Origin of the sequence: Pedobacter sp. B4-66, from assembly GCF_018492665.1 — a bacterium.
Taxonomy (GTDB): Bacteria; Bacteroidota; Bacteroidia; order Sphingobacteriales; family Sphingobacteriaceae; genus Pedobacter.
The window spans coordinates 1-57,671 of the sequence record NZ_JAFVME010000013.1 but is presented as its reverse complement, the minus strand read 5'-3'; the positions used below and the strand labels follow the sequence as shown (position 1 = coordinate 57,671).

At 38.5% G+C, this 57,671-nt stretch carries 42 protein-coding genes (1 of these 42 running past the window's edge); 14 read left to right on the top strand and 28 right to left on the bottom strand.

The features are described from left to right. Together J1905_RS20220 and J1905_RS20215 are read left to right on the top strand one after the other, a co-directional pair. On the top strand, positions 1-2,148 hold the 3' portion of the coding sequence (locus J1905_RS20220; RefSeq protein WP_214229036.1) for an efflux RND transporter permease subunit. It extends 1,041 nt beyond the left edge of the window; only the last 2,148 of its 3,189 coding nucleotides appear in the window; its start codon lies beyond the left edge, outside the window; its stop codon occupies positions 2,146-2,148. Positions 2,149-2,251: 103 nt separating this feature from the next. Beyond that, positions 2,252-3,073, top strand: coding sequence for a hypothetical protein (locus tag J1905_RS20215; protein ID WP_214229035.1), 822 nt, complete (start codon positions 2,252-2,254; stop codon positions 3,071-3,073). Between the two features lie 36 nt (positions 3,074-3,109). Here the strand turns inward: J1905_RS20215 and lpdA are convergent, their stop codons facing one another. Beyond that, positions 3,110-4,516: a dihydrolipoyl dehydrogenase gene (gene lpdA, locus J1905_RS20210; RefSeq protein WP_214229034.1), complete on the bottom strand. Its 1,407-nt coding sequence runs from the start codon at positions 4,514-4,516 to the stop codon at positions 3,110-3,112. A gap of 114 nt (positions 4,517-4,630) precedes the next feature. On the opposite strand from lpdA, the gene J1905_RS20205 reads away from it, so the two are divergent. From J1905_RS20205 to J1905_RS20195, 3 genes are all read left to right on the top strand, one after another. Continuing rightward, positions 4,631-6,508, top strand: coding sequence for a CocE/NonD family hydrolase (locus J1905_RS20205; RefSeq protein WP_214229033.1), 1,878 nt, complete (start codon positions 4,631-4,633; stop codon positions 6,506-6,508). A gap of 4 nt (positions 6,509-6,512) precedes the next feature. Next, the gene (locus tag J1905_RS20200) at positions 6,513-8,168 is read left to right on the top strand and encodes a M1 family metallopeptidase (RefSeq protein WP_214229032.1); all 1,656 of its coding nucleotides are present in this window, start codon (positions 6,513-6,515) and stop codon (positions 8,166-8,168) included. A gap of 63 nt (positions 8,169-8,231) precedes the next feature. Beyond that, positions 8,232-8,921, top strand: a complete 690-nt coding sequence (locus J1905_RS20195) for a head GIN domain-containing protein (protein ID WP_214229031.1) — start codon at positions 8,232-8,234, stop codon at positions 8,919-8,921. 71 nt (positions 8,922-8,992) lie between these two features. Here J1905_RS20195 and odhB read toward each other — a convergent pair whose 3' ends face one another. The 4 genes from odhB to J1905_RS20175 all read right to left on the bottom strand — a co-directional run bounded on the left by odhB (position 8,993) and on the right by J1905_RS20175 (position 15,376). Continuing rightward, complete coding sequence (gene odhB, locus J1905_RS20190) at positions 8,993-10,219, bottom strand: 2-oxoglutarate dehydrogenase complex dihydrolipoyllysine-residue succinyltransferase (RefSeq protein ID WP_214229030.1); 1,227 nt, start codon at positions 10,217-10,219, stop codon at positions 8,993-8,995. Between the two features lie 19 nt (positions 10,220-10,238). Further along, on the bottom strand, positions 10,239-13,034 hold the full coding sequence (locus J1905_RS20185; RefSeq protein ID WP_214229029.1) for a 2-oxoglutarate dehydrogenase E1 component: 2,796 nt from the start codon (positions 13,032-13,034) through the stop codon (positions 10,239-10,241). 66 nt (positions 13,035-13,100) lie between these two features. Beyond that, positions 13,101-13,979, bottom strand: coding sequence for a MerR family transcriptional regulator (locus J1905_RS20180; protein WP_350027991.1), 879 nt, complete (start codon positions 13,977-13,979; stop codon positions 13,101-13,103). Positions 13,980-14,083: 104 nt separating this feature from the next. Next, positions 14,084-15,376 (bottom strand): DASH family cryptochrome, encoded by a 1,293-nt coding sequence (locus J1905_RS20175; RefSeq protein WP_214229028.1) that lies wholly within the window; start codon positions 15,374-15,376, stop codon positions 14,084-14,086. 155 nt (positions 15,377-15,531) lie between these two features. Here J1905_RS20175 and J1905_RS20170 point away from each other — a divergent pair, with 155 nt between their 5' ends. Both J1905_RS20170 and J1905_RS20165 read left to right on the top strand, forming a co-directional pair. Beyond that, positions 15,532-16,437, top strand: a complete 906-nt coding sequence (locus tag J1905_RS20170) for a TIGR01777 family oxidoreductase (RefSeq protein ID WP_214229027.1) — start codon at positions 15,532-15,534, stop codon at positions 16,435-16,437. Then, positions 16,437-17,741: a cryptochrome/photolyase family protein gene (locus J1905_RS20165; RefSeq protein WP_214229026.1), complete on the top strand. Its 1,305-nt coding sequence runs from the start codon at positions 16,437-16,439 to the stop codon at positions 17,739-17,741. The genes J1905_RS20170 and J1905_RS20165 overlap by 1 nt, the downstream gene beginning before the upstream one ends. A 24-nt stretch (positions 17,742-17,765) precedes the next feature. Here the strand turns inward: J1905_RS20165 and J1905_RS20160 are convergent, their stop codons facing one another. From J1905_RS20160 to J1905_RS20110, 11 genes are all read right to left on the bottom strand, one after another. Further along, on the bottom strand, positions 17,766-18,698 hold the full coding sequence (locus tag J1905_RS20160) for an FKBP-type peptidyl-prolyl cis-trans isomerase (RefSeq protein WP_214229025.1): 933 nt from the start codon (positions 18,696-18,698) through the stop codon (positions 17,766-17,768). A gap of 1 nt (position 18,699) precedes the next feature. Beyond that, the gene (locus J1905_RS20155) at positions 18,700-19,203 is read right to left on the bottom strand and encodes an FKBP-type peptidyl-prolyl cis-trans isomerase (RefSeq protein WP_214229024.1); all 504 of its coding nucleotides are present in this window, start codon (positions 19,201-19,203) and stop codon (positions 18,700-18,702) included. A 188-nt stretch (positions 19,204-19,391) separates the two neighbouring features. Continuing rightward, entirely contained in the window at positions 19,392-21,182 is a 1,791-nt protein-coding gene (locus J1905_RS20150) for an acyl-CoA dehydrogenase FadE (protein ID WP_214229023.1), read from the bottom strand. Positions 21,183-21,194: 12 nt separating this feature from the next. Continuing rightward, complete coding sequence (locus tag J1905_RS20145) at positions 21,195-22,373, bottom strand: acetyl-CoA C-acyltransferase (RefSeq protein ID WP_214229022.1); 1,179 nt, start codon at positions 22,371-22,373, stop codon at positions 21,195-21,197. 20 nt (positions 22,374-22,393) lie between these two features. Next, positions 22,394-24,757 carry a 3-hydroxyacyl-CoA dehydrogenase/enoyl-CoA hydratase family protein gene (locus J1905_RS20140; RefSeq protein ID WP_214229048.1) on the bottom strand — a complete coding sequence of 788 codons (2,364 nt, stop codon included), beginning with the start codon at positions 24,755-24,757 and terminating at the stop codon, positions 22,394-22,396. 46 nt (positions 24,758-24,803) lie between these two features. Continuing rightward, positions 24,804-25,259 carry a MarR family winged helix-turn-helix transcriptional regulator gene (locus J1905_RS20135; protein WP_214229021.1) on the bottom strand — a complete coding sequence of 152 codons (456 nt, stop codon included), beginning with the start codon at positions 25,257-25,259 and terminating at the stop codon, positions 24,804-24,806. A 131-nt stretch (positions 25,260-25,390) separates the two neighbouring features. Continuing rightward, positions 25,391-26,728, bottom strand: coding sequence for a DUF6089 family protein (locus J1905_RS20130; protein WP_214229020.1), 1,338 nt, complete (start codon positions 26,726-26,728; stop codon positions 25,391-25,393). Positions 26,729-26,860: 132 nt separating this feature from the next. Next, positions 26,861-28,585, bottom strand: a complete 1,725-nt coding sequence (ggt, locus tag J1905_RS20125; protein WP_214229019.1) for a gamma-glutamyltransferase — start codon at positions 28,583-28,585, stop codon at positions 26,861-26,863. Beyond that, positions 28,545-30,359 carry an AMP-dependent synthetase/ligase gene (locus J1905_RS20120; protein WP_214229018.1) on the bottom strand — a complete coding sequence of 605 codons (1,815 nt, stop codon included), beginning with the start codon at positions 30,357-30,359 and terminating at the stop codon, positions 28,545-28,547. Before J1905_RS20120 ends, ggt begins: the two co-directional genes overlap by 41 nt. A 210-nt stretch (positions 30,360-30,569) precedes the next feature. Then, on the bottom strand, positions 30,570-31,583 hold the full coding sequence (locus tag J1905_RS20115; RefSeq protein WP_214229017.1) for a PDDEXK nuclease domain-containing protein: 1,014 nt from the start codon (positions 31,581-31,583) through the stop codon (positions 30,570-30,572). Positions 31,584-31,999: 416 nt separating this feature from the next. Next, a complete protein-coding gene (locus J1905_RS20110) occupies positions 32,000-32,239 on the bottom strand; it encodes a hypothetical protein (protein WP_214229016.1) in 240 nt (79 codons plus the stop codon). A 196-nt stretch (positions 32,240-32,435) separates the two neighbouring features. Here J1905_RS20110 and J1905_RS20105 point away from each other — a divergent pair, with 196 nt between their 5' ends. Next, positions 32,436-33,617 (top strand): retropepsin-like aspartic protease, encoded by a 1,182-nt coding sequence (locus J1905_RS20105; protein WP_214229015.1) that lies wholly within the window; start codon positions 32,436-32,438, stop codon positions 33,615-33,617. 424 nt (positions 33,618-34,041) lie between these two features. Here the strand turns inward: J1905_RS20105 and J1905_RS20100 are convergent, their stop codons facing one another. The 3 genes from J1905_RS20100 to J1905_RS20090 form a co-directional block, all read right to left on the bottom strand. Continuing rightward, positions 34,042-34,677, bottom strand: coding sequence for a DUF6624 domain-containing protein (locus J1905_RS20100; protein WP_214229014.1), 636 nt, complete (start codon positions 34,675-34,677; stop codon positions 34,042-34,044). Positions 34,678-34,806: 129 nt separating this feature from the next. Further along, positions 34,807-35,484, bottom strand: a complete 678-nt coding sequence (locus J1905_RS20095; protein ID WP_214229013.1) for a DUF6266 family protein — start codon at positions 35,482-35,484, stop codon at positions 34,807-34,809. Between the two features lie 22 nt (positions 35,485-35,506). Next, positions 35,507-36,145 (bottom strand): DUF6266 family protein, encoded by a 639-nt coding sequence (locus J1905_RS20090; RefSeq protein WP_214229012.1) that lies wholly within the window; start codon positions 36,143-36,145, stop codon positions 35,507-35,509. A gap of 574 nt (positions 36,146-36,719) precedes the next feature. Here J1905_RS20090 and J1905_RS20085 point away from each other — a divergent pair. Continuing rightward, positions 36,720-37,187, top strand: a complete 468-nt coding sequence (locus J1905_RS20085) for a hypothetical protein (protein ID WP_099439747.1) — start codon at positions 36,720-36,722, stop codon at positions 37,185-37,187. A gap of 133 nt (positions 37,188-37,320) precedes the next feature. Here the strand turns inward: J1905_RS20085 and J1905_RS20080 are convergent, their stop codons facing one another. Then, positions 37,321-39,114: a M61 family metallopeptidase gene (locus J1905_RS20080; RefSeq protein ID WP_250318154.1), complete on the bottom strand. Its 1,794-nt coding sequence runs from the start codon at positions 39,112-39,114 to the stop codon at positions 37,321-37,323. 250 nt (positions 39,115-39,364) lie between these two features. On the opposite strand from J1905_RS20080, the gene J1905_RS20075 reads away from it, so the two are divergent. From J1905_RS20075 to J1905_RS20060, 4 genes are read left to right on the top strand one after another with little or no spacing between them, the layout of a single operon-like run. Then, entirely contained in the window at positions 39,365-40,447 is a 1,083-nt protein-coding gene (locus J1905_RS20075; protein ID WP_214229011.1) for an efflux RND transporter periplasmic adaptor subunit, read from the top strand. Between the two features lie 9 nt (positions 40,448-40,456). Then, a complete protein-coding gene (locus J1905_RS20070; protein ID WP_214229010.1) occupies positions 40,457-43,561 on the top strand; it encodes an efflux RND transporter permease subunit in 3,105 nt (1,034 codons plus the stop codon). A 21-nt stretch (positions 43,562-43,582) separates the two neighbouring features. Continuing rightward, positions 43,583-44,893, top strand: coding sequence for a TolC family protein (locus tag J1905_RS20065; RefSeq protein ID WP_214229009.1), 1,311 nt, complete (start codon positions 43,583-43,585; stop codon positions 44,891-44,893). Between the two features lie 18 nt (positions 44,894-44,911). Next, the gene (locus J1905_RS20060) at positions 44,912-45,766 is read left to right on the top strand and encodes an N-acetylglucosamine kinase (protein ID WP_214229008.1); all 855 of its coding nucleotides are present in this window, start codon (positions 44,912-44,914) and stop codon (positions 45,764-45,766) included. Here J1905_RS20060 and J1905_RS20055 read toward each other — a convergent pair. Beyond that, the gene (locus tag J1905_RS20055) at positions 45,756-45,950 is read right to left on the bottom strand and encodes an Fjoh_0651 family PID-CTERM protein (RefSeq protein ID WP_214229007.1); all 195 of its coding nucleotides are present in this window, start codon (positions 45,948-45,950) and stop codon (positions 45,756-45,758) included. The genes J1905_RS20060 and J1905_RS20055 overlap by 11 nt on opposite strands. 129 nt (positions 45,951-46,079) lie before the next feature. Between J1905_RS20055 and J1905_RS20050 the strand changes: the two genes are divergently transcribed. Continuing rightward, a complete protein-coding gene (locus J1905_RS20050; RefSeq protein WP_214229006.1) occupies positions 46,080-49,313 on the top strand; it encodes a LamG-like jellyroll fold domain-containing protein in 3,234 nt (1,077 codons plus the stop codon). Here J1905_RS20050 and J1905_RS20045 read toward each other — a convergent pair. The 7 genes from J1905_RS20045 to J1905_RS20015 form a co-directional block, all read right to left on the bottom strand. Continuing rightward, the gene (locus tag J1905_RS20045) at positions 49,302-49,670 is read right to left on the bottom strand and encodes a hypothetical protein (RefSeq protein ID WP_214229005.1); all 369 of its coding nucleotides are present in this window, start codon (positions 49,668-49,670) and stop codon (positions 49,302-49,304) included. The genes J1905_RS20050 and J1905_RS20045 overlap by 12 nt on opposite strands. Positions 49,671-49,759: 89 nt before the next feature. Next, a complete protein-coding gene (locus tag J1905_RS20040) occupies positions 49,760-50,266 on the bottom strand; it encodes a GAF domain-containing protein (protein WP_214229004.1) in 507 nt (168 codons plus the stop codon). Between the two features lie 320 nt (positions 50,267-50,586). Then, the gene (locus J1905_RS20035; RefSeq protein ID WP_250318153.1) at positions 50,587-51,744 is read right to left on the bottom strand and encodes an aminotransferase class V-fold PLP-dependent enzyme; all 1,158 of its coding nucleotides are present in this window, start codon (positions 51,742-51,744) and stop codon (positions 50,587-50,589) included. Positions 51,745-51,800: 56 nt separating this feature from the next. Next, positions 51,801-52,586, bottom strand: a complete 786-nt coding sequence (locus tag J1905_RS20030) for a carbon-nitrogen hydrolase family protein (protein WP_214229002.1) — start codon at positions 52,584-52,586, stop codon at positions 51,801-51,803. A 201-nt stretch (positions 52,587-52,787) separates the two neighbouring features. Continuing rightward, positions 52,788-54,782, bottom strand: a complete 1,995-nt coding sequence (locus tag J1905_RS20025; protein WP_214229001.1) for an OmpA family protein — start codon at positions 54,780-54,782, stop codon at positions 52,788-52,790. A gap of 68 nt (positions 54,783-54,850) precedes the next feature. Further along, a complete protein-coding gene (locus J1905_RS20020; RefSeq protein WP_214229000.1) occupies positions 54,851-55,846 on the bottom strand; it encodes a PorP/SprF family type IX secretion system membrane protein in 996 nt (331 codons plus the stop codon). Positions 55,847-55,879: 33 nt separating this feature from the next. Then, positions 55,880-57,671, bottom strand: a 1,792-nt coding sequence (locus J1905_RS20015) for an Ig-like domain-containing protein (protein ID WP_214228999.1), incomplete at its 5' end; no start/stop codon positions are given.

The following is a 57,671-nucleotide window of genomic DNA, read 5'->3' as shown; positions in this document are numbered from 1 at the left end:
GTAATGCTATTCTTCTTACACAGTTTACGTAATGCGTTAATCGTAATGGTATCGATACCTGCATCATTAATTGCAACATTTATAGGTATCAGTTTATTTGGTTTTACCTTAAACCTGATGTCCCTGCTAGGCTTATCACTCGTGGTAGGTATTCTCGTGGATGATGCAATTGTGGTACTGGAAAATATCCAACGACACATGGAGATGGGTAAAAACAAAGTAAGAGCCGCTTCTGACGCTACAAGAGAGATTGGTTTTACAGTTGTATCCATCACCCTGGTAATTGTGGTTGTGTTCTTCCCTATTGCGGTAAGTACAGGTCTGGTATCGAACATCCTACGCCAGTTCTGTGTGGTGGTAATTATTGCAACATTGCTTTCGTTGCTTGCCTCATTTACCATTGTACCATTACTTTTCTCTAGATATGGTAAATTAGAGCATATTGAAGGTAAAAACGTCTTCGGTCGCTTTATCCTTTGGTTTGAAAAACAGTTAAAAAAATTCACCCACTGGGTTACAAATATCTTAACGTGGTCGTTAAACCATAAAAGACGTACCATTGTAGCTGTCGTAATATTATTTGCAGGTGCAGTTTGGCTACCTATTGCTGGCTTTATTGGCTCCGAGTTTTTCCCTAAATCAGATAAAGGTGAGTTTTTAGTCCAAATTGAATTACCGAAAGACGCGCCTTTAGAGCAAACCAATTTTTACACACAACGTGCTGAAGCATTTTTAGATAAACAACCAGAAATCACACAGTTAATCACTACTGTTGGTCAAGCCAGTGGAGATTTTGGTGGAACTCAAGCAACAGCTTATAAGTCGGAGATCAACGTAAAACTTGTTGATCGTAAAGAACGTGAAGGAGTTTCCTCAGATGTTTTCGCAACCAAAATGAGTCGTGCTCTTGCTAAAGAATTAGTAGGTGCAAAAGTTAAAACTGTTCCAATTAGTATTTTGGGTATTGCAGAAAATGCGCCAATACAGCTAGTGGTAATGGGTTCTGACTTGGATAGTGCATTAAAATATGCTGAAGGTGCACAAAAAGTACTTGCCTCTATTCCGGGTGCAACAGAGATTAAATTATCCGTAGAAAAAGGAACTCCTGAGATTAACGTTCAGGTTGATCGTGATAAAATGTCGGCTCTTGGGTTAACATTACAAACTGTTGGTTCAACCATGCAAACAGCTTTTGCTGGTAACACGGATGGCAAATACAGAAAAGGTGAGTATGAATATGACATCAACATCCAATTCCAGGATTTCAACAGAAAAAATGTTGATGATGTACGTAATCTTATTTTTATAAACAAGGATGGGCAGCAAATTAAACTATCACAGTTTGCTGCAATTACCGAAGGTTCCGGACCAAGTCAGCTAGAACGTTTAAATAAATCAACCTCTGTATCTGTTAAGGCACAATCTATTGGTAGACCAACAGGAACAGTTGTTGCTGAATTTCAGACAAAACTGGAGCAACTACAAAAAGACGGAAAACTAAAAGCCCCAATAGGTGTAAGTTACTCATGGGCTGGAGATCAGGAAAACCAAGCCGAAGGTTTTGGTACCTTAGGTATTGCTTTATTGGCTTCCGTTATCTTGGTTTACTTAATTATGGTAGCATTATATGATAGTTTCGTTTACCCATTAGTGGTAATGTTCTCTCTTCCACTTGCACTAATTGGAGCTTTCCTTGCACTTGCTTTAACAAACAACTCTATCGGTATTTTCACCATATTAGGTTTAATTATGCTAATGGGTTTGGTGGCCAAGAATGCGATTATACTTGTCGATTTCACCAACCACATGAAAGCAGAAGGAAAATCAACAATAGAGGCATTAGTTTTAGCTAACCATGCTCGTTTACGTCCAATCCTGATGACAACCATTGCCATGATTTTCGGTATGTTACCAATTGCCTTGGCAAGTGGCGCCGGTGCAGAATGGAAAAATGGATTAGCTTGGGTTATCGTAGGCGGTTTAACAAGTTCATTGTTTTTAACATTAATTGTTGTACCTGTTGTTTACCTGATCTTCGATATCATACTAGACAAATTAGGCTTTAACAAAAAAGGAAAAACAATCGATGAATTATTAGAAGAGCCATATAAGCATAAAGATGTTCTGGAATATGACATTTCCGAATAACACTTATAATCATTAATAACAAAAAGAGGAACCTTAAAAAGTTCCTCTTTTTGTTTTAACAGTTAAAAACAATTATAATTGTTTTGTTGTATTTACATAGAATATGCTGAAGCACATTATATTATTACTGCTGTTGTGTAGCTTTTCATTTGAAATAAAAGCACAACATCCTCCCGTTTTTGAAGGAATATTAACAGATACAAATGCCATTGCATTAAATGACCTGGACATCAACCTTGTAAAATATAGTTATGGACAACCTAAGGTCAGTTTCCTGGCTATTCATGACGATGAAGATACCGGAGTAAAAGCCGCCTTTGAATACATACAATTTAATGGAGGTAGTATCATAGACTGTCAATACGGAGGCACAAGAAATTTCAAATTCTCAAACGACGGTTTCAATTTCCAGACAGATCCGAATAGCATTTATACCCAGGAAGGAATTATTATGGGGCTTGTAAAATATGGCAATGTAGACAATGACGAAGTTCTTATGCAATTAGAACGAACCGGCAAATTGATCCTCAATTATTACGACCCTAAAAAACTAGGATACATTTTCACCCTACATAACAATGCAGATGGTGGATTTGGTATTTCATCATACCTGGAAGGATATCCACTTAAAAGCGCCGCAGACTCCGTCTACATTAATTTTGACATGGATAACGATGATCTTATTCTTGTAACAGATCTAAAGCTATTTAATCATCTAAAGAAAGCAAACGTAAACGTGATACTACAATCAGCCGAAGCTCCAGACGACGGCTCTCTTTCTGTTTATGCTATGAGTAAAAACATCCCTTACATCAATGTGGAAGTTCAGCATGGACATCAAGATGAGAATTTAAGACTTATAGAAATAGCCGTAAAGGCTTTATACGAAACATATCCTACTTTAAAAACAAAGGCCTTAGAATAATCTAAGGCCTTTGTTTTCATCTATGTGTTAGTACGATTAAATATGTATAGCTCTATTTTCAGTGGCTGCCATAGCTGCTTCTTTAAGCGCTTCAGTATAGGTTGGGTGTGCATGACAAATTCTTGCAATGTCTTCAGCAGAAGCACGGAATTCCATAGCTACTACCGCTTCTGCAATCATATCAGCAGCACGAGGGCCAATCATGTGAACGCCAAGGATCTCGTCAGTTTTAGCATCAGCCAATACTTTCACAAAACCATCAGTATCCATACTTGCTTTAGCTCGTCCACTTGCTTTGAAAGGGAATGAACCAGCTTTATATTGAACACCTTTTTCTTTCAATTGCTCTTCAGTATAACCTACAGAAGCAACCTCAGGCCAGGTATAAACAACACCAGGAATAAGGTTATAGTTGATGTGTGGTTTTTGTCCGGCTAATCTCTCAGCTACATAAATACCTTCGTCTTCAGCTTTATGCGCAAGCATAGCACCTTTAATTACATCACCAATAGCATAAACCCCAGGAACGGAAGTTTCAAGATGCTCGTTAACAGGAATTTTATTTCCTCTCTCTTCAGTTTGGATGCCAATATTTTCTAAGCCTAAACCAGCAGTGTAAGCAGTACGCCCAACAGCAACAATACAATAATCAGCTTCAAGTTGTACTTGCTCACCTTTGGCATTATCAGCCGTTACAGTAACTTTTTTACCTTTTGTCGTTGCACCGGTAACTTTATGCCCCATATAAAACTCCATGCCTAAAGATTTCTTTAAAACACGTTGTAATTCTTTACCTAAACCAGCATCCATTGTACCGATAATAGAAGGCATAAACTCAACAACAGATACTTTTGTACCCAAACGAGCATAAACAGAACCTAACTCCAAACCAATTACACCACCACCAATAACAATCATTTGTTTAGGTACTTCGGTAATGTTTAAAGCTTCGGTCGAAGTAATGATACGTTTTTTATCTACCGGTAAAAAAGGAAGCGCAGTTGGCTTAGATCCCGAAGCGATAATTACATTTTTTGCAGTGATCGTTTCTGATTTACCATCAGCATTGGTAATCTTTATAGTATTCTTATCAACAAATGAACCTACTCCTTCAAATGCATCTATTTTGTTCTTCTTAAAAAGGTACTGTATACCAGCAGTGTTTTGAGCCACAACATCATTTTTTCGGGCAATCATCTGTGGCATATCAACCTTTAAATCTTTAAGATCAATACCATGGGTTTTAAAAGTATGAGCAGCATTATGGAAATGCTCTGAAGAATCCAACAATGCTTTTGACGGGATACAACCAACATTTAAGCAGGTTCCACCAAAAGTTTTATATTTTTCTATAACTGCCGTTTTTAGGCCTAATTGGGCGCATCTTATTGCTCCAACATAACCGCCCGGGCCCGAGCCAATTACAACTACATCGTATTGCATATCAAAGGTTTTTTTATTTGGCAAAGTTAGTAAACCTAGGTCAAAATCTGACACTTATTAGCCTAAAACATTTCCATTTACTATATTTACTATTTCATAACTTATTAACCCATAATGGCCCGTATTAAATTCCTTTGGCTTCTTGCTATCCACATTTTTACATTCTCGGCTGTCTTTGCCCAACAGTCTGATTCAGCTTACGTAAAAGAAAATTACACTAAAATTGAACGTAGTATTACCATGAGAGACGGTGTCAAATTATTTACGTCAATCTATATTCCAAAAGATAAAACAAAAAAGTATCCCTTTCTGATTAACAGAACCCCTTACACAGTTTCGCCATACGGAGCCGACAAATACAAAACCAGCTTAGGAAACTTCCCTGCAATGATGAGAGAAGGATTCATATTTGTGTATCAGGATGTAAGAGGTAAATGGATGAGCGAAGGTACATTCGAAGATATCAGACCACAGGTAGTAAATAAAAAAAGCAAAAAAGACATTGATGAAAGTACAGATACGTACGACACAATCGACTGGTTGGTAAAAAACATAGAAAACAACAATGGTAAGGCCGGTATCTACGGCATTTCTTATCCGGGATTTTATTCTACTACATCTTTACCGGGATCACACCCTGCGTTAAAGGCTGTTTCCCCTCAGGCACCTGTTACCGATTGGTACCGTGGCGATGATTTCCACCACAATGGAACATTATTCTTAGCGGATGCTTTTGGCTTTATGAGCACATTTGGTGTTCCAAGACCAAAACCAATTACTCCTGATAAAGGACCAAAAGGTTTTGAATTTCCAATACAAGACAATTATCGTTTTTACCTTGAATCTGGCTCAGTTAAAAACCTAAAAGATAAATACTTTGCCGATAGCATTAAGTTCTGGAATGACTTATTCGCTCATCCTAATTTGGATACTTTTTGGCAAGCCAGAAACATTCAACCACATTTGGTTAATGTAAAACCTGCAGTTATGGTTGTAGGTGGCTTCTTCGATGCAGAAGATGCCTATGGTACTTTTGCCACCTATAAATCTATTGAAAAACAAAACCCAAAGGCAAACAACATTCTGGTTATGGGCCCCTGGTATCATGGAGGCTGGGTACGCAGTACCGGAAGTAGCTTTGGCGACATAGAATTCGGACAACCTACCAGCACCTACTATCAGGAAAACTTTGAGCTCCCTTTCTTCAAACACTATCTTAAAGGTGAAGGAGATTTTAATGCCGCTGAAGCCAACATCTTTGTAACCGGAAGTAACCAATGGAAAAAGTTTAGCACATGGCCACCTAAAGATACTGAAACTAAAAACCTGTACTTACAACCTAATGGCAAGCTAAGCTTTGAAAAAGTTCAAAGAACGGATAGCTGGGATGAATATGTAAGTGACCCGAACAGTCCGGTTCCTTATCAGGATGGAGTTCAAGCCAGAAGAACACGCGAATATATGATCGATGATCAGCGTTTCGCTGCGCGTAGACCTGACGTTAAAGTGTATCAAACAGACACCTTAACTGAAGACATCACATTAACCGGCCCCCTATTAGCCAATCTTGTAATATCTACAACAGGCTCTGATGCTGATTATGTGGTAAAACTAATTGATGTTTATCCAGAGAGCACACCCAATCCAGCCACAAATCCAAAAAACCTGATTATGGGTGGATATCAAATGCTGGTACGTGGAGAAATTATGCGTGGAAAATACCGCAATAGCTTTGAAAAACCTGAAGCCATTAATCCAGGCGAAATCACTAAGGTCAATTATGCCCTACCTGATGTTGCTCATACTTTCAAAAAAGGTCACAGGATCATGATTCAGATACAAAACTCATGGTTCCCACTTGCTGATAGAAACCCTCAAAAATTTATGGATATCTATCAGGCAGAACCAAGTGATTTCCAGAAAGCCACTCATCGCATTTTTCATGATGTACACAATTCTTCTTCGCTAACCGTAACTGTATTAAAACAATAATTTAATGAAGAAGCTATTATTCGGTATTGCCGCATTACTGTGTACCTTAAACTCCGCCAATGCACAATTACTTAGCGGAGCAGTAAAATCTTCCAGAGCTGATAGCCTTAGAGGTGCGCTTACTCCATTAAGAACCTGTTACGATATTAATTACTACCACCTTGACGTTAAAATAGACATTGATAACAAAGCAATAAGCGGAAGCAACGAGTTTAAATTTACTGCAACTCAAAACTTCAGCAAGTTACAATTTGACCTGTTCGACAACCTTAAGGTCGATAAAATTGTATTTCATGGCAAAGAATTATCTTTCAAAAGAGAATTCAATGCAGTCTTTGTAACCTTCCCTGCCGAGATTAAAAAAGGTGCAAAAGAAAGTTTTACAGTATTCTATTCTGGGAATCCTGTTATTGCAAAAACCCCACCTTGGGACGGTGGCTTTATCTTTACCAAAGATAAGTCTGGCAATCCATGGGTTTCAGTTGCTTGTCAGGGCTTTGGTGCCAGCTGCTGGTGGCCAAACAAAGACCATCAAAGTGACGAGGTTGACAGTATGCTTATCAGCATAAGTGTACCTAAAGACCTTCAGGATATTTCAAACGGTCGCTTAAGAAGTACTGTTCAAAAACCAGATGGTTATACACAATACAATTGGTTTGTAGCCAATCCAATCAACAATTACAACGTAACCCTTTACGTTGGTAAATACGCGCACTGGTCTGATCAATACCAAGGCGAAAAAGGCAATTTATCTCTTGATTACTGGGCACTTAAAGAAGACAGCCTTAAAGCTCGCCCCCATTGGGATGCAGATGTAAAACCTATGCTAAAATCCTTTGAGTACTGGTTTGGTCCTTATCCTTTTTATGAAGATGGGTATAAATTGGTACAGGCACCCCATCTTGGCATGGAACACCAAAGCGCTGTTGCCTATGGCAATCAGTTTAAAATGGGATACCTTGGCAGAGACTTGTCAGAATCAGGATGGGGCTTAAAGTTCGACTTCATCACTATCCACGAAAGTGGACATGAGTGGTTTGGAAACAACATCACCTCAAAAGATATCGCCGACATGTGGATTCATGAAGCTTTCACCAACTATTCTGAAACCCTATTCACAGAATCAGAACATGGAAAACAAGCCGGATCAGATTATGTTGTAGGTATCAGGCACAACATCCAGAACGATATTCCTATCATCGGACAATATAATGTGAACAAAGAAGGATCAGGCGATATGTATTACAAAGGCGCAAACATGATTCATACCATCCGCCAATTGATCAATGATGATGAGAAATTCAGAAACATATTAAGAGGATTAAATAAAACATTCTATCATAAAACAGTTACCACACAAGAGGTAGAGAGCTACATTGCAAAGCAAAGTGGCTTAAAGCTGGATAAAATATTCGACCAATACCTTCGTCATGCCAGCATCCCTACTTTGGAATATAAGATCGAAGGCTCAAAACTATCCTATCGCTGGCTAGCTGATGTAAAGAGTTTTGATATGCCTGTTAAGGTAACGCTAAAAGAGAACACCTTTTCACTCCTATACCCCTCTACACAGTGGAAAACGGCAGATTTAGACAAAGGCATAACAGCCGATACCTTCAAAGCAGATCGGAACTTTTATATTAAACTTAAAAAATCATAGAAATTTCAAAATGTAATGCAACTAATTGCCTTTCTCTGCGTCATATAGAAAAACCTAAACAAAATGAAAAAATTAAGTTCAATACTAATCCTGGCATTCTTAGCAATTGGAATAACCGGCAAAGCTCAACAGAGACAAGTAAGTAATTTTACAGGAATCGAAATAGGTGGTTCTATCAATGCAATAGTTAAGCTTGGCAATACTGAAAGCCTTAAATTAGAAGGAGATCAGGAAGCCATAGACAACCTGATTACCGAAGTAAAAAATGGTGTTCTTACCATTAAGCCAAAAACAAAATGGAACGACTGGTTTAAAAAATTCAAAAACGCAAAAATCACAGCTTACATTACTGCCAAAAAGATCACCTCACTAGGACTGAGCGGTTCGGGGAGCATAGATGTTGATGGAACAATTAATTCTTCTTCACTAAGCGTTGCTGTAAGCGGCTCTGGCAATATCAAAGCCTCAGCAAATGTAACTAAGTTCGAAGGTGCGATCAGCGGCTCAGGCGGCCTGTCAATTAACGGGAAAGCCAAGGCCTCAGAAATTGCCGTTAGTGGATCAGGCACGTTCTCTGGAAAGAATTTCTCAGTAGAAACGATTTCAGCTCACGTTAGCGGTTCTGGAAATATTTACATTGATGCACAAAAAAGTATTGACGCAGCAATCAGCGGATCAGGAAATATTAGCTACTCGGGTAACCCTACAATTCAAAAATCTGTATCAGGATCTGGTGGCGTAAGAAAGATATAAACAAACACACAATTAAAACAAAAAACCCCAATGCTTAAAAACATTGGGGTTTTTATATATTACGTAAGCGATTAAACGCCTAATAATAATCTAGCAGGATCTTCTAACAATTGTTTAACCCTTACAAGGAAACCTACCGACTCTCTTCCGTCAATAATTCTGTGGTCATAAGATAAAGCCACATACATCATCGGACGAATTACAACCTCTCCTTTTTCAGCAATCGGACGCTCAATAATATTGTGCATACCTAAAATTGCAGACTGAGGAGCATTAATAATTGGAGTAGACATCATCGATCCAAATACACCACCATTAGTGATAGTGAATGTACCACCTGTCATTTCATCAATAGTTAATTTGCTATCACGTGCTTTAGTAGCAAGTTCAATAACAGTTTTCTCAATCTGAGCAAGGCTCATGCTTTCTGCATTTCTAATAATTGGAACAACCAATCCTTTAGGAGCAGAAACCGCGATAGAGATATCAGCAAAGTCATTATAAACGATCTCTTCGCCATCAATTTTAGCATTTACAGCAGGAAAATCTTTTAATGCCTCGCAAACAGCTTTAGTAAAGAAACTCATAAAGCCTAAGCCTACACCAAATTTCTCTTTAAACTGATCTTTATATTTACCTCTCAAATCCATGATTGGTTTCATGTTAACCTCGTTAAACGTAGTTAACATTGCAGTTTCATTTTTAACAGTAACCAATCGCTTAGCAACTGTTTTACGCAATGGCGACATTTTTACTCTACGCTCATTTCTAGCACCTGCAACAGCAGTTACGGGAGTAGCACTAGCAGCAGGAGCTGCAGCTTTTGGTTGAGATTTCTCTGCAGCCACCGCATCTTCCTTAGTAATTCTACCATCAACACCTGTTCCTTTTACAGAAGCAGGATCAACACCTTTTTCAGCAAGAATTTTTCCTGCAGCAGGAGATGGTGTTCCTGTAGCATAGTTCTCACCACCTTTTTCAGCAACCGGAGCAGCAACCTTATCTGCTGCTGCAGCAGGTTTTTCTTCCTTAGCTGGTTCTTCTTTAGCTTTAGGTGCAGCGCCACCATCTTCAATTTTACAAACTACAGCACCAATGGCAAGTGTATCACCTTCGGCAGCTACTGTTTTTAAAGTTCCGGCTTGTTCTGCAGTTAATTCAAAAGTTGCTTTATCAGACTCTAATTCAGCAATTACTTCATCCATTTCAACTACATCCCCATCGTTTTTTACCCAACGTGATAAAACAACTTCGGTTATTGACTCACCTACTGGCGGAACTTTTATTTCTATACTCATAACTGATGTATTATTTTTTCTAATCTACATTATAAACTTTACTCACTGATTTTTTAGCAATCTTTTTATCCACTTCAGAAACAGGAGCTTCAAAAGCTTTAGCTAAAATATAAGATTGTTGATCTGCATGTTGTCTTGCAAATCCAGTAGCAGTACTGCTACTTTCTTTTCTTGAAATCAGTTCAATATCACTAAAGATAGTTCTTCTTAATTTACGTAACAAATATGGCCAAGCGCCCATGTTCTCTGGCTCTTCCTGAACCCAAACTGCTTCTTTAGCATTTTTGTATTTCGTATATACAGATTCCATTTGATCTACAGGAGTAGGATAAAGCTGTTCAACACGAACAATAGCAACATCTTTAATCCCTTCTTTTTGTTGTTTTTCTAACAACTCATAATAGATTTTACCAGAACAGAACAACACTCTTCTAACGTCAGCAGCTTTAACGTTTTCATCATTAATAACCTCCTGGAATTTACCATCAGTAAACTCAGCAAGTTTCGAAACGCACTGAGGATTACGCAGTAAGCTCTTAGGAGTAAACACTACCAATGGCTTTCTGAAATCACGTTTAAACTGTCTGCGTAATGCGTGGAAGAAGTTAGCCGGAGTAGTACAGTTAGTTACCTGCATATTGTAATCAGCACAAAGCTCCATAAAACGCTCAATCCTTGCAGACGAGTGCTCAGGCCCTTGTCCTTCATAACCATGAGGCAATAACATTACCAATCCATTTTCACGTTGCCACTTAGTTTCTGCACTTGCAATATACTGATCCACAACGATCTGCGCTCCATTAAAGAAGTCACCAAACTGAGCTTCCCAAATGGTAAGCGCATTAGGGTTAGCCATTGCGTAACCATATTCAAAACCTAGTACACCATATTCAGATAAATGCGAATTGTAAATATCAAACGGAGCCTGTTGGTCAGAAATGTTTGCCAATGGGATATATTCTTCTTCCGAATCTTCAAGAGTTATAACGGCATGTCTGTGAGAGAATGTTCCACGCTCTACATCCTGTCCGCTTAAACGCACTCTTTTTCCTTCAGCTAGCAAAGTACCATAAGCCAATTGCTCACCCATTGCCCAGTCGAACACGTGAGTAGTATTTGCCATTTTACTGCGCTCATCAAAAAGCTTCTCTATTTTCTTAAAGAACTTTTTGTTTGATGGAAGCGTACTTATTCTTTTTGCTACTTCAAGTAGTGTTGATTTCTTAACAGCAGTATTTGGCGAAGTTTCAAAATCCTTAGGCGTAGCTAAACGCATGTCTGACCATGCACCGCCAAATTTCACTTCACTATAAGTAGAAGTTACCGCTTTTGCCTCATTTAAACGTTCCTGTAATATGCCACGGAACTCCTTCTCCATTTCCTTAGCTAAACTCGCTTCAAGTTTACCCTCACCAATCAACTGCTGAATATAAATATCACGTGGATTAGCATGCTTCTCTATACTTTTGTATAGAAGTGGTTGAGTGAACTTTGGCTCATCAGCCTCATTATGGCCAAATCTGCGGTAACATAAAATATCAATGAACACGTCATTTTTGTATTTCTGACGATATTCCATTGCTAAATTAATCGCATAAACTAAAGCCTCAGGATCATCACCATTCACATGGAATACCGGAGATAAAGTTACTTTAGCAATATCAGTACAATAAGTACTGGTACGACCATCTTTATAATTAGTAGTAAAACCAATCTGGTTGTTAATAATCAAGTGAATTGTACCACCTGTTTTATAACCATCCAAACCAGCCATCTGAATTACTTCATAAACAATACCCTGTCCTGCAACAGAAGCATCACCATGTATTAAAATTGGTGCAATACGTGCATTGTCGCCGCCGTATTTAAAGTCAATTTTAGATCTGGTCATCCCTTCTACTACCCCATTCACTGTTTCCAGGTGAGAAGGGTTAGGGCATAAACTCAAATGTACACTGCTACCACTATTCGTAGTAACGTCAGTTGAGTAACCAAGGTGATATTTTACGTCACCTCCAAAAGGAGATTCAGCACTGTAACCTTTACCTTCAAATTCAGCAAAGATATCCTTATAGGTTTTCTGCATGATATTGGCAAGAACGTTTAAGCGTCCTCTGTGAGCCATACCAATTACAAACTCTTCAATTCCAAGTTCCGCACCTTTTTCAATTACTGAATCCAATGCAGGAATTAAAGCTTCAGCTCCTTCAAGAGAAAAACGCTTCTGACCAAGAAACTTAGTTCCAAGGAAATTCTCAAAGCTAACAGCCTCATTCAATTTCTTCAATATCCTTCTTTTCTCTTCGATAGAGAAATTTGGAGTATTGCGTACACTCTCCATTTTGTGTTCAATCCATGAAAGAATTTCAGGAGTACGTACATACTTATATTCTGCACCAATAGAGCCACAGTAAGTTTGCTTTAGAAAAGCAATGATATCACTAAGCTTAGCTGCTCCGATACCAATCTCAATCCCAGAATTAAATACAGTGTCCAGATCCGACTTTGCCAATCCAAAGTTTTCCATGTCCAAAGTAGGCAAATGGTGACGTCTTTCCCTTACCGGATTGGTTTGGGTAAATAAGTGACCACGCTGGCGATATCCATTGATTAAATTAAGGACATTAATTTCCTTTAAAAAATGCTCAGGAGTCTCCGAACTAACCGATGTTCCTGAAGACCCTCTTCCAAAATCAAAGCCTTCAAAAAACTTTTGCCAACCAAACTCAACAGAATTAGGATCTTGTTTATAAGACTGATATAAGGATTCTATGTATTCGGCATTTGCGCCGTTGAGATAAGATAAATTATCCATTATGTGTGAATTGCTATAAGTGTTGCAAAATTAGGATTTTTTACCTTAATAAACAGGTAAACTTCCTTATAAATCTTCAAGAAAATCAACCATATCACAAACATTTTTCAATGGCGTTAGCTGATCCTTCACAAGAATATCAAATTCTGATATCAAACTCCCTGCCACTAACAAGGGCACGTTCAGATTATCCATCACCTTTCCTACAATTTTATTGATATCCTTACCCAAATTTAATGAAGTCAACACAATAAACGAATAGTCCGGCTGATAAGAAGCCACTATTTTTTTCAGGTCAGCATAAGGAATTCCTGAACCAAGATACAATGTATCCTGTCCACAGTTTTTCAACAAAAACCTGGCAAACAGCAAACCTACCTCGTGCATCTCGGCCTCCGGTAAAAAAAGCAAAAATCGTTTGGGTCTATCTTTATGTGGTTTTTCAACCTTATCAATCTCAACAATTATACGATCTCTAATCAGGTTAGAAGCAAAATGCTCATGAGAAGGATCAATAGCTCCGGTTTGCCAAAGCATACCAACCTTCTTCATAAAAGGAAACAATACAAGGTCCATTGTTTTAATCAAGCCCATTTCCGTAATACAACCAGCCAAAATCTCAGAAAAAGCAACTTCATCATAATCAACGGTAGCATTAGAAAGACTTAGTATCTGTACCGAATCATTATTCCAATCGGCTTTAAGCTGAATAACCAGATCTGAAATCTGCTTCCGACTCATTTTAGCAATTTTGCTAATCTTGTAACCATTTTCATTAAGCGTAACAATATTTAAAAGCGCCTTTAAATCATCCTCATCGTAATATCTGATATTGGTTAATGTCCGTTTAGGTGGAACAAGGTTATAGCGGATTTCCCACGCCCTAATGGTATGCGCTTTTATGCCTATGAGGCCTTCTATATCGCTAATGGAGAATTTTTTCACGCTATTTGAACAACAAATGTTAGACAAGTTTGTTTAAAAAACAATTTTTGTTTAACATTTTTGCAATAGCTAATTCAAAAAAGCAAAGAAATTAAGTAAAAATATCAGACAAGAGATGCTGCATCGGGAGATACCACATCCAGAATTTTCATTTGTTTATCAAGATCAAAAGCATTCTTCGATTTAAGATCTAAACCTGCACCAGCTACATTTGCCCAGTTCCCCCAGTTACTTGCAGGAGCATAATCAATCAGTTTTTCTTCAAAATATGCAGCACCGATTGTCCAGTGAACCTTTAAAACATGAATCAGAAAAGTGGCAACAATTAAACGTGCAGCATGAAGAATAAACCCGGAGTCATTCAACTCCTTCATATGTCTATCAACAAGCAGATGTCCTGTCTCACCATTTTTCCATTTCCTAACCACAACCTCATCAACTTCAACGGGAGATAAAATTAGCTCTTCAAAATCAGTTTCCTGAAAAAACTTAACTCCATGCTTTTTAAACATGAACCTAAAATAATCTCGCCAAAGCAACCCGACTAGAATCTGATTAAAATTAGGATTTGTACCAAAACTTGCTTCGGCTTCTTTAACCATCCAGTAAACCTTTCTTGGCGAAAGACAACCAAACGAAAGCCATGCAGAAATTTCAGAAGAAAATCCAGGCTTCTCTGCAGCTACTTTTGGGCTATATTTAACGTAAATCTCTGAACCCGGCTCAAGTAATTTCATCAGGTGCGCTAACCCTGCCAGCTCTCCCCCTTTCAACTCATTATCGAAATTCACAAAACTAGCTTCAGCAAAACCTAACTCTAGCAACGAAGGCAATGCACCCCAATTTTCATTTTCAACAAAAGCAACCTCTAAAGGCGATTCAAAACAAGATTTCACAATAGCATCGCGCTCGGTTTTCTTTTTAAACTGAGTAAACACATCAGGAATATCTTTGATAGGGAAAGGCAAATCCTCTTTATTGTAAAGTGTATGTCCTATAAAATGTCGTAAATTAATAGTTTGCTTCCACAGGATATCCTCTACATGAGTAGATATTAAAGTCTCCTCTGGTCCAACCTCTCTATGGTGATAAACTTCCGAAATCTCTAACTGCTCAACAATAGCCGGTATATGCTCCTCAGGTTTACCCTGAATCAGCAGTATATCACCACCTAATTTTTGAAATGCTGTTCTTAGCGACAAAACACTCTCCAACAAGAACTGCGCTCTACGCACCCCTGTCTTCTCTGTTTCAAATGAAGTACTCTCAAAATGTCGCGGATCAAAGAAATAAATTGGCAAAATACAATCTGATTTAGCAATTGCTTCAACTAACATTTCATTATCATGTAAGCGAAGGTCATTCCTGAACCACACCAATATTTTCTTAGACTTCATTAACTTGCAACTGAGTTTTGTGTACTATTTACAAAAATATACGATTTTTTATCCGAATAAGAATCATAACGCCAATATTTACACTAGCGAAACAAATGAATGGTATAAAAAGCCTTTTTTGCAAAACTAAAGTTCAAACAATAGGTTATTGAAGTATGAAAAATCAAATCTTGATTACAGGAGCGACCGGAATGGTAGGCAAAAAGTTAATAAATGCCCTCCACAATAACGGTCATAAAGTTTCTGTACTAACCAGGAAAGCTACTAGTATAAAAAATGCAACCGTTTATTTATGGGACGTTTACAAGCAGCAAATAGACCCAAACTGCCTACAAGGAATAGATACCATAATTCATTTGGCAGGAGAAAACATTGCCGATAAAAAATGGACAAAAGAACGCAAACAACAGATTATAGACAGTAGGGTAATGTCGGCCCAACTACTTCATAAAACCATTAAAGAAACCCAATCGCCAGTAAAAACCTTTATTTCTGCTTCAGCTATCGGTTACTATGGAAATCGTGGAGATGAAATCCTAACTGAAGAATCAGGAACCAGTACCGGTTTTCTTGCCAGATGCTGCAAATTATGGGAAGATGCCGTCGATGAAGGTGCCTCGCCCGACTTAAGGATAGTTAAATTCAGAATAGGCTTTGTGCTTGGTAAATCAGAAGGTGGACTAGCCGCCTTAGAAAGACCCATCCGTTACTTTGTTGGTGCACCACTTGGCAGCGGAAAGCAATGGACACCATGGGTACATGTTGACGACATTGTAAACATGTTTATTTCAGCTGTAGAGAATCCTTCATACCAGGGGGCTTACAACGCTTGCGCACCTTTTCCCGTAACCAACGAAGCGCTAACTAAAGCCATCGCCAAAACAATAAACCGCCCAGTATGGCCAATTCATGTACCCGAAAAAGTACTGGACATGATTCTCGGAAAAATGAGCATATTGCCCCTCATTAGCACAAACACATCTGCACAAAAGTTACTGGATGCAGGTTTTAAATTTAAATATACGCATCTGGAAGATGCATTGAACGACATTTACAAATAGTGAAAAAAGAAATAAGCATTTGCTGGCTCCGAAGAGATTTAAGGTTAAACGACAATGCAGCACTTTACCAAGCACTTAAAGGCCCATACCCCGTACTCATCCTTTTTATATTTGACACCAAGATTCTCAGTAAGCTTTCTAACGAGCAAGACCCAAGAGTAACCTTTATACATCAGACAATTCAGGAAATCCAAAAAGAACTTACTACACATGGATCTACCATAGTTGTTAAACATGGCACCCCAGAAAAAGTATGGACAGAAATCTTAAAAACCTACAATGTAAAAGCTGTTTACACCAATCACGACTACGAACCCAATGCAATTGAAAGAGATGATGCATTAGCAGAATACCTTACCTCTGAACAAATTGAGTTTAAAACATTTAAAGATCAGGTCATCTTTGAAAAGAAAGAAATATTAAAAGCTGATAGCAAACCCTATACTGTTTTCACTCCTTATTTCAATCAATGGCGAGCTAAGCTGAATGAGTTTTACATTAAGTCCTACCCATCAAACAGATACCTCAACAATCTCTTTAAAACAGCCCCGCTCCCTATTCCTGTGTTAGCAGAAATAGGATTCAAACCATCAAACCAAAAATTCCCATCGACAAGTTTCAAGAGTAAGCTTGCCGACTACGAAGACAAAAGAGATTTTCCTGGTATAGATGCCACCACGCATATCGGTATGCACCTCCGCTTTGGCACAATAAGCATCAGAGAAGCTGCACAACAAGCTTTAAAACAAGGTGCCGATAAATGGCTATCTGAACTTGCATGGAGAGATTTCTATATGATGATTCTTTGGCACTTCCCCCGAATCGTCAACCAATCCTTTAAACCCGCTTACGACAATATTAAATGGCTTAACAACGAATCAGATTTTGAAGCATGGTGCCAGGGAAAAACAGGCTACCCATTAGTAGATGCAGGTATGCGACAGCTCAATCAAACCGGATATATGCACAACCGGGTGCGTATGGTAGTGGCTTCCTTTTTAACCAAACACCTGCTAATAGACTGGCGCTGGGGCGAGGCCTATTTTGCAGAAAAACTATTAGACTACGAAATGGCAAGCAATATTGGAGGTTGGCAATGGTCATGCGGATGCGGAAACGATGCCGCACCATACTTCCGAGTATTCAACCCAGAGCTTCAAGCCAAAAAGTTCGACCCTGATCAAGCCTACATCAACCATTGGCTGCCCGAATATAAAGCAAAAAAGCATGCCCAACCTATAATTGAACATGCTTTTGCAAGGGAAAGAGTATTAAAAGTTTTTAAAGATGCCCTAAACGAATAGGCTCATCCAAGTTATTTCAACCAATTAATTAGTAACGTCAACTATTTCAATATCAAAATCTAAACAAGCATTTGGAGGAATAGTTCCAGTCGTACTTCCTGAAGTTCCATAAGCCTCTGAAGATGGAATAAAAAGTCTTATTTTCGCACCTTTTCTTGCTCCAGGAATGTCTTTCAACACTTCCCATCCAGAAATAACTTGCAATAAGGTAGTTGTAAATGTTCCGTCAGTACTAGAATCAAACACAGTTCCTTCCAAATTACGTCCTGTATAATTAATTTTCAAACTCGAAGAAACATCAATTGGTGCATCACCAGTACCTGCAAGTATAACAGAATAATAAACTCCGGTTGGTTGGTCTTTTGTAGCCGTTAAACCCTTTGAAGTTAAAAAGTCTGTAATTCTCTTATCATCCAATAACCTCTGAGATTTCTGAGGATAAGTAGTAACTGTCAATTCAATATTGTCATTCGACGGAACATTCAATGCGGTAGATCCATTCTTACCAAAAGCTAAATATGATGGCAATAAAATTCTTGCAACCCCACCTGGTTTAAGTTTTTGCAATACTGTTCTTAAACATGGAATACTCAAAGGCCTCTCATTAGCTGAATAATTAAAAGAACTTGCATACCCCACATAAGTTCCAAAATTAGTGATTGGAGAAGTAGTATAGTAAGTAGTACCGTTAAGCAACGATTTTATAGAAAGGCTATATAACACTGAGTCAGCAGTACCATCAGCCTTAAAAAATTCTCCCGTACCTGGGCTTGTAATTTGATAATAAAATCCTGTTTTATCAGGATCCTCAATTGCATCCGTAATATTATTCTTAGAGATGTAGTCTTTTATTTTAGTATCATCTATACTTTGAATGGACTCATATTCCTTCTTACAAGAATTTAGGAGAATCAAACCCGCTAGAATAAAGGTATATGAGGTTATTTTTTTTAACATACTATTTTGTTTTATCTTCTTTTTTAGCTTTTTCAACTGATTTATAACTAATATTAAAATACAATACAGAATTAGCCGGTACTCCGGGAGTAACGTAATTCTTATATGCCAGCAATGAAGGCACCAACAACTCTATCTTCCCGCCTGGTTTAATCAGCTTCAAGCCAGTTATCCAGCCGGGCATTACACTATTTCGAACAAACTTATACTGATTGTCCGCACTAGCCTTACTAAAAATTGAATCAGTCATCAATCGCCCCTCATACTCTACAGTTAGGATAGCAGTTGTATCACCATCATCAGGGCCAGTGCCCGGAGTTAAAATCCGATAATATAATCCACTATCATCTCTCGTAAAGGTAGCCTCATGCTTTGCAGCCCAATCTTTAATTATCGCTTCATCAATCGCAAGCTGAGCATTTGCATCATAGACCTCAGGCTTCGTACACGCAGCGAATACGCCGACAATGACAACTAACCCTAATAAAAGCCTATTTTTTAACATAATGCACAAAAATAGTCTTTTATTAGTGATAGAACAATTTTTAACCAATTTTAACAATTAGTAGGTAGAGTAGCGACATCGCCGTCATGCTGAATTGCCTTAACATCACGAGTAACAAAAAAAACGCTCCTAAAATATTTAGGAGCGCCCAGTTTATTTATGAAATGTTACCTCTAGTGTATAGTAAGTTAGTAACAATATCTATTAGCAGCTATCAACTGCTGTGCCACATTTTGGCGTACATTCTTAACATTAAACGGTTCTGCTTTAGTAAACCTGCGTAAACCAACCATCATCATCCTCAATTCATCCCCTTCAGCAAAAGCCCAAAGTGCCTCTTTACCAGCTTTTTGAACCGCATCAACAGCCTCTACAAAGTAGATTCGCATCAAATTCAACTGCCCTTCACACTCCTTCTCTCCCCTGATACTTACCAGTTTTTCAGTTCTCAACATTGCCGATTCAGCCACATAAACATAACTAGCCATGTCTGCAATGTTCATCAAAATCTCCTGTTCTTTAGACAAACTCATCATCAACTTCTGAACCGCAGCACCAGCCACCATTAAAGTCGCCTTTTTCAAGTTCTTAATGATCTTCTTTTCCGCAGCAAACAAAGTATCATCCTCCTCACCAAAATCAGGGATAGACATCAACTCAGCAGCAACCGCAGTTGCAGGCGTCATCAAATCCAATTCGCCCTTCATTGCACGCTTCAACATCATATCAACGGTAAGCAACCTGTTTATCTCGTTGGTGCCCTCAAATATTCGGTTAATCCTCGCATCGCGATAAGCCCTATCCATTGGTGCTTCTGCCGAGAATCCCATGCCACCATAAATCTGCACACCCTCATCAACAACAAAATCTAACGCTTCCGATCCCCACACCTTCAATATCGCACACTCAACAGCAAACTGCTCTGTAGATTTCAATTTAGCTTTACCGGCATCCATGCCACCTGAAACCAATGTATCATAAGCATCATCAATATTCTGACCTGCACGATAATTTGCCGATTCCACCGCATAAACCTTAGAAGCCATCTCGGCAAGTTTATGACGAATAGCACCATACTTTGAAATAGGTCTTTCAAACTGAATACGCTCATTGGAATAATTAATAGCCGTATCAATAACAGCTTTAGAAGCACCGATAGCCGCAGCTGCAAGTTTAATCCTTCCAATGTTTAAAATATTTACAGCGATCTTAAATCCGTTTTCACGCTCAGATAACATGTTCTCAATTGGTACAGGACAGTCGTTAAAAAACACCTGTCTGGTCGAAGAGCCTTTTATACCCATTTTATGTTCTTCAGGATTCATGGTAATACCACCAAACTCACGCTCTACAATAAAGGCTGTTAAGTTGGCATCATCATCAATCTTAGCAAACACAATAAACACATCAGCAAAACCACCATTGGTAATCCACATTTTCTGACCATTGATCACATAATGTTTACCATCAGCACTAAGTTTAGCTTTTGTTTTACCAGAGTTAGCATCAGAACCAGAATTTGGTTCCGTTAAACAATATGCAGCTTTCCATTCGCCGGTAGCCAGCTTAGGAATATATTTATCTTTTTGGGCAGCATTTCCATAATACAGAATAGGCAAAGTGCCAATCCCGGTATGTGCAGAAAGGGCAACAGCGAAAGAATGACCTGCACCAATAACATCAGCTACCAGCATCGAAGTATTAAAGTTCTTTCCAAAACCACCATATTCTTCAGGTATAGATACCCCCAGAATACCCAGCTCCCCTGCTTTATCCATCAACGAAGGCATTAAACCTTCTTCCTGCGAATCAATACGATCAAGATTCGGGTATACCTCTGCCACAAGGAAATCACGACAGGTTTGAGCAATCATTTTCTGCTCTTCATCAAATTCTTCAGGAATAAACACATCCTGATAAGTGGTTTCCGTTATCAAAAACTCTCCACCCTTAATAGTCTTTTTGTCTGTAGTTTCCATATACCTATAAGATTAAAGCATTTCAAAAATCCCGGCCGCACCCTGTCCACTACCCACACACATGGTTACCATACCGTATTTCTGTTTTCTTCTTTTTAATTCACTAAACAATTGCACAGAAAGCTTGGCTCCGGTACACCCAAGCGGGTGACCAAGTGCAATAGCACCTCCGTTAACATTTAAAATATCTTTATTGATGCCCAATTCTCTCACTATCGCCAACGATTGAGAAGCAAAGGCCTCATTCAATTCAATCAATTCAATCTGATCAAGTGTCATACCTGCCTGTTTCAAAGCTTTAGGAATAGCATAAATAGGCCCGATTCCCATAATACGAGGAGGTACACCGGCAATACCATAACTTACCAAACGTGCAATAGGTTCAACACCCAATTCCTTCATTTTCTTTTCAGAAACAACCAATACGAATGCCGCACCATCAGATGTTTGCGAAGAATTACCCGCAGTAACACAACCATCCGCAGCAAACACAGGCTTTAACTTAGCCAGTTTCTCTACCGAAGTATCAGCCCTTGGACCCTCATCAGTATCCACCACATAGCTCCTGGTTTTCCTTTTCATATCCGCATCCAGATAGTTTTCATTTACCGTAATAGGTAAAATACCATCTTTCAAATGACCATTTTTAATAGCTTCAACAGCTTTCTGATGCGACAGATAAGAAAACTCATCCTGATCTTCTCTATTCACATTATATTCTTTAGCTACCGCCTCAGCAGTTAGCCCCATGCCCCAATACCAATCCGGATTAACCCGAGCAACATCAGCATTCGGAACAACTTTCCATCCACCAAATGGCATACCCGACATCACCTCAACCCCACCGGCTATAATACAATCAGCCATGCCACTTTTAATTTTGGCAACCGCTGTAGCAATAGTTTCTAAACCCGATGCACAATACCTGTTGATGGTAACCCCCGGCACTTTATCCGTATCTAAACCCATCAGCGAAATCATACGACCAATATTCAGTCCTTGCTCGGCCTCTGGAGTTGCATTACCCACAATTACATCATCAATCTGTTCCTTTTCAAGATTCGGCACGGATGCCACCAAATGTCTGATCACTTCAGCAGCCAAATCATCGGCCCTTGTAAAACGAAATACACCACGCGGAGCCTTGCCCACTGCGGTACGATATCCTGCTATTATATATGCTTCTTGCATGTCTATATCTATTAAATAGCTTAGTTTCTAAGCGGTTTACCTTTTGTAACTATACTCTGAATACGCTCTAAAGTCTTCCTTTCACCGCATAACGATAAAAACACTTCCCTTTCCAGGTCAAGCAAATACTGTTCGGTCACTTCTGTTGGCGACGAAAGATCACCGCCACACATCACCCAACCCAATTTCTCAGAGATCTTTTTATCATGCTCAGAAATATAATGACCAGAATACATGGTATTCGCACCCGCGTAAACAATACCTAAGCCCTGTTTGCCTAATACTTTAATATCCTTACGCTGAACCGGCTTAGTATACCCAGCATCAGCAAGTTCAATTGCCTTTGCTTTTGCATCAGCAATAAGCCTGCTTCTATTCATAGAAATAGAATACTTCCCTTTTTGAAGATAACCCAATTCAAAAGCCTCAACAGCCGAAGTAGAAACCTTAGCCATACCGATAGTTAAAAACCTATCCTTAAGCACATTCTGAACAATCTGATCATCATTATACTCGTCAGAAGCCCTTAAAGCAAACTCTTTGGTACCACCACCACCAGGAATAACACCTACACCAAACTCAACTAACCCCATATAAGTTTCGGCATTAAGCTGCACATGATCAGCATGTAAGCTAAACTCACAACCACCGCCAAGCGTAAGATTATGCGGCGCAACAACCACCGGAATAGAAGAATACCTGATGCGCATAGACGTATTTTGGAACATCCTTATCGCCATATTCAACTCGTCCCACTCCTGCTCAACCGCCATCATAAAGATCATTCCTACATTAGCCCCGGCCGAAAAGTTTGCACCATCATTACCAATCACTACCCCTCTATAGTCCTTTTCTGCCATATCAATGGCTTTATTAATGGCCTGCAAAGTATCGCCGCCAATGGTATTCATTTTCGAATGAAACTCTACGTTGATAATTCCATCACCCAAATCAATGATAGAAGCACCAGAGTTTTTCCAGATCACCTTGTTGGCTCTTAAATTATCAAGGATGATAAACGCCTCAGCACCCGGAACCGCTTTATAGCTCTTAGTAGGAATATCATAATATTTACGAACCCCATCCTCTACCTTGTAAAACGATGTATTTCCAGCAGCAAGCATTTCTTGAACCCAGACCGCAGCCTCGTGTCCATACTTTTTCATGCCTTCTATAGACGCTGCAATACCCACCGCATCCCAAACTTCAAACGGACCTAAGTCCCATCCGAAACCGGCACGCATGGCATCATCAATTCTATATAGTTCATCAGAAATCTCAGGAATCCTGTCAGACACATATTCGAACAAACCAAAAAACGAAGCCCTGAAAAGCTCGCCGGCTTTGTCTTTACCCGCAGCAAAAACTTTCATTCTGTCGCGCACATTCTCAATTGGTTTAGTCAAATCAAGCGTAGCTGACTTAACTTTTACCTGAGGTCTGTATTCCAGCGTTTTCAAATCGAGCGCAAGAATCTCAGTCTTGCCTTCCGCTGTTTTTGTTTTCTTATAAAAGCCCTGATTGGTTTTATCACCCAACCATTTATTGGCTTCCATTTTTTCTACATAAGCCGGAAGCTTAAAAAGATCGTGAGCTTTATCATCCGGACAATTATCATAAAGTCCTTTAGCAACCTTAATCATAGTATCTAATCCCACCATATCAGTAGTACGGAAAGTTGCCGATTTCGGTCTGCCCAATGCCGGACCAGTATATTTATCTACCTCCTCTACCGTCAGCTCCATCTTTTCAACCAGATGCAACAGCGACATGATAGAATACACTCCAACCCTGTTAGCAATAAACGCAGGCGTATCTTTACATAAAACCGTGGTTTTACCTAAAAACTTGTCGCCATAATGCATCAGAAAATCTACCAGATCAGGCTTGGTATGTGGAGAAGGTATAATTTCAAGTAACCTTAAATAACGAGGAGGATTAAAGAAATGCGTTCCGCAGAAATTCGCTTTAAAGTCATCACTTCTACCCTCTGCCATCATATGAATCGGAATCCCCGAAGTATTCGAAGTAACCAAAGTACCCGGCTTGCGATGTTGCTCAACCTGCTCAAATACCTTTTTCTTAATATCCAGATTCTCTACAACAACCTCTATAATCCAATCACAACCTGCAATTTTCGACATATCATCATCAAAATTACCGGTAGTAATTTTGCTAAGCACTTTCTTAGAATAAACTGGCGAGGGATTAGTTTTTACAGCTGTCTGTAATGCCGTATCCACTATGCCATTTCTGGGGCCCTCCTTTGGCACAATATCTAACAACAAGATCTCAACACCTATATTTGCAAAGTGACAGGCAATACGCGATCCCATAATTCCGGATCCCAATACCGCTACCTTATTTATCTTTTTGTTTATCATTTCCATCAGTATATTTTATGCTTTTAATGATTATCAAGCTACTTTACTAGCCTTTATCTACCCCATTTTCAACAGGGGTTTTATAAGCTAAAGTCAGTTTATTTAATTTCTGTAAGGACAGTATCAAATTGTTCTTTTCCTGAGAGTTTAAGTTTGCGTTTAAGTACTCATTAAATGAAATAACAACTCCTTTTGCCAGCTGCCTTTTCTCGCGACCAAAATCGGTAAGGTAAACCTTAACCGATCGCTTATCTCCAGCCGAAGTCTCTCTGTATATTAACCCCAATTCTTCCATATTGTTTAACATCCTGGATAAACTTGTGGCCTTAACCCCAAGTAATCCGGCAAGCTGAGATACCGCCGTCCCCTCCTTGTCTATATTAATCAGAACATAACCAATTGCCTGGGTTATCCCGAAGCCAGAAGCTATCTGGTTATAGGTATTGGCCATATTTTGCCACACTACCTTTAAAAAATAATCTATTGTCTCCTGCTGTTTCATTAAATACTATGCTTGCATAACAAAGCTATTGAATAAATAATTAGTTTGCAACTATAATTCTCAAAATATTATTACATAAAAAAGCCACCCTAAATAATAGGATGGCTTTTTAAACTTAATACCGTTCTAGACTAGTAAAGTGTAAACTCTACCCTTCTATTTTTCTGACGGCCCGCTGCAGTTTTATTGCTTGCAATAGGCTGACCTTCGCCATATCCAGTTGCCTCAATGCGAGAAGCATTAGCTCCCTGCGACACTAAATAAGCTTTAACAGATTCGGCCCTATCTTTAGACAACTTCAAATTCAACGCATCAGAACCTGTATTATCAGTATGACCCGCTAATTTCAAGCTAAAGTTTTTCTCTATCAAAAGAGATGCAACGCGATTCAAAGTAGCATAAGATTTTGATCTGATGGTAGCTTTACCTAAATCAAACTCTAAATTTTTAATCGCATCAGCAACAACCTTACGATCTGCTTCAGTAATGATTACTTTTTCAACTACAGGCACAGGTACTTTTAACGGACAACCAGCACCATCAACCACAACACCTGTTGGCGTATCAGGGCATTTATCCAATTTATCAGCAACACCATCACCATCTGTATCTTTCAACAGACCGTCCATATCAGCTCTTAATTTTGCATTTTCAGCTTTTTGAGCATCAAGATCGCTTTTCAATGCATTAGCAGTTTGTTTAGCCTGTAAAGCTTCGTCATAAGTTAAAGCTACAGGATTGTGCCATGCAAGTTGTTTCTGACCGCTACCCAAAGCAAACTCTAAACCACCATAAGCATATGAGTATTTATCGTTGCTTCCGCGATAGTAACCATCAAGATTGTCATTATCAACATAGTTCATGGTCCAACCTAAATCAAGATTTACCCTATCAGATAATTTAAATTTAGCGCCAACACCAACCGGCACAACCAGCTCATTAAATGTTTCGCCATTGCTGTAATCAGTTAGCGCACCGCCACCTGTCGAAGTTTTAACTTTGTAACCAGCCACACCAGCACCGGCCGAAGCATACAATTGCAATGCATTGTTTTTATGGAACATGTCAATATTAAACAAATTCACAACCGCATTTAAGCTTGCCGAATAATCAAGATTAGTTTCAAAAGCACTAAGAGGGCTGTCATTTACCGCTCCGCTTTTGTATGGCTCCGAATTATCACCTTTCAATTTACCTCTTACTCCGTCTAAACGCAACGAGAAATAAGGCGTAATTTGTTTTTTAATGTATAAGCCGTAACCTAAATTAGTTTTCCAGTTAGAGAAATCATTCTTTCCTCCCAATGGAGAAATAGGAGCTAATGCACCGGCATTAATACCAATAGACCATGTATTTAATTTAGTTGCATCAGAACTTGTTCCTTCTGTTTTTTCCTGAGCCTGAGTTGCACCACCAACAAGCAGAGCTGCAACAGCTAAGGGTAAACATTTAAATAGTCTTTGTTTCATAGATAGGATTTTTAAATAATTTTTCAGAATTCTTTAATTCCTCTACCATTATTCAATACTCAGGCCAAACAACCTAAACCTCCTTTAACTACGTTTAAACTGAAAATAGACTGTGCTGTATACTATACAAAACTACCACGCGGCGATACTATCGTCGCCACGCGGGTCGGCACCCCCTTGATAATATCCCCATTTGGTTCTCAAAATCGCATCCACCCTACCAATTGGCCCACGCGGAGCAATGCTATACCCTTTGGCCTTAAGCTTTAACACAGTTAAACTATCAAGTGTATTCTCTTCAGTATACACCTCATCTGGCAACCATTGGTGATGGAACTTTTTAGCTGCTACGGCCTGTTGCATACTTTTATCAAACTCTATCACATTTAATATTGTCTGAAAAACCGAAGTAATAATGGTAGAACCACCCGGCGTACCTACTACCATAAACAGTTTACCATCCTTTTCGATAATGGTAGGCGTCATAGAACTCAACATCCGTTTGCCGGGAGCAATGGCATTGGCCTCACCACCCACTAAACCATACATATTAGGTGTTCCGGGCTTTACCGAGAAATCGTCCATTTCGTTATTTAACAAGAAACCCGCTCCCTTAACCACAACCGCAGAACCGTACGACCCATTTAATGTTGTGGTTATTGAGACAGAATTGCCGTCCCTATCTACAATAGAAAAATGCGTAGTTTCTTCGTGCTCACGAATATTTAAGTCGCCTTCTTTAATAGAAGAACTTGGCGTAGCCTTGTCCCAGCTAAAATTGCTCATCCTGCTTTTTATGTAGGCATTATTTAAAAGCTGTTGCTCTGGCACCTTATAAAAATCCGGATCACCAAGATATGCAGCCCTATCGGCATACACCCTACGCTCGGCTTCAACTACCAATTGAACTGTCGAATCAGCGTTTAAGCCCCATCTTTTTAAAGGAAAAGCCTCTACCGACTTAAGCAATTGCAGCAAAGCAATACCACCACTTGAAGGGGGAGGCATTGTAATAATTTTATATTCTTTATAGTTACCTATGATAGGCTTACGCCAAACCGCCTGATAGTTTTTAAGGTCTTCCTTAGTGATGATGCCCTTTCCGCGTTGCATCTCTGCAATTAAACTATCGGCAACAGCACCCTCATAAAATCCTGCACGGCCTTTGTCTCTAATCTGCTCTAACGTACCAGCCAATTCCCATTGCACCAAAACATCCCCTTCTGCCCAATCAGTTACTTTCAACAATGCAGTGCCCTGGGGATTAAACCGCGCAAATGTTTCTTTTAATGAGTTAAGCTCAGCGGCTTGTCTGGCACTTACTTTAAAACCATTTCTTGCTAATTCTACTGCAGGCTCAATTAAATCGGCCCATTTCAATTTACCATACTTAGCATGTGCCTCAACCATACCAGCAACCGAACCCGGAACACCCGAAGCAAGAGCCCCATATAAACTTTTATCTGTAATGGCATTGCCTGCTGAATCCAAATACATATCGCGAGAGGACAATGAACCTGCTTTTTCTCTGAAATCTAAACTATTGGCCTCTCCCGAAGCGGAGCGATAAACCATAAAACCGCCTCCGCCTAAATTGCCTGCGTTCGGATAAACAACTGCCAAAGCAAATTGTACGGCAACCGCAGCATCAACTGCGTTACCACCCTTTTTTAAAATACTGAGCCCAACGTTAGAAGCTAGTGGACTGGCCGAAACCACCATTCCATTTCTATACTCTACACTGTTTTGCTTTCCGAGTTGTCCTCCAACACACCCCGAAAGCGTTAACCCAACAAAAAAAGCGAATACAATATGTTTATTCGTGTTTCTCTTCTTTGTAATTCTCTGCGTCAACATAAATCTTTTCTATAATATCCTTATTCTTTTCCAGGATAACTTTCCGTTTCAGACTCAGCTTAGGGGTAAGCTCTCCGCCATCTATACTCCATTGTTTAGACAACAGGGCGAAGCGTTTAACCTGCTCCCACTTACCAAAATCCTTGCCCGATAACAGAACGATCTGTTGAAATTTCTCTAATACATTCGCATCCTTTGCCATTTCCGCATCGGTAGTGTAGCCGATTCCCTTTTTCTCTGCCCACGCTTTTAGCGCAACAAAATTAGGAACGATTAGCGCAGATGGGAACTTACGATTCTCGCCAAGTACCATAACCTGCTCTACCAAAGGAGTTTCCTTAAACTTATTCTCTATAATTTGAGGAGCCACATACTTGCCCCCCGCAGTTTTAAATATCTCTTTCTTACGATCGGTAATTTTCAGAAACTTACCTTTTACCAACTCACCAATGTCTCCGGTATGGAACCAACCGTCCTTATCAATAGTTTCGGCAGTCAGATCATCGCGCATGTAATAACCTTTCATGATGGCATGACCACGTGCCAACACCTCTCCATCTTCGGCAATCTTTACCTCTACACCTTCAATTGCCGGTCCAACAGTACCAAACATGGTATTACCTAAGTGGTTTACCGTAATTACCGGCGAAGTTTCCGTTAGTCCGTAACCCTCAAATACCGGCATACCAGCTGCCCAGAAGATCCTAGCCAATCGTGGATTTAATGCCGCACCTCCAGAAACAATAACAATAATATTGCCCCCCAGAGCTTCTTGCCATTTTTTAAACACCAGCTTTCTGGCGATGTTTAGCTTGAAATTATAGAACCAGCCGCTTTCAATTTCATATTTCTCTGCTAAGGCTACCGACCAAAAGAAGATTCCCCTTTTAATTCCTGTAAGCGCCTTGCCTTTTTCCATGATCTTCTCGTACACCTTTTCCAATAATCGCGGAACAGTAGAAAAAACCGTAGGCTTCACAAACTGAATATCGGCCACAATAGTATCCATACTCTCGGCATAATAAACCGACGTATTGGTGAACATGTATAGGTAAATAACCATCCGCTCAAAAATGTGCGACAACGGTAAAAAGCTCAGCCCAGTCCTTATTCCATCAGGCAACAGCACCGCAGAATTCTGGAAGTTTTTAACCAGGTTATCATGCGTAAGCATAACTCCTTTAGGTGTTCCGGTTGTTCCCGAAGTATAAATAAGCGTTAAAATATCCTCGGGCTTGATCTGATTTCTGTACTCATCTAAATCTATCTGAGACTGCTTTGCATCAGACGGCCTTGCTTCTGATTGCTTTGCGCCATCAGCCAACAGTACCGACCAATTATTGGCGCCCGAAACCTCATTAAACGTATATACTTTAATGTCAGAACCCATTTCTGCACATACATTCTTGAGTTTTTTATATAGCGTTTCATCAGCTGCAAACACCACACTAACCTCTGCATTTTCGAGAATAAACTTAATATCGTGCTCTGCAAGTGTTGGATAAAGTGGTATTTGATAAGCACCGATTTGCATAATGGCGAAATCCGTGATGTTCCACTCTGGTCTGTTCGGTGACATTACCGCTACCCTCGATCCTTTTCCCATCCCAATACCAATCAATCCTCTACTTAAAGCATCAACTGTATCACAAAACTTTTGGGTACTGTATTTTACCCATTGTCCGTTTATTTTACCACTAACAAATTCTTCCTTCGGAAATTTCTCTAAATTGTATTGAAGCAAGTCGAATACTCTTGTTATCGTTGCAGCCATGGTACTTCGCTTATATTTGTTTAAGGATCTAGTTAATTAAAGATTTTTAAGTATTCCATTATTTTAGGGATTTGGCAAAACTGTTATCCCTCAATATATTCTTTTCGTACAACCCTTGTTTCCCAAACTTAACTAAAAATAATTAATTATGTTTTACAATTGCATCGTGATTTTCGTCATTTTTAGACGCTGACGGATTTATGAGAATAGCTAATTAAAAAACACCTGTAATCTATCTTCAATATCTTTTTCACTTGGTAAAAGTGACCTATAGGCTTCCGGTAATTTATTTGTAGTACTATACGTAGATACCCCTATAGGTAATGATCCCATTTTTAAGGAGTACTCAACAATGGTTCTGTTCTTATTTTTACAGATAATAATGCCTATAGCTTCATTTTCATGAGGTAGCCTTACTGTATCATTTAACACGGCAAGATAAAACTCCATTTTCCCTTTATACTCTGGCTTAAAATCTCCCGTTTTTAACTCAATTGCAATCACAGCCTGAAGTTTTCTATGGAATAACAGAAGGTCGATAAAAAACTCTTGACCACCAACTTCCAATCGATACTGGTTCCCTACAAACGTATAATCACTGCCCATTTCAAGCAAGAATGCGCGTATATTTTTGATTAAAGTTTGCTCTAGTTCGCTTTCAGGATGTTCCTCTGTAATATTCAAAAAATCGAAAGTGTAATGGTCTTTAATTGCTAGATGTGCCAGTTTCTTCTGTGTCTCAGGCAAAACCTTATCAAGATTAGTTTGGTTCAACAGGTATCTTTCGAAGGTCTGGTTCTCAATTTGATGTATCAGTACATCTTTAGTCCAGCCAAATTTCTTAGTGGCTTTGATATAAAACTTACGTTGTTGGTTGTCTTTGCATTTGTCTAAAATTACACGATGCTTGCTCCAGCTAATTTCTACCACCAATGGTGGTAGATTTATATCTGACTGGTATTCAGAGTAAAACCTGGTCATATACCACAAATTTGAAACGGAAAATCCCCCCATTCCAGGAAACTCTTTTTGCAATTCCAATGATAGCAGTGGCACAATAGCTTTTCCCCAACCATCTTTCTGCTTTTCAGCAATCGACCTCCCTATTTCCCAATACAAATTGATCAACTGGGTGTTTACTGCTTTCAGCGCTTCATACTGCGCATTTCTTACTTTTTCTTTAATCTCTAAAATGAACTGCGTTTGTTGTTTTTCTAATTCCATATTACATAAGTTGTTAAACAGCTAATTTCTACCACCAATGGTGGTAGATTTAACTACACAGCCTAACCTATATAGTTTCAACAACAAAACCACAAAATCTACAAACAAATTAAAACTCGAATAACTGAAGATTCAGAAACTGCGGGGTCCTTTCTCAATGCACATAAATCTAGCTTGAGATACCTATCAGATTACTGGCTTAAAAGGACTACATACCGTAACTTTGTAAATTAATAAAGTAAACCGTTAAAATGAAGCAGGACTACTACTCATCAGCTCAACAACCTTAAGCTTATAAATTATGGGATTGTTTACCGTGCAATTCGTTGTTAACGTGGACCTGCTTGCTATCTTAAAATCAAACCCGACCTTCTGCCCATTTTGTTTTAATATCTCTGGAAGACCAGCTGTTTTAATCACGTTGAAATACTTGACCTCATTAAGCGTGTGGTATCGCCATACTGCTGTCGAACCGAAGAAGAGGAAGCAATTTCAATAAGCCAATAGTCTTTTCCAATATCCGCATTGCAGGTTTCTTTTCCAAGAACCGTACCGACTGCCCCATAATAAGGCGCCTTAAATGGCCTTTTATTATTACAACTCGCCCCCATAAAGCAAGCTATGATTGAAAAAATTAGTATTTTATTTACTCTCATTTAATTTAAGAGGTTAATTATCTAAAGGTATCTTGGGTATGTTACATTTAAAATTACTTGATGTTAACTCTATAATACAATGTAGAAACTCTCGGAAGAAGATAAACATAGCATGGAATAGCCGAACAAACAACAAGTTTTGAGTGAATATTTTACTATATTCAGTAGTTTACAAACCTTAACGTCAACCTCCAGTATGAAAGCACTTTTCTTAGCTATTCTGCTTAGCCCTATTGTCACAGTTTCTCATGCACAAGAAGAATTTACGCTAAACCAAGGCGGCACTAGTCAAAAAAACTATTTTGCAGAGATTGAGTATGAAAATACAAATAGAATACCGATTATAAAAGCGACTATCCATGGCAAAGAATATCGTTTTATTCTGGATACAGGAGCTCCCAACGCAATCTCAAAAGCGCTATTCGATGAGCTAAAACCCAATATACTCAAAAGGGTACCTATATGGGATGCCAATAATAAAGTAGATAGTTTAAATATTGTAAGTTTAAATGAAATTACGGTAGGCAATATAATTTTCAATGATATTCCATCCGCGGTTCCTAAGGATCCGTTCATTTTTGATTGTCTTAAAGTTGATGGCTCTATAGGCAGCAACATGCTCAGAAACTCTATACTACATATTTCTTCAAAAACTCATAAAATAATCCTTACAGACCAGTCAGAGAAATTGAATTTAAACCGAAACCAATCCACTGATCTAGTCTTAACTCCAATTCAAAGCAATCCTGCCGTCAAAGTCAATTTAATAAGTAAAGACACCGCTAACATTCAACTGCTTTTTGACACCGGTATGGCTGGGCTTTTTGATCTTGCTCTAAATCATTTTGTTCTATGTGAAAAAGAGAACATTGTTAAGGTATTAGCAACATCAAAAGGAAGTAGCGGCATGGCTATTCACGGCATAGGAAGAGACACCACTCAATATCGTTTACGGATACCTCAATTAGATATTAATGGAGCTATTTTAAAAAATGTAGATGCCAGAACTACTGAAGATGAAAATTCCAGAATAGGATCTGATCTTTTAAATTTCGGATTAGTAACAGTAGACTATAAAAATAAAAAATTCTACTTCGAACCTTTTGCAACACCAATTGATTTGCATGCGGAATCTTTTCCAATCTCTCTCATGCCGAAAGACAATAAAGTATTGATAGGAATGATTTGGGATGAGACATTAAAAGACAAGATCAGTGTTAATGATCAAGTCCTTGCGATAAATGATATCGACTATACAAATCTTTCTACTTGCGATTTCCTACTAAAGGAAAAACTGTATGAGAATAAAGACCAAGCGATTTTAATACTAAAAACCTCTACTGGCACAATTAAAAAAGTAACAATAAACAAGAAGTAAAGTTTATAACCTGCTTCAAACTGAAACTTATACTAAGCATTACTTTTAATGTATGTCCTTATATAAGTTAACACCCAAACAAAAATCGCTACTATAACCAAATCATATACGAAATATGATGATAAAAAAGAGACCATAAAAGAACTTCCCATCTCCGAATCATAATTCCTTTTTTCTAAGTAAGGAAAAGGAAAACCTGCTTCAACAAATGAAAATTGATTCCAAAGAAATGGCAGCGCAGATGCCAATACGAAAGACAAAATAAATATTGCAAAATACTTCATACGTTTAAATTAAGTCGCTAATTATTTCAATGCATACCTCTTGTTCCTCGAACTTATCTAAAAATACTTACATTATTAATTTGGAATAAAATGTGGGTCAGCTTATTTCCAAATTCACCCCCTTAACTGCACGACTTGTACTATCTAATATTTTGAGTTTTAACGATGCGTTCAATATCAGGAAGGTCTTTTTTATACTCTTCTACATTCCACTCTTTAGCATAGTCTTGCATTAGTGGCATACCCATAGCGATACGTCTTTTATCAAGATTGTCGACATCGATAATGGGATATATGTATTTTTTTCCTGTTTGACTATCGGTAAATCCCTGGCTACCATAAATTTGCTGCTTGCCGCTGCGCATGCAAACTCTGTCTTCCAGTATAGCTAAGTTACTTGATAATATTTCACCATTCTTTTCTGCGGCTCTAATAGCCGGCAGGTAGAACTCCTGGGTTTTTAAGTCGGCATGCTGTATGACTAGAAATAAACCTTGAGCACCAATAACACCAACTTTTTGTGGGCCCAACCAACCATGCTTCTTTATAATTGCGTTTACTTTTATCAGGTTCGCTTGATCTGATTTATGCATCTCGTTTAAAAGACTATCTAAAAGAGACACGGACTCTTTACGCTGCTTAGCTTCAATATAAGTAATCCTTATAGCTTGGTCTACTTTGTAAATTGAATCTAATTGTTCCACCAATGATTTATCTAGTTTTGAGTTATCTATAGAAAATGAAGTCACTTGGCCAAAAGATACAAGACCAAACATTGATATTAAAAACAGAGCAGTGAAGAATTTCATTATACTAAAGTTACATCTCTTAACTAACGATTACGGATTTTTAACAAAATTTAACGTGCTTGCGTCAAATCAGCGAAACGGATAAGAATCGGGCTGTTAACTCACAACCACACCAACATAAACACTATCTCCTCTGAACTTGCCATTGGCCGAAGCAAAGCTCATATAACAATGCACAGTATCACCCTCAAAATCTAAGGGCAACTCAACCGAATACTCCAAAGAATACCTAGCAATAGCATTTACTTCTACAACCGCCTTATCCTTTGCAGGATTAAATACCAAAAAAGTGCCTAAATCCGTATATTGACAATAAACAGATTGGTTTTGCGGCGACCAACTGAACCTAATACTTCTAGTTTCAGAAACTATCGAAGAACCTTCTGAAACTACCAACGAACTCTCCAAAACTACTCCCGCACCATCTGGAGTTTCAATATGCCCTCGGCTGTACATTATCTTAGGATAATTGATCAAAAAATGATCGCCCTCCACAACAAAAGCATTCTCATAATTATAAGAATAAGCCAAATTTAAAGGCCTTTTGTTTTTAGCATAATGCTTAAAACCCATATTCACCAAATCAGGTATTATATTCAAAAAAGATGTTAATAAGGTAAATTTCTCTTTTGCATCCCCCTGCTTTTTTGTGGGCTCTGTTGTACTTGGATGATGAAGTCCGGTAATGATATTCATACCTCTACCTCTACGCCCTATTATTGGCCCTGTTTTTTTCCGAAACCCTCCAAAAATTCCTGATCTTAATATTCCCATCTCGTAATAAATTAAGCCATAACTAGGCGTTAAAACTACCTGTATAGGTGCCATCCGCCACATTCTTCCTATCCTCGGAGATAAAAGAAATGTAGGTTTCCATGTATTTTCCTATAAAAGCTGCCGGAATCTGCAATTCATCAGAGCCAGACAATCGGCTATTGCCAAAAAGCTTATAAATCATCTTTTCTGATTCTGGGAAATAAGCCAACATCATTACCTGATCGGTTGATTCCGGCCATTTCATTTGCGGATTGGTATCCCAGCTAAATTTAATAGAATCTGCTGTTAGCTCAGCCACAAAATTCTCCACCGGCTTTAAAAAACCTCTGCTTACCAACACTTTATCATAAGCAATTTCAAGATTCGGATAAGTACCTTTTATTATGTTTTTCACATTGTACTTCATAGCTACATTGTGAGGATTTCCTCCTGCACCCATAGGCTCAGTACCGAATCCAACGTTAATAAAAGCACTTAATTTACCAAGAAACCTACTAGCCTTTTTAACTTCCAATCTTGCTCTTAGTTGCTTTTCTGTTGGAGGATTCAGATTCTCTCCAATTCTGCGCACTACATTTTCACCATTTAGTACGTAATAGACTAAATCACCTATTCTTCCGGTATGGAAGCCATGGGGACCATTTTTTGCTTTTCCCATAATACTATTTATTATTTGGTTTAATCAATTGGCGCAACTCTCGTCGCAAATCAAATATAATACATATCTACCTGAAAATCAAGATACAACAAATGAAAATAATTAAATAATTGCTAAGAAATAATTGTAAAATAGTTAGGTTGAGAGATGGTTGCAAGATGGTTGGAAGATGGTTGAGAGATGGTTGAAATATCCTTTACACCTTTCAACCATCTCTTAACCATATATGTGATATTTAGCAAATAAATTATTACTCAATTATTTTTTAGTGATTTTTTAATTATTACTATAGGATTTATCGTCCAAAACCAACCCAGATGAGCAAACGTAATAAAAACACTCAAACCACCATTAATTTCCTAATAATTAACATTTTAACTATATCAATAAAACTATGAATGATAGTTCAAAATCTTGGACATTTGACATTTGCAGCTATACTTACAACCTGTAATTTTGCTTTCCCCAAAAAAAATACTGTCCTGAGAACCAGCATTTATAATTTGAATGTCATGCCGTGGCACAATAGTTGTAATGCTAGCTCTTATCTAATAAAAAGTTAAAAACAGACATTATGAAAAAATTAATCTTTACTCTATTTTGTTGCACCGCATTGCTTGCATTAACATCTAACGTAGCTAATGCTCAAAGTTATAAAACTGCGCTAGGTATGCGCATTGATGCTGGCGATGGTTCAACCGGAGTTGGTTTTAACGTTAAACATTTCTTTTCTAGAAACGGTGCAGTTGATGCGAACCTTATCTTTTTTGACGGAAACGTTGTTGGTTTAGGTGCAGAGTTTCAATACCAAGCTCCAATTGCTGGTGCAAGAGGATTAGATTGGTATTTAGGTGTTGGTCCGAACTTCTTGTTTGGAAAACATAGCACTGCGGTTCAACTTAGACCTACTGCAGGTTTAGATTTTAAAATCCCAAATGCACCTATTGATTTCGCATTTGACTGGCGCCCAATGTTTACGCTTAATCAGGGAACAGAATTTACCGCAGCACGTTTCGGTATTTCATTGCGTTACGCGTTCTAATAACACAAGAATTTTAAACATCTTTTCTACTGAAAAACAACAAGGGCTGCGAATATGAATTCGCAGCCCTTGTTGTTTTTACGCTTTTGCGTTAAATGCCCAGCTAAAGCGATCGTAATGCTGATGGACTAAGTCATTTGCCGGAAAGCCAACCTGCCCTAACAGCCTTTTCAGCGTCAGTAGCATCTGCATTAAGCGATGTTACCAATTTAACATTCGGATTAGCCTTTAAAGTAAGTGAAATATCTCTTACCAAACCATCTCTTCTAATCGTTATAGTAATTACATCCCCAATATTTTTAGTGCTAACAACCGGCATTTTCTCGATAGCAACCTCAACCGGCACACCATCGACAGTAATCACCTGATCATTAACATTTAAACCACCAACCCAGGCAGCAGAATTACGAGAAACGGCAGTTACAATCATATTGCCTTCAACCTTTTTAGAAGCAACACCTAAATACGGTATGCTCTTACCTTCATTTTCATCGACAACATTAATACCGGCATAGCCGAAGTATTTTTTGTACTCAATAGCATCCGTTCCGTTTACATATTTAGCCCAGAAATCAGTAAAACTGATGCCACTGATTTTCTCTACCATGGCTTTAAATTCGGCGTCAGTATAGCCCCTGCCTAATTTTTTATAGTACTCAATGTACATGGTTTTCATTACATCATCCAAACTCTTAGCTCCTTTTGTGGCATGAGCAATTTCGATGTCCATTAGCATACCTACAACCTCGCCTTTGCTGTAATACGAAATGGTTGAGTTGTTTGAATTTTCATTAGGACGGTATCCTTTGATCCATGCATCATAACTTGATTCTGAGGCCGATTGAACTCTGGAACCCGGCGTATTTACTACATTAGAAATTGCTGTTGCAAGTGCCTGCGCGGTTTCTTCAGCAGTAAAAAAGCCAGAACGATACGTAAGTTTATTCTCGTAATACGATGTAAAACCCTCAGCAACCCAAAGGTTTGTAGTGTAGTTTTCATTGTCGTAATCAAACGGACCTAAAGCTACAGGACGTAAACGTTTTACATTCCATAAGTGATAATATTCATGAGCTACAAGATTTAAGAAGCTTTTATAGCCTTTTTCATCAGTATATTTATCTCTGGACGCACCAAGTACGGTTGAGTTTAAATGCTCCAAACCGCCACCACCAGTTGCAAAATTATGCACTATGAAAGTGTAGTGTTTGTTAGGGTTTTCACCATAAATTGCAGTTCCTTGATCAACAATTTTAGCCATATCAACCTTTAGCTTTTCCTTGTCGTAGTTACCACCACCATACATAGCCACTTCGTGTTTCACGCCAGATGCGGTAAATTCGAAAACATCCTGATTACCTACTTCAATAGGGCTATCGAACAAGATATCGAAGTTTGCAGCGGTATAAGTAAATGGCTTTCCGCTTACCGGCTCTAAGCCTGTAGATACCTTTTCCCATCCTTTAAAAGGGTTCACTTTAACAGTGCTTGGCAGATTTAACATGCCATCAGGGTACATAAATATGCCGGTGCTAGATAAGAAAGCATGACTTTCATCAATAAATGATGTACGTACAGATACTTCGAAGGCATACACGCGATACTTGATTTTCACGCTTTTTGCTTTGGCAGAATATATTCTCCAGGCATTTTTTCTAACTTTCTCGAACTTAACCGGTTTATTGTTTGCAGTGGCCGAGAAGCCTTCTACATTTTTAGCAAATTCGCGAACCAGGTACGATCCTGGTGCCCAAACAGGCATTTTAACATCTACATAATCCTTTGTTAATCCCGAAATGTTCATTTCCATTTCAACGTAATGTGCCTGCGGTTCAATAAAATTTACCTCGAACCCGACCTTCACCTGCGACTTAGCTGTCATACTTATTGATAGTAATACTATTAATCCTGCTAATGATGTTCTCATTAAAAAATCTCTGTTAATATTAAGTTAGTTGTTTTTTATAATGCCAAACTTAGATAAAACCGCTAAGCTTTGGCAAAGCCACCCAAAAAAATTACACAAATGTTAGTTATATAATGTATATTTTATGTGCATTTTAGCGCTCCCCGTAAGTAAAATATTACGTTAACTGGGCTGTAACATCCTTAATACAAGGATTATGAGGCCTTTTATTTGAATATTTTTGTACGTTAACAAAGTCAATACAGCCATTATGAAGCTTAAGTATATCGTTTATACCCTAATTGTTTTGGGGTTTCTTTATTTAATTTATTACAGAATTTCGGCCAATAAGGCAATCGAAAATTCGGGCGGCGGTAAAGGCGGAGGCAAGGGTGCCAAAGGTGGCGCACCGGCAATGAACGTAAACGGGGTTGTTGTTGTTACTTCTTCTTTTAATAATGATTTGGATATAACCGGCGCCATTGATGCCAACGAGGCGGTTACGCTAAAAAGTGAGGTATCCGGATTGGTTACCGGAATCCATTTTAAAGAAGGCACAAATGTGAGTAAAGGTGCGCTTCTGGTAAAAATTAACGACAGAGATATACAGGCGCAATTGCAAGATGCGTTGACTAAAGAAAGGCTATCTGCTACTAACGAAGCCCGAGCAAAACAGCTTTTGCAAAAGGGAGCTATTAGTCAGGAAGAGTATGATACCTCGCTTGCAGATTTGCAATCGCTTAAGTCGCAAACGCAATTGATCCGCGCACAATTAGCGAAAACATCAATATATGCGCCTTTTAGCGGTAAAATTGGCTTACGCTCTATTTCGGTTGGCGAGTACATTACCCCCACAAATGTTATTGCAAACCTGCTTAGCATTGATCCCATTAAAATAAACTTTGCTGTACCTGAAAAGTACGCGAGTCAAATTAAAATAAATTCGGAGATATCTTTTAGAACTGATGGTTCTGCAAAATCTTACACTGGTAAGGTGTTTGCCATTGAGCCGGGGATTAATTCTCAAACCAGGACTTTACAGATTAAAGCCTTGGCTTCGAACCCGAATAATGAATTATTGCCGGGTGCTTTTGCTAAGATAAAATTAGCACTGACTACTTTAAACGATGCCATTTTGATTCCTAATGAGGCCATTATTCCGGTACTTGAAGGAAAAACAGTGTTTGTAAGTAAGGATGGGCAAGCGCAGCAAGTTCCCGTTGAGGCGGGTACTCGTACAGCAAAAGCTATTTTGATTACTTCGGGACTAAAAGTTGGTGATACAGTTTTAACCTCAGGTGCCATGGCTCTTAAAACAGGGACTCCGGTACATGTAACAGTTACTAAAAACTAAGCGCGCAGGATGAGTATTTCGACCACGAGTATAAAGAGGCCAGTTTTGGCCATTGTAATGAACCTCATGATCCTGTTGTTTGGGGTTATCGGCTATAACTTTTTGGGGGTAAGGGAGTTTCCAAATATTGATCCTACGGTTGTTTCTGTAAGAACTTCTTATCCGGGAGCTAACTCTGATATTATTGAATCGCAGATCACTGAACCGTTGGAGAAATCTATTAACGGGATTGATGGGATCAGGAATATTTCTTCGTCGAGTAATCAGGGAAGCAGTAACATCACCATCGAGTTTAATCTCGATAAAAACATAGATGACGCGGCTAATGATGTGCGCGATAAGGTGTCGCAGGCGGCAAGGAGTTTACCTAAAGATATTGATGGTAATCCAGTTGTAAGTAAGGCTGATGCCAACTCTGATGCGGTGATTACCATGACCATCCAAAGTGATAAGCGCAATGTGATGCAGCTTAGTGATTACGCAGAAAACGTAATTGCCGATAGGTTGCAGACCATAACCGGGGTGAGTAGCATACAGATACAAGGGCAAAGAAAATATGCCATGCGTATTCGTATAGATCCTAATAAACTGGCTGCTTACGGATTAACTTCACAAGATATTGTTACTGCTTTAGATAAGGAAAACGTTGAGTTGCCATCGGGTAAAATAACGGGCGCGAGTACAGAGTTGATCATAAAAACTTTGGGTAAGCTCACAAATGAGGATGAGTTTAATAACCTGATCCTGAAAAATGATTCGGACAATGTAGTGCAATTAAAAGATGTTGGCTATGCTGTTTTGGGTTCTGAAAATGAGGAGACTATTTTAAGGGAATCTGGAAAGCCGATGGTTGCCGTTGGATTGGTTCCGCAGCCGGGAGCTAATTATCTTGATATTTCTAAGGAGTTTTACAAAAGGTTTGAACAGTTGCAAAAGGATATTCCACAGGATATAAAATTAAATATCTCGTTGGATAACACCAGGTTTATCCAGAGTTCTGTAACTGAGGTTGCCGAAACGATTATCTTGTCGTTGGTGTTGGTTATTCTGATTATCTACTTGTTTTTTAGGGATTGGGCTATTGCCATAAGGCCACTGATTGATATTCCGGTATCGTTGGTGTTTACGTTTTTTATCATGTACATTTTTGGGTTTTCTATTAATGTATTGTCGCTGTTGGCAATTGTACTGGCAACGGGTTTGGTGGTGGATGATGGTATTGTGGTTACGGAAAACATCTTTAAAAAGGTGGAGGAAGGCTACTCTCCTTTTGAGGCCGCCATTAAGGGTTCTAACGAGATTTTCTTTGCGGTTATTTCCATTTCGGTTACGTTGGCCGCAGTGTTTTTACCGGTTATATTTTTGCAGGGCTTTGTGGGCCGGCTGTTTAGGGAGTTTGGGGTGGTAATTGGGGCAGCAGTGCTCATATCGGCATTTGTATCGCTTACTTTAACACCGATGCTAAATGCTTACCTGATGAAAAAAAGCGGGCACAAGAAATCTAAGTTCTACGACATGACGGAGCCTTACTTTGTAGCTATGAATGATTGGTACGAAGAGAAACTGAACAAGTTTTTGGATAGAAGATGGCTTGCGCTTCCTATTATTTTAGTCTGTTTAGGGCTTATTGTTTTGTTCTGGAATATATTACCTAAAGAAACCGCACCTTATGACGACAGGAGCGCGATTAATATGAACCTGACTTTACCTGAGGGATCTTCATTTACTTATACGGATGCTTTTGTTGGTAAAGTTGCTCAAATGATTCAGGATTCTGTGCCTGAGAAAAAAGTTGCCATTACGGTTACTTCACCGGGTTTTGGTGGTGCAGCATCTACAAATAGTGCTTTTGTGAGGATGGGCTTAACTGATCCTGGAGAGCGTTCCCGTTCGCAGGCTGATATTGCGGCTACTTTAACTAAGATTACGAAGAAATATACTGAAGGAAAAGTGGTTGTAACGCAACAGCCGACCATTTCGGTTGGCCGTAGAGGTGGCTTGCCTATCAACTATATTATACAGGCGCAGAATTTTGAGAAGCTTAGAGAAAAGGTGCCTCAGTTTATGGATGAGGTAGCCAAGGACCCTACTTTTACTACTTCGGATGTGAATTTGAAGTTTAATAAACCTGAAATTGATTTAACTATTGATAGGGCTAAGGCTAAAAATCTTGGCGTTTCTGTTGCAGATATTGGTTCTGCTTTGCAGTTAGGTTTAAGTGGTCAGCGTTTTTCTTACTTCTTTATGAACGGGAAACAGTATCAGGTTATTGGTCAGTTTGAGTTGGGCGACAGAAAAGACCCGCTTGACCTGAGTTCGGTTTATGTTAGAAATGATAAGGGTGAGTTGATTCAGATTGACAATCTGGTTTCTACTAAAGAAGAAAGTAGTCCGCCGCAGTTGTACCGTAATAATCGTTTTACGGCAGCAACGGTTTCGGCAGGTTTGGCACCGGGTAAAAGTATAGGCGATGGTTTGGATGCTATGGACAGGATTTCGGCCAAGGTATTAGACGAAACGTTTTCTACTGATTTAGGTGGTGAATCTCGAGATTTTAAAGAGAGTGCTTCTAATACTTCTTTCGCCTTTGGCCTTGCATTGTTATTGGTTTACCTGATTCTTGCGGCCCAGTTTGAGAGTTTTAAAGATCCTATCATTATTATATTAACTGTTCCGATGGCTGTTGCAGGGGCATTTTTATCCCTCTGGTTGTTTGGCCAAAGCTGGAATATATTTAGTCAGATTGGTACGATTATGCTTATTGGCTTGGTTACTAAGAATGGCATTTTGATTGTTGAATTTGCCAATCAGCTTAAGGAAAAGGGCAAAAGTGTGCATGATGCGATTAGAGAAGCATCTGTATCGAGGTTAAGGCCTATTTTGATGACCAGTTTGGCGATAGCGATTGGTGCACTTCCTATTGCCATGGCTTTAGGTGCGGCGGCAAAAAGCAGAATGGGTATGGGTATTGTGATTGTTGGTGGTACTATATTCGCGCTGATTTTGACATTGTTTGTTATCCCTGCTATTTATTCGTTCTGGTCTAAAGAGCATAAGGAAAACTCGGAATTGAAGGAATCGTTAATTGCTGCGCTGAAAACCGAAAATACATAAGGCCCATTTACAAAGAGAAAAATGAAAAAGCTTAATTTAATTCTGATCATACTTCTTGCAGCCTTTGTACAAAATGCATCGGCTCAGGAGAAACTTACGCTTCAACAGGCAATTACCATCGCACTGCAAAATAATTACGATATAAAACTGGTTAACAATGATTTGCAGATTGCTAAAAACAACACCAATATTGGTAATGCAGGGTTTCTGCCGGGTGTTACCGGGAGTTTTGCAACTGATGGGAGTAGACAAAACACGGTGCAAACTACTTCGACAGGGGCGGAAAGAGTTGCGGATGGGGTAAGGAACACAAGTATGAACTATGGTGTTGCTTTGGATTGGACAGTTTTTGACGGTTTTAAGATGTTCGCTACTTACGACAAGTTAAAGGAACTGCAAAAACAAGGTGAGGTAAATGCTAAAGCTGCCATATTAACTACAATTGCTGACGTAATTAATTCTTATTATTCGGTAGTAAAGCAGCAACAATTGGTGGTTGCTAATGATAGTGCATTGGATATTTCTAGGTTTAGGGTAACTATTGCGGACAATAAACTGAAGCTTGGTAAGGGCTCTAAGCTTGATGTTCTAGCTGCTCAGGTTGATTACAACACAGATACTTCTGCTTATTTACAGCAAAAGAACTTGTTGCAAACTGCTATGATTACTTTGAATCAGGTGATGGCGAGATCTGTTGATACCAAATTTACGGCTGAGGAGAATATGGACATTGATTATAAGCTAAGCTATACATTATTACAGGAGCAAACTATGCAGCTTAATCCTGATTTGCAGAATGCTTTTATCAATAAAAAGGTGGCTGAGCTTAGTTTAAAGGAGGTTAAGGGACAACGGTATCCGGTAATTGGGGTTAATGGGGGCTATGCGTTTTCGAGAAGTGCTAATCCAACAGGATTTAACCAGAAATTTAGGGGTCAGGGCCTCTCCTATGGCTTAACGGCTAGCATGAATATATTTAATGGTTTCTTGCAGCGCCAGAATGAGAGAAATGCCAAGGTTCAGATTAACTCTTCTGAGTTGGAGCTTGAGAAAACTAAGCAAACTATTGGTGCTCAATTGTTAACTGCCTTTGAAAATTATAAAACCAGCTTAGATTTGTTAAAGGTGGAGACTAAAAATGTTGACATCGCCAGGCAAAATCTGGACATCACTTTGGCTAAGTATAGGCTTGGTAGTATTGCACCTTTGGAGCTTAGAGAAGCACAGAGAAATTCAATAAATGCGATAACAAGGTTTCTGGATGCTCAATATCAGGCAAAACTTACAGAAATCAGCTTAAAAGAGATTAGTGGTACTTTAAATATCCAATAAGATTAGTATTTTTATCGCATGATTCTAGTGGCAGACAGCGGTTCGTCTAAAACCGATTGGATGGGGTACAGCCCCGATGAAAAAATCAACTTTAGTACGCAAGGAATAAACCCTTATTTCCTTAATGCGCATGATATATTTAAGTTATTTTCGAAGAAGAAGGAGATTGCTGCCTATGCTGACAAGGTTAAAGAGATTTATTTCTTTGGCGCAGGATGTTCGTCGCCTGATAAAATAGAAGTGATTTCTAATGGAATTTCTTCTTTCTTTACTAAGGCTTACGTTTCTGTTGAGCATGATTTGATTGGTTCTGCCTATGCAACTTGTGGTGATAAAAAAGGTTTGACTTGTATTTTGGGTACAGGATCTAATATTTCTTATTACGACGGTAAAGAGGTTCATAATGGAGCGCATGGTTTAGGCTATGCTCTTGGTGATGAAGGCTCAGGCACCTATTTTGGTCGTAAGCTGATTACAAACTATCTGTATCATAAAATGCCTGCAGATCTTGCTGCTGAATTTGCTGAAACTTATCAGGTTGACAAGGAATCTGTAATCACTAATGTTTATCAAAAACCTGCACCAAATATCTATTTGGCTTCGATAAGTCGTTTTATGGCTACTCATCAGGATCATCCTTTTATCATCAATATTTTACGTGAGGGTTTCCAGGAGTTTGTTGATTCTAATATTAAGGATTACCCTAATTATAAAAGTCTTGACACTCATTTTGTAGGTTCTATTGCCTTTTATTACCAGGATATTTTAAGAGAGGTTTGTCTTGAAAATCAGGTAAAAGTTGGTAAGATTTATCAAAAACCTATTGAGGGTATTTACAACTATATCTTAAGAAAAGAAGGCATTATGGTTTAAGCTGTCGTATCTTTTTGATACCATAGACAGCTCCTGCTGCAAGCAGTAAACTAATACCTCCATCAAGCGGTACATCAGGGTCATTTCCCGGAAGGCCGGGATCATCTCCCTGAGCCATAGCAGTGCTATTTAAAAGAATTAGCAGGATTATTAATGTCTGTTTCTTCAATGCATGTTTTCTCATATAGGGTCAATTCTATATAGATTATTTGTTGCTGACAAACATTTTTACCGATTAATCGGATATATCCGGTTAATCACCGACTATTGGCTTTTAAGCATATCATCTTTGTAAAAAATTACAAAGGCTTACATGAGAAGCGTTTTACTGAGACTAGTATTTACTTGCATTTTATCTCTATTTGTATTTATGGCGGCTTCTGCACAGAGCTGGATGAATGGATATAATTATAGAAAAAAGATAACAATAGATAAGAGCAAGGTTTCTGCTGGAGGGTTTTCTCCGTACATTGACCTTATAGATTTTCCGGTTCTAATAGAACTTGAAGGCGACGACTTAAAACATATTAGTGGGTATTGCGGAAACAAGGTGCAAAATATTGAGGGAAGGGACATTTCATTTGCGCTATCTACAGCGCCGAGTGTACCTCTTTCCTTTCAATTAGAGCGATATGACGCGGTAAGTGGTAAAATAACATGTTGGGTTAGGATTCCTTCTTTATCAGCACAGGGAACTGCTTCTGTGCCTACTTCTATTTATTTGTACTATGGTTCGGTACTACTTCATGAGCCCTACAGTGTAAAAAATTTAAGTACCTGGTCTGCCGATTATTCAAGGGTCTGGCATATGGATCAGGATTTGGCGCCCACAGAAAGTAGGAATGTACAATCTAATCTTCCTGAACATAGTTTGATTGGAAGTTCCGGGATGACCTCAGCCAATTATTTACCCGCGAAATTAAATGGAGGACTAACATTAAACGGTATATCTGAATTTCTTAGTTCTGGTATAGAAACTGCTAATCCTGACATAACAATCTCGGCATGGATTAAATTCAATACTATAGGCTCGGAGCAAGTAATACTAACAAATGAAAGCGTTACAGGTGCCTTTACGAATGGATACCGCTTCTCCATAAATAGTTCAGGGCAAATGACAGCTGCATTCTCCAATAACGCTAAACAACCTTACATTATAACACCACAAGGCGCATTAAACCCTAATACATGGTACTACGTAGCGGTAATAACTTCCGGGTCATCATATAGCATATTTGTAAATAAAGCTGTCACTGGGGGCAGAACTGTTAGCACGTCCAGATTAGGGGCCGGCGGTGCAGTTAATGTTGGTTCATCTAAGGCAGGCAATCAGTATTTTAATGGCTTTATTGATGAACTAAGAATCCAAAAAACCGGAAGATCAGCTGATTGGCTACATACAGAATATTTAAACCAGAGCAGTCCATCAACATTTTACACAGTTGGACCGGAGGAATATTCTTCTTCGGGCTTTTCAAAATTTATAAGTTCTGAAAGTACCACATGGAATCTGGGTTCAAATTGGGGGAATAACGCTGTACCTGAAAATAATGCCCATGTAATTATCACTGCTGGAAAAACGACTATCATTCCTGCTAACTTAAATCTGACACTAGGTTCACTAATTCTTGAAGAGGGTGCAAGCCTAACTGTTAATGGCACTGTAAACATTAGCTGTATCACTAAAGTAGCCTTAGGGGCGTCAATTAATTTAGGTAATAATGGAAGGATTGAATTTGGTTCTGACGTAGTTAATAATGGTAGTATTTCATCGAACCAAACCCAGGGAACACTGGCATTTTCTGGAGGTAGTCCCATTCAAAAGTTCTCTGGAAATGGCACAACTAAGGTGCATCGTTTAGAAAACAAACAGCTGATAAATACTAATACATTGATATTTGAAACCCCTGTGCTGGTTACTGCTTTTGTGGAATTGAACAGAGGAATACTAAATGCCAATGGTCGTTTAACTTTAGTATCTAACTCAAATGCAACAGCTACTGTACTCCCTGTTTTGAATTTAAATGAGGCGGGCATTATTGGTAATGTAAATGTACAAACTTACATTTCGGGGGCCTACCCTAGTCCGGCGACCGCAAGGGGTTGGAGGTTATTGTCATCTCCAGTTTACACTTTGGTTAATGGGGGAATTAGATACTATGGACTTAATGCTTTCAAAAGCAGCATTTATATTACCGGAAAAGGGGGATCAGCAAATGGTTTCGATTCATCCCCGCAGAATGGTGGTACAGTTTACACTCACGATCAATCTTTACCGGGTACTCTTTCACAGAAATATGTTGCCATTCCCAACACCGGCATTAATATCCCGCTTGGAAAAGGAATTTATGTATTTTCCCGAGGTTATCGGGAAGCGCCGAATGCCTATGCAAATCAAATTCAAGCTGCTCCCTTTTCCAATCCTTCAGGATATACTATAACACATACCGGATTGATTTTTACTGGAGATTTAACGGTTGAAGCATTTAACAAAAACATGAATACTGAAGGAGAAGGATTTAATCTGATAGGAAATCCCTACCCCGCCCCACTGCAATGGGGGAACTTACATAAGGAAAATTTAAGTCCATTTGTATGGCTCTTTGATCCGTTAAACAATGCCTATGTTGTTAGCAACTCAGCATCTACTGTTATACCCTCAGGAGCAGGTTTTTTTGTTAAGGTTCTTGGCGGGAATACTTCAGGGTTATTAAAAATTGAAGAAACTTCTAAATATACTGGAAACTATATACCAGCCCTAAGGTTATTGACAACTAAAGGCAGTTCAGGCGCGCTTAAATCTCTTGAAGCAATTGTTCCCACCACAATCCAGACAATCAACAATAAAAGCTCTCAGCTCACTATACAGCTTAAGCGGGGTGTTTTTGAACAGCAATATACTGTTTCATTTGCAGGAGATGGTTTAGACGCTCTAAATGATAAGGATGCTATTAAAATTGGAGAAGGTTATGTAAGTATAGCCAGCTTAGTTGATGGGACTAAACTCTCCTTTGACGAAAGAGAAAGCCTAACAGATAAAAAGGAAATTCAATTATACACAAAAGGATGGGCATCGGGTTCTTATTGTTTAAATCTGCAAGGTTTAGAAACTTTTGCACCTGAAACATCTATTACACTTAATGATAAATACCTGAATCTGTCAAGAAAGATATCTGCCTCAGAAAGTTCCTATTGCTTTTCTATGGATGAAAAAGTTGTAGAAAGCTGGGGTACTCGTTTTACACTTACACTAGAGCCAACTGCTATAAGCGATTTAGATGATGTTACTTTGGGCAGCGGAATAACTTTATATCCCAACCCAATCAGCAACAAGTTTTATTTGAAGAGCACTTTGGATAAGGCATTCCATTCGAAATTAACTATTAGCAATACTTATGGCAAAGTGATTTCTATAAAACATTTGGTAATTAGCAGAGACATCATCGAGATAAATGTAGAGCAATTTGCAAAAGGAATCTATTTAGTTAGCCTCTTTGATAAGATTGGAAATAAACTTATTAGGACATTTAAGGTTCTAATAAGATAAATCTCCGTTTTCTACAAGTAATATTTCGACATCATTAAGAACCTGATACCCCATTTCATAACAGTAGAAATAAGTTTCTTTTCCTTCAGTACCGTATGCACTGGTACAATAATCAAAATTAAATCCCTGAACTATCATGGTTCGTTTAGAAACCTTAGTTTCGCCATTGACATTAAGAGCCTTTAGTATGCTCCAATTCTTCTTTAGTGAACTATTAACTTCCCTGATAATATCAAAATTACCTAGCTTTTTTTGATTGTAATTATGTTTGCTCCTGCATTGATCATGACAAAATTTTTTATCAGATCGTCCTTTAATGATGCTTTTACAATTTAAACAACGGTTTTCCTCAATCATGTAAATACAATTTTGGAAATCTATATATTCTACATGAAATCAACCAAACCTTTCAGAGGTTTTTATTTTTTTTCTTGGGACAATGAAGCTTAAGCAACTGCATGAACTGCAATTCGTTTATTCATCTCTGCAGTAATCATTGAGGCAATCCAATCCAATTTTTTTTGATCAATAGAACTAAAGCATCTCGATTTATCATCAATAATACAAACTGTCCCTACACTAAGGCCTTCATTTGTTGTAATTGCAGCTGAAGCAAAGAACTGTAATCCAAGTTCTCCAAGTACCATGGGGTTTAGAATTAACCCCGGGTTTTCAGTTATTCTTTCAAATTTAGCAATGCATTCTTTCTGTAATGCAATTGAAGAGATATTTACTACTGTATCATAATTAGTATTTCTTTCTTGCCCAGCCAGCCCCCATACTTTTTGGTTATCCACAAAATTGACCATGGCCAAAGGAACATTTAACATCTTCGCCGCTGTAGCGGCTAACCTATCAAATATTGGTTCAGACCTGGTATGTAAAATTTTATATTGTTCTAAATTTTCTAAACAATGGCATTCATTTGACGAAATTACATTGATTCCAATCATACTTACAATTCCTAAAACAGTTTACAACTGACTATTATTCCCATAACACATACAACCAAGAGATTGCATCGCGCTCAACTATAGTGATCGTAAAACAATTACCATACCCGATTTCTTTACATTTATGAAAACGTATTTCTGTTTCTAAAAAACAGTGAGAGAATCCTCAGTTTATTGCTAATTAAACGGCATATCAATGGATGCGCTTGCTCATTTAAGAGATAAATCACATTGGAATTGTGTATTACAAAAACTACATTCTCACTAAATCAAGGGGTAAACTTTGCTCAAATCGGAATCTATTCCACAATATTTGCATTTCAATTCATGATAGATTTAAGCTCTTGGCATAATTTGCTTATTTCTTCTTCAGTGTTGTAGTAGTGAACTGAGGCGCGAACAACAGTAGAAAACCCGTTCTTATCCATATAAATTGGGGTTGCTTGTGCTCCACCAACTGAGACATTGATATTACGCTCAGCCAACTTTGTCTTGACATCCACACTCTCTATATCCTTTACAGAGAAAGTAACAATACCACTAAGGTTTTCACCAGAGTCGCGAATAACTATCCCTGGGATTTGAGCTAACTCTTTTCTCATCAATTCTGCCAGATGCCCAATTCGATACCATATACGATCTAACCCAATATTTATTGCATAATCCACTGCTCTTCCAAGCCCAAGCGTAAGGGCACGACTTTTTTCATACAGTTCAAACCGACGGGCATCTTGTCTTAGTGTGTAGCCTAATAAAGAAACATTGGAGGCAGCAAAGAAGTCTAACAATATCGGCTTTAATTTATCTTGGGTATCTTTTTTTACAAATAAGAAGCCCGTTCCTCTTGGAGCTCTTAGATATTTCCGCCCAGTAGCTGATAGTATATCACACTGTATTTTTTTTACATCCAAAGGCATTTGCCCCACACTCTGACAAGCATCGACCATATACAATATCTTATTCATTTTTGCAATCTTGCCTATTTCTTCGACAGGTAGAATACTCCCTCCGGAGGATGAGACGTGAGTTACAGCTATTAGTTTCGTGTTAGGAGTAATAGCTTTTTCCAATTCAGGGATAGAAAAATTCCCTAAATCATCATTAGAAATGACCTTTACTTTTATACCCTCTTGCTTTTGCACATCAACCAAACCAATAAGATTTGTGACATATTCCATTTCGCTGGTAATGATTTCATCTCCGTTATTAAAGGTTAGTCCCTTAAATGCTGTTCCCCAAGCTGCACTGGCATTTTCGAATATGGCGATCTCTTCTCTATTTGCGTTGATCAACTTAGCGATGTTGTCATAGACACCATTGATTTGGTCAATATAATTAGCCTCGGTTTCATAACCTCCATTCAGGGCTTCCTCTTTCAAGTAGTCTACAATAGTTTCTACAACAAAATCTGGAGGTAGTGAAGCTCCTGCATTATTGAAATGAATCAGCTGGGATGTACCCTTCGTTAGACTTCTCATATATTCTAACTCTTCGTTGTTTATTATTCTAGCGTCCATTTGTTTTATTTATTTAACTAATACAGATGATTCTTAAATCTTTTAGCTAATAATCCCGTTGCTTGTTCCGGATCAATATCAGCAACTATTATTCCGGCTTCCCCATAATTTTGATGAGCCATGCAATTGCCATTTGGGTAGATAATTGAGCTGGCAGATTCAGAATAATTTGATGCATAATTGACGCTGGCAAAATATATCGTATTTTCCATTGCACGCATCATCATGGCCTTTTCATAATATGGATTATCCTTATGTCCCCATTCCGTGAGTTGTTTACCACTCTCCGTGTTAGCTGTAAATTGCGGATGAAATACAATTTTAGCACCATTTTGTGCCGCCCATCGCACCGACTCAGGGTACCTAAAGCCTTCATGACATATTGTAATCCCAAATTTCACTCCTTCTACTTCAAATAACTGCCTATCCGTTCCTGCAATCCAAATTTCATCTTCAGTTGGGTCTAACTGATTTTTTGTTTGCATTCCAAGTACCTCACCCTCTTTAGATATGACAAAAGCTACATTTTGCAAACCTACCGAACTATACCAATCCATTGGGACGATAATAGCAATAGAATAAAGCTGAGCCACTCCCCTAACATGCTTTAAAGCAGCTTCCAATGATTCGGATGTGCGATCTTTAGTGGAATAGCTCATTCCAGGATAGCCCGGCAAATATGATTCTGGGAAACAAATGATATCGACGTTCTTTTCACTAGCATCTTTTACCATTTTTTCAAGGGAAATTAAGCCTGACTTCAGAGAATCAGGAATTGGCGGCGATGCCAGTGCAATTCTCATAATAATGTTTTAAAAATGATCAATAAAGTTAGAATCTTCGGTTCCAATTGCTGGTAACTAAATTATATAAATAGTTACACAAAGTGGCAACTTAAAAACATGAAGATCTAAGGATTAGTAAAAAAAATGGCTATAAATAAATAGGCCTTCAGAATATAATATTCTGAAGGCCTATTTATTTAAGAGAGTATTACTTGTAGTTTATTTCTTTGTTACCTTAAACTCAGTTCTTCTGTTAAGAGCGCGACCTTCAGGGTTATCTTTACCATTAGGAAGTTCGTTAGGAGCAACTGGTCTTGTTTCTCCATAACCTCTACTTGTCATCCTTGAAATAGGTATCCCTTTTGAGACCAAATAATCAACACAAGATTTTGCTCTTCTAATTGACAAATCCATATTGTAGGCATCAGAACCTTTACTATCGGTATGGGCACTTAGTTCGATTTCAATCTTAGGATTATCCTCCATTATTGAGAATAGATGATCTAGTTTACCTTTTGAATCTTCAGTTAAAGTTGCTTTATCAAATTCATACAAAACATCTTTAAGTACTATAGGCTTATCAATTTCGTATGGTGTTAGGCAAATGTCCGGGCTAAACAAAGTATCTTTTTTAGCCAGATCATCATATCCAAAATTCAAGATCTTAGTGAAATATTTATCCTTTTCAGCTGTAAGCTTTAGCTTACGGTTAGAGTTCACTTTAAAAGTATATTCTCCTGCTTGATTTGTAGTTGTTTTAAGTGTTTGTGCTGAATCAACAAGTGTAATAATTGCATCTTGTAAAGGCAGTTTTGTATCGCAGTCGTATACAATCCCTTTCACTGTAAGATACTCACGTTTTACATTAAAAACCTCAAGGCAGCAAAGAGATTCACGATCTGAACTAATATAACCATCAGTATCTGAATTATCAGCAGGTGTATAGTACATATCATCTTTTGATGAATTGAATGGATAGCCCACGTTACGAGGTTCTGTCCAATTGGTGAAATCACCTTCACTTTCATAAAAGTCAAAACCACCCATTCCTATTCTTCCGTTACTACTAAAAAGTAATTTATTAGTTTGGGTATTATAATATGGAGCCTGATCATCTTCAGTAGAGTTTATTTTACTACCAAAATTTATTGCTTGGCCCAATGACCCATCAGTCCTTAAAGGACAGTACCATAAATCATACTTACCTTGTCCGCCTGGTCTGTTAGAAGAAAAGATTAAATACTTGCCATCTTTAGTAACGAATGGTTGCATAGCATTAAAGCCTTTTACGTTTACCTGAGCCCCTAGTTCAACAGGGTCGCCCCAACCTTTATCAGATGAAGTTAACTGATAGATCTTTTTATCTCCCTGAGCGGTCCAGCTAGTAATGTAAATTGCCTTTCCATTAGGATGAAAAGCTGGTGCAGCCGATTCTTTTTCTAAACTATTTAATGCTACTTTTTTAATTGTAACATTACCGGTTAAAGGACTTCCTGGAGTTTCATAAACAGCATTCAAATAAGGACTCTCCTTTTTTGACACCTTAGCGTTAGTTTGGTCTGTTAATACTTCTTTCTTTCCAGCATCACCTACTGGTCTTGATGATGTAAAATAGAATTTACTGTCTTTTATAACTGGTGTATAATTAGATCCTTTTTGGTTAATATCATTTTTAACTTTGGTTAACTTAAATAATCTTGGATAGCGTAACTCGAATAATGCGAACTGACATGATGCGATTTCAGACTTTGCTTTTGTAGTGTACGCATCATTAACTTTATATTTAGTTGTGAATTCATTGAAAGCATTAATTGCCTCATCAAATTTCTGATTAGCTCTTAAAGCCTCAGCATACCAAAATGTGGCAAGTACATATTTCGGATTCTTAAATTCTTTAGCCAAAGCATACCACTTCTCTGCGTCGGTAAAGTTTTTATAGAGTCTTAATGACTCAGCTAATTGAAATACGCTGTACTCGTAATCCTCCTTTTTGGGATTTTCTTGTTTTATCTTATTTGCAAAACCGTAGGGTACTACAAAGCCAGCGCTATCTGCTGATGCCAGTTGCAGAGATCTTTTATAATATTCCGCAGCTGCGTAATACTCTTTATTTTGAAAATAGACATCCGCTACTCTCTTACTATTGGTTACAAATTGCGCATTTGCAGCAGTTGTGAATAAGCACAGGATCAGTAATGTTTTAAGCAGTTTCATCTGTAAATGATTTATTTATGTTCAGAGCCAAAACATTTTGAATCATGTTAGGCTCGTATCGCGTTAATTTATAATCTTGGACAAAAGAAGTTGGGGCCTGTAATTCCCTTTCTACTGGTAAATGAAATGGATAGTTCTAAACCTCCCTGATTACGTGTAGCTCTACTTAAACTTGATGTGTTAAAATCATAACTCACACCAAAGACCATATTTTTTAAGTGTAATCCGAAAAAAGCTATTGCAGAATCGTCAACTCGATAATTCGATCCAAAAAGCAAATCTGATTCCTGATTAAGCATAAACTGCGCATAGGCACCAATTGCTATTTCACGTGCATTACCTTGTTTCATGTATAATCCATTTGGTGTAATATCAAGAACTTCTGACATCTTAATCCTCGCACCACCATGAGCTGCATATCTAATTGGCATGCGCACGCTATTGCCTAAAAATTTATCAACAGGTCTGGTAATATGCCCTACCATTGCCCCTCCAAAGACATTAACTCTTTGTCCTGGATTACCATCAAAATACATAATCCCGGCATTAACATCCGGCACTAATGTATTAGACGATGCAAATGATTCATTTATTCCAAAGTTAGGATCGTATCCGGTTATTGGATTAAATTGCCCTCCTAAAGTAATCTTTGATGGATCAAAGCTTTTATTAAGAATGCCAGCCTGCAAACCAAAGTTCACCATATTCAACCCGGCCTTTCCAAAGTGGATACGGTAAGCTCCTGAAACCAATGCACTAAGGTGATTATAACTAATATCACCTGCATTCTGATTCAAAACCATCGCACCAAATGCTAAGTTTTTAACCGGGGCCATGTCAAATGACGCTCCCCCGGTTAAAAATGAATTTGAAATAGTTCCCCACTGCTGTTTGGCATTCAAAGAGACCCTGTATTCACCGTCCGTAACCCCGGTCAGTGCTGGGTTCAGCCAAAGCGGGTGGGCGTAATATTGAGAGAAGTGAGGATCAATCTGTGCTACCACCCTTACAGCTCCCAAACTTAAAAACGCTCCTACTGCTATTATTTTTATTAGTTTCTTCATAACAAATTTGTTTTTCGAGTTTTTTGGTAAATGTTATCTTAATAGGGTTATAGTGCCTTTTTTAGTGGTTTTAGTCCCGTCATTGAATTCCGCTTCCAGGAAATACACATAAACACCGTTCGGTTGTATATCACCTTTATACGTTCCATCCCATCCGTTTTGAATGTTTAATGACTCGTAAATGAATTGTCCCCATTGATTATATACACGCAACTTCATTTTTGCAATTGTATTTCCGTACACGTACAGTACATCATTCTTACCATCGTTATTTGGTGTAAATGTGTTAGGAACAAAGATTGTGTTACCTAAAGGATTATCGCTCTTAGCGGTTAAGCTGGTCGCATCACTTAGTTGACAATCAAGTTGACCTTTTGCTCTAACTCTTATAGTTACACTTTGATCCGGTTTCAAACCAGCAACCAGATGTGTAGTTCCTGCAGGCCCGGTTGTAGGTGACACCCATGTTACTCCGTTATCTAATGATACTTCGTAAGCAGTTGCTCCTGGGATTGGATTCCACTGGAATGTTATTTCTGTTGCTTTGTTTTCTTTAACTGTAACAACTGGTGCATCAAGTTTAGATAGTACTGTTACTACAACTGATGTACGGGTTGTACTTGTACATCCGGTAGCATTACTACTTTCCACATAATATGTTGTGGTAGTTGTTAATGCTGGAGTAGTAAATGTAACTCCCTGAGCGATTGAAGTACCTCCGGTTGCAACTGTATACCAGCTATAAGTAAGTGCTGCATCTGGATTAGTTACAGAAAGTGTGGCAGTTGTACCTGAACACAATGGACCATTAACGCCATCTATTGCAGTTGGTGCTGTAGGAATTGGTGAGGCATTTACTTTAACTGCTGTACGACCAGTGCTTACACAAGATGCTGTTGAAGCTTCTACATAATAAGTTACCGTTGCAGTTACTGCAGGAGTAGTAAAGGTTGTTCCTGTTCCAACAGCTGTTCCTCCAATTGCAGTTGTATACCATTTGTAAGTTACTCCGTTAGTTTGAGGATTTGATACGCTTAATGTAGCTGAACTTCCTATACAAGCATCTACCACTGCTGACACTACTACCGGTGTTAATGGTTTAGGTGAAACAGTTACCGTTACCTTAACTCTACCAGTTGCATTTCCACAGCCTGCTGCACTTACTGCCAATACGTAGTAATCTGTATTAGTAGTTAAAGTTGGGGTTGTGAATTGCTCACCGGTAAATAGCAATGTACCTCCGGTAGCGTCACTATACCATTGATACAGAATTCCTGCCTCAGCATTACTTACACTTAATACAGTCGATTCGCCACTGCATATGTTTGTTCCAGCGCTAGCTACTTCTGGTGTATTTGGTAATGGATTAACTGTTATGGTAACCACTTTTGCACTTGCGGCAAGATTCTCACATCTGTTATCTCCTCTTACTGTTACATAGTAATTAGTTGTTACAGTTAGTACAGGGGTTGTAAAGGCTGGTCCTGTAAACACAGCATTAGTTAATGCTGCATCACTGTACCAAGTAAATACTGGATTAGTTACTGTTGTAGTACTAGCTGTTAATGCTGCTGAAGTACCTGCACAGATAGGTGTTCCTGCTCCTGCTACAGTAATGTCTGCTGCACTTGCCGGAGGATTAACCACCACTGTTACAACTTTTGCACTTGCGGCAAGATTATCACATTTGTTATCACCTCTTACTGTTACATAGTAATTAGTTGTTACGGTAAGCAGAGGGGTATTAAATACCGATCCTGTAAATACTGCATTAGTTAAAGCTGCATCACTGTACCAAGTGAATATTGGATTAGTAACCGTAGTG

What these genes read in the sequence shown, in the direction of transcription:
- J1905_RS20060 (WP_214229008.1), top strand. Translation starts at nt 44,912, where the DNA reads ATGATTCTAGTGGCAGACAGCGGTTCGTCTAAAACCGATTGGATGGGG.
- J1905_RS20055 (WP_214229007.1), bottom strand. Translation starts at nt 45,950, where the DNA reads ATGAGAAAACATGCATTGAAGAAACAGACATTAATAATCCTGCTAATT.
- J1905_RS20075 (WP_214229011.1), top strand. Translation starts at nt 39,365, where the DNA reads ATGAAGCTTAAGTATATCGTTTATACCCTAATTGTTTTGGGGTTTCTT.
- J1905_RS20080 (WP_250318154.1), bottom strand. Translation starts at nt 39,114, where the DNA reads ATGAGAACATCATTAGCAGGATTAATAGTATTACTATCAATAAGTATG.
- J1905_RS20050 (WP_214229006.1), top strand. Translation starts at nt 46,080, where the DNA reads ATGAGAAGCGTTTTACTGAGACTAGTATTTACTTGCATTTTATCTCTA.
- J1905_RS20120 (WP_214229018.1), bottom strand. Translation starts at nt 30,359, where the DNA reads ATGGCTGCAACGATAACAAGAGTATTCGACTTGCTTCAATACAATTTA.
- J1905_RS20025 (WP_214229001.1), bottom strand. Translation starts at nt 54,782, where the DNA reads ATGAAACTGCTTAAAACATTACTGATCCTGTGCTTATTCACAACTGCT.
- J1905_RS20170 (WP_214229027.1), top strand. Translation starts at nt 15,532, where the DNA reads ATGAAAAATCAAATCTTGATTACAGGAGCGACCGGAATGGTAGGCAAA.
- J1905_RS20130 (WP_214229020.1), bottom strand. Translation starts at nt 26,728, where the DNA reads ATGAAACAAAGACTATTTAAATGTTTACCCTTAGCTGTTGCAGCTCTG.
- J1905_RS20215 (WP_214229035.1), top strand. Translation starts at nt 2,252, where the DNA reads ATGCTGAAGCACATTATATTATTACTGCTGTTGTGTAGCTTTTCATTT.
- J1905_RS20065 (WP_214229009.1), top strand. Translation starts at nt 43,583, where the DNA reads ATGAAAAAGCTTAATTTAATTCTGATCATACTTCTTGCAGCCTTTGTA.
- J1905_RS20100 (WP_214229014.1), bottom strand. Translation starts at nt 34,677, where the DNA reads ATGTTTGGTCTTGTATCTTTTGGCCAAGTGACTTCATTTTCTATAGAT.
- odhB (WP_214229030.1), bottom strand. Translation starts at nt 10,219, where the DNA reads ATGAGTATAGAAATAAAAGTTCCGCCAGTAGGTGAGTCAATAACCGAA.
- J1905_RS20140 (WP_214229048.1), bottom strand. Translation starts at nt 24,757, where the DNA reads ATGATAAACAAAAAGATAAATAAGGTAGCGGTATTGGGATCCGGAATT.
- J1905_RS20150 (WP_214229023.1), bottom strand. Translation starts at nt 21,182, where the DNA reads ATGGAAACTACAGACAAAAAGACTATTAAGGGTGGAGAGTTTTTGATA.
- J1905_RS20030 (WP_214229002.1), bottom strand. Translation starts at nt 52,586, where the DNA reads ATGAGAATTGCACTGGCATCGCCGCCAATTCCTGATTCTCTGAAGTCA.
- J1905_RS20110 (WP_214229016.1), bottom strand. Translation starts at nt 32,239, where the DNA reads ATGAGAGTAAATAAAATACTAATTTTTTCAATCATAGCTTGCTTTATG.
- J1905_RS20070 (WP_214229010.1), top strand. Translation starts at nt 40,457, where the DNA reads ATGAGTATTTCGACCACGAGTATAAAGAGGCCAGTTTTGGCCATTGTA.
- J1905_RS20035 (WP_250318153.1), bottom strand. Translation starts at nt 51,744, where the DNA reads ATGAGAAGTCTAACGAAGGGTACATCCCAGCTGATTCATTTCAATAAT.
- J1905_RS20095 (WP_214229013.1), bottom strand. Translation starts at nt 35,484, where the DNA reads ATGGGAATATTAAGATCAGGAATTTTTGGAGGGTTTCGGAAAAAAACA.
- J1905_RS20200 (WP_214229032.1), top strand. Translation starts at nt 6,513, where the DNA reads ATGAAGAAGCTATTATTCGGTATTGCCGCATTACTGTGTACCTTAAAC.
- J1905_RS20145 (WP_214229022.1), bottom strand. Translation starts at nt 22,373, where the DNA reads ATGCAAGAAGCATATATAATAGCAGGATATCGTACCGCAGTGGGCAAG.
- J1905_RS20090 (WP_214229012.1), bottom strand. Translation starts at nt 36,145, where the DNA reads ATGGGAAAAGCAAAAAATGGTCCCCATGGCTTCCATACCGGAAGAATA.
- J1905_RS20045 (WP_214229005.1), bottom strand. Translation starts at nt 49,670, where the DNA reads ATGATTGAGGAAAACCGTTGTTTAAATTGTAAAAGCATCATTAAAGGA.
- J1905_RS20175 (WP_214229028.1), bottom strand. Translation starts at nt 15,376, where the DNA reads ATGAAGTCTAAGAAAATATTGGTGTGGTTCAGGAATGACCTTCGCTTA.
- J1905_RS20160 (WP_214229025.1), bottom strand. Translation starts at nt 18,698, where the DNA reads ATGTTAAAAAAAATAACCTCATATACCTTTATTCTAGCGGGTTTGATT.
- J1905_RS20115 (WP_214229017.1), bottom strand. Translation starts at nt 31,583, where the DNA reads ATGGAATTAGAAAAACAACAAACGCAGTTCATTTTAGAGATTAAAGAA.
- lpdA (WP_214229034.1), bottom strand. Translation starts at nt 4,516, where the DNA reads ATGCAATACGATGTAGTTGTAATTGGCTCGGGCCCGGGCGGTTATGTT.
- ggt (WP_214229019.1), bottom strand. Translation starts at nt 28,585, where the DNA reads ATGTTGACGCAGAGAATTACAAAGAAGAGAAACACGAATAAACATATT.
- J1905_RS20155 (WP_214229024.1), bottom strand. Translation starts at nt 19,203, where the DNA reads ATGTTAAAAAATAGGCTTTTATTAGGGTTAGTTGTCATTGTCGGCGTA.
- J1905_RS20185 (WP_214229029.1), bottom strand. Translation starts at nt 13,034, where the DNA reads ATGGATAATTTATCTTATCTCAACGGCGCAAATGCCGAATACATAGAA.
- J1905_RS20040 (WP_214229004.1), bottom strand. Translation starts at nt 50,266, where the DNA reads ATGATTGGAATCAATGTAATTTCGTCAAATGAATGCCATTGTTTAGAA.
- J1905_RS20105 (WP_214229015.1), top strand. Translation starts at nt 32,436, where the DNA reads ATGAAAGCACTTTTCTTAGCTATTCTGCTTAGCCCTATTGTCACAGTT.
- J1905_RS20205 (WP_214229033.1), top strand. Translation starts at nt 4,631, where the DNA reads ATGGCCCGTATTAAATTCCTTTGGCTTCTTGCTATCCACATTTTTACA.
- J1905_RS20020 (WP_214229000.1), bottom strand. Translation starts at nt 55,846, where the DNA reads ATGAAGAAACTAATAAAAATAATAGCAGTAGGAGCGTTTTTAAGTTTG.
- J1905_RS20195 (WP_214229031.1), top strand. Translation starts at nt 8,232, where the DNA reads ATGAAAAAATTAAGTTCAATACTAATCCTGGCATTCTTAGCAATTGGA.
- J1905_RS20135 (WP_214229021.1), bottom strand. Translation starts at nt 25,259, where the DNA reads ATGAAACAGCAGGAGACAATAGATTATTTTTTAAAGGTAGTGTGGCAA.
- J1905_RS20085 (WP_099439747.1), top strand. Translation starts at nt 36,720, where the DNA reads ATGAAAAAATTAATCTTTACTCTATTTTGTTGCACCGCATTGCTTGCA.